A 55,937-nucleotide genomic window follows, 5' to 3' on the forward strand; every position below is an offset into this window, starting at 1 on the left:
GGTCGTGGTCGCCGCGCTGCGCTCGGAGCCGAAGAAGGCCACCGGCCTGGATGGGGCCCTCAAGACGCTCGGGGCCCAGCCCTATGGCGTCGCGCTGCTGGTCGCCGCCGCGCTCGGGATCGGCACCTACGGCCTGTACTGCTTCGCGATGGCCCGCCTGACCAAGATGTGAGCGGATCGGCGCGGCGGCCAGTCGCACGTTCGGCGCGGCGAAACAGCGGCGCAGCGAGGCGGGAGGGAAACGGCGGGCTATCCCACGACGTAGTCGACGGGACACGGACCGTCGGCCCGGGCCACGCCGCCGATCTGAGCCGGTACCGGCCGCGGGTGCGCAGTCCATCGCGGCGTCAGTCGGTACTGGCGCAGCAGGCGCGTCGTCGCCGCCGTCATCGCCGCCAGCGAGAACGGCTGCGCCGGGCAGGAGTGCCGTCCGTGCCCGAACGCCGTCACCAGCGTGGGCGACGGCAAAGCGTCTTGGTCGGCCAGGCGGTGGCGAGTCCAACGGCCCGGATCCCAGCGGTCCAGGCCGGGCGCCGCGGAGGTGTTGAGCAGCGGGAGCAGGGTGGCGACGACCCAGCCCGGCGGCACCTCGTACGTCACCTCGCCGGTGTCGAGGCGCACCGGCGCCAGCACGGCGCGGGTCATGATCGAACGCTGCGCAAGGCGGGTCGATTCCAGTGCGCAGCGCTGCGCAAACTCGGCGTCACCGCCGCGCACCCGCGCCAGCGCGTCCGGATGCTCTAGCAGATCGACCAACGCCCAGCCCAGTGCGGCCGGCAGATTCGAGATGGACGCGACGTGGATCAGCGCGACGTCCAGCCCGATCCCGCGCAGGCGCACACCTGGTTCCTCGTGCGACCACAGGTCCACGATCCGGCCGAAAAGCCCCGCACCCGAACCGGTGTCGTGCTGGCGCACCGAGTCGGCGATCACGTCGACGACGTCGTCCAGCGCGGCCCGCTCGGCGCGCTTCTGGGACGCCGCGACCGCCGCCATCCGGTCCGGGTGCACGAACGCGTCAGAACCGTCCAGCGCGTCGAAGGCGCCCACCAGACGCTCGAACGCCGCGCCTTCGGCGCAGCCCGGGCCCGCCCACGAGGCCAGCCCCATGCGGTGGGCCAGCCGCCGGGCGAGGTCGAAGACGTCCAACGAGCCCGTCGGCCCGAGCTCGACGACCGTCCGTTCAAGAGCCTGGTCCAGATTCGCCAGGTAAAGGGCCACGTCGTCGCGTCGGAACAACCCGCCGGGCAGCATGCGCCGCCCCGCGAAGATGTCGTCGGGCAGCTTGCGGCGCAACATCAGGAAGTCGGCGACGCCCTTGCTCGCCGCGTCCTCGGTCAGCGCGTAAAACGACTCGACGCCGGCAGGGGAGAACGTGAACAGATAACGGTCGCTGCCGCTTTCGACGACGAACGTGTCGCCGTACCGCGCGCGGGCCTCGGCGATGGCGGCGACGGCGTCGACGACCGAGACGTCCCACGGCAGACCCGTTCCCTCGGCGCGCGGCGGGGCGGGAACCGGGTACCGGCCGGCCACGGTCTAGCGCAGGCCGCGATTTCGCAGCTTGTCCAGCACCCCGCGGACCACGTGTTCGGTCGCCGAGACCGGTGCCATCATCGTCTCGCCCCAGCTCACTATGTTGTCCATCCGCTCGAGGATGGCCTCCACCGGTTGCAGCACCGCGAGCAGGCGTTTGGCCAGATCGTCGAGGCTGGACAGGGTCCCGTCCAGGTGATCCAGGCCGCCTTGCAGGCGTTCGACCGTGGCGTTGAGCGCTGACAGCGACCTGTTCAACTCCACTATCGAAGTGCCGAGGCCGTCGAGGACGTCCTCGACCTGCTCCACCGTCTTGTCGGCATTCAACGCTGCTTGGGTGAGAGTCTTCATTCTTTGCCGAGCCGGCGTAGCGCGCCCGCCGCTTCTATCTGCCATCCGGCCATTATTACCCCGCCGGGTGCTACCCAGGAAGCTTGCTCGCGGCCTCGCTGTCCAGCAGCCACAGCGTGGTCTGCAGCCCGATGGCCCCGGCCGCCGGCATGGAGACCGGGTCCGCGCCACCGACGGCGGCGGCCACCGCTTCGGCCTTGCCCGCCCCGGACACTATCAGCCACACCTCTCGTGAACGCTGAATCGCTGGCAGCGTCAACGTGATTCGCTGTGGTGGGGGCTTGGGGGAGTCCGGGACCGCGACCACCATGCGGGTGGTCTCACGCACGGCGGGGGTGTCGGGGAACAGCGAGTTGATGTGCCCCTCGGGCCCCATTCCCAGCAGGTGCACGTCGAAATTCGGCACGGGCTCGCCAGGTTCGGCGTTGGCGGCCAGCACCTGCTCGTAGGCCAGCGCCGCGGCACCCAGATCGCTGCCGAACTCCCCGTCGCTGGCCGGCATCGCGTGCACGTTGCTCGACGGGATCGCGACGTGATCGAGCAGCGCTTCGCGGGCCTGCTTGTCGTTGCGCTCGTCGTCGGCCTCGGGGACGTAGCGGTCGTCGCCCCAGAACACGTGCACCTTGGACCAGTCGATCTGCCGGCCGTGCGTGTCCAGATACCGCAGTAACGCGATGCCGTTGCCGCCACCGGTCAGCACGATCAGCGCCCGGCCCCGGGCCGCGACGGCGGACTGGACGGCGTCGATCAGCCGCTTGCCCGCGGCCTCGACCAGCGCCGCGCTGTCCGCAAAGATCTCGACCGCGGCACTCATGCGTACTGCACCTTCTCCAGGCCTTCGAGCGCATCCTGGTAGATCTTGTCGGGATCCAGGCGGCGCAGGTCCTCGGCGAGACATTCGCCGGTTACCCTGCGCGGCAACGGAACCAGCGCGTCGGGCCGGGCGGTGCGGCTCAGGGTGGCCGTCACGCCCTCTTGCGGCCTGCTCAGCAGGATGGTTTCGCTCTTGCGCACCAGCTCGACCTTGAGTTCACCCACCACGCGGCGCACCGGCCCGTCGATTCGGCTGGCCAGCCAGCCCGCCAGCACATCAAGCGCCGGCTCGGTCTTCAGGCCGGACACGAGCGCCGACTCGATCGGCTCGTGCGGCGGCAGGTCGACCGCGGAGGTCAGCAGCGCGCGCCAGTAGGTGATGCGCGCCCACGCCAGGTCGGTGTCGCCGGCGGTGTAACCGGGCAGCCGGCCGGTGATGGCCTGCAGCGGATCGATGGCGTTGGTGGCGTCGGTGATGCGGCGAATCGCCAACTTGCCCAACGGATCCTGGGCGGGCACCGCGGGCGCGATGTCGGGCCACCACGCCACCACCGGGATGTCAGGCAGCAGGAAAGGGATCACCACACTCTCGGCATGGCCGGACAGCGGCCCGGACAGCCGCAGCACCACGACCTCGCCGGCGCCGGCGTCGCCGCCTACCCGCAACTGCGCGTCCAGGCGCGGCTTGTCGGCGTACGGGTCGCCCCTCAGGGTGACGATGATCCGGCTCGGGTGTTCGCGGCTGGCATCGTTGGCCGCCTCGATGGACTCCTCGAGCACCGCCTCGCTGTCCGGCGCGATGATCAGCGTCAGCACCCGGCCCATCGTCACGACGCCGGCCTCTTCGCGCAGCGAGTCGAGCTTCTTATTGACCGCGGTGGTGGTGGTTTCCGGCAGTTCGACGATCATCTGCGCCGCTCCTCCTCATCGCTCGTCCCTCGCTCTGCATCGTGACCGCGCGAATCAAGGCCTTCGCCATTCCCGGCCGGTCCGCCGCAGCATCTCAAACGCGGAGTCCGGGCCCCAGGTGCCGGCCGGATACGGGTCGGGCTTGCCGTGGGTCGCCCAGTACTCGAGAGCGGGATCAAGTATCTCCCAAGCTAATTCGACTTCCGCATTGACGGGGAACAGGGACGGCTCGCCGAGCAGCACGTCCAGGATCAGCCGCTCGTAGGCCTCCGGCGACTCCTCGGCGAAGGCCGAGCCGTAGGAGAAGTCCATGTTGACGTCGCGCACCTCCATCGCGGTGCCGGGGACCTTGGACCCGAACCGCAACGTAATGCCCTCGTCGGGCTGCACCCGGATGACCATGGCGTTGGTGCCCAGCTCGTCGGTCATGGTGGCGTCGAACGGCAGGTGCGGTGCGCGTTTGAAGACCAGCGCGATCTCGGTGACCCTGCGGCCCAGCCGTTTTCCGGTCCGCAGATAGAACGGCACGCCGGCCCAGCGCCGGGTGTCGACCTCCAGGGTGATGGCGGCGAACGTCTCGGTGGTGGAATCCTTGGAGAACCCCTCCTCGTCGAGCAGCCCAACCACCTTCTCGCCGCCCTGCCAGCCGCCGGTGTACTGGCCGCGGCTGGTGGTTTCGGCGAGCGGCTCGGCGAGCTGGGTGGCCGAGAGCACCTTGATCTTCTCGGTCTGCAACGACTTCGGCGTGAAGCTGACCGGCTCTTCCATCGCAGTCAGCGCCAACAGCTGCATCAGGTGGTTCTGGATCACGTCGCGGGCCGCGCCGATGCCGTCGTAATAGCCTCCGCGCCCGCCCAATCCGATGTCCTCGGCCATGGTGATCTGCACGTGGTCGACGTAGTGCGCGTTCCAGATCGGGTCGAACAGCTGGTTGGCGAACCGCAACGCCAGGATGTTCTGCACCGTCTCCTTGCCCAGGTAGTGGTCGATGCGGAAGACCGCCTCCTCGGGGAAGACCGAGTTGACGGTCTTGTTCAGGGCCTCGGCGCTCTGCAGGTCGTGGCCGAACGGTTTCTCGATGACGACCCGGCTCCATCTCTCACCCTGCGGTCGGGCCAGGCCGGACTTGTGCAGCTGTTCACATACCACGGGAAACGACTTGGGCGGGATCGCCAGGTAGAAGGCGTGATTGCCGCCCGTGCCGCGCTCGGCATCGAGCTTTTCCAGCGTTTCGGCAAGCCGGCTAAACGCCTCGTCGTCGTCGAAAGAGCCTGGTACGAAACGGAATCCCTCGGCCAGCCGGTCCCAGTTCTCCTGCCGGAACGGCGTGCGACAGTGCTCCTTGACGGCGTTGTACACCACGTCACCGAAGTCCTCGGTGCTCCAATCCCGGCGCGCGAAGCCCACGAGGGCGAACGACGGTGGCAGCAGCCCGCGGTTGGCCAGGTCGTAGATGGCCGGCATCACCTTCTTGCGGGCCAGGTCGCCGGTGACGCCGAAGATCACCATGCCGCACGGGCCAGCGATCCTCGGCAGCCGCTTATCCAGCTTGTCGCGCAGTGGGTTCTGCCACTGCGGCGCCTTGCTTGGGATCATTTGTTGGCGGACTCGAGCTGCGTCTGCGTCTCGTCCAGCAGTTCCTTCCACGAGTCCTCGAACTTCTCGACGCCTTCGTTCTCCAGCACGATGAAGACATCGGTCAGGTCGACGCCGATGGCATCGAGCTTGTCGAAGACCTCTTGAGCGGCCGCGCCGGTGCCGGTGACCGTGTCTCCGGTGACCGTACCGTGATCGGCGACCGCGTCAATCGTCTTCTCCGGCATGGTGTTTACCGTGTTCGGGGCGACCAGTTCGGTGACGTAGAGGGTGTCGGAGTAGTCGGGGTTCTTAACGCCCGTCGACGCCCACAGCGGCCGCTGCACGCGCGCCGCGTCGGCCAGCAGCGCCTGGTAGCGGTCGCCGGCCTCGAACACCTCCTGGTAGGCGGCGTAGGCCAGCCGGGCGTTGGCCACGCCGGCCTGCCCGCGCAACGCGAGCGCGTCGTCGGAGCCGATCTCTTCCAGCCGCTTGTCGATCTCGGTGTCCACCCGGGAGACGAAGAACGACGCCACCGAGTGGATCTTGGACAGGTCGTGGCCGGCCTCGCGCGCCTTCTCCAGCCCGGCCAGGTAGGCGTCCATTACGGCGCGGTGCCGCTCGACCGAGAAGATCAGCGTCACGTTGACCGAAATTCCTTCCGCCAGAACAGCGGTGATGGCCGGGATGCCTTCCTCGGTGGCGGGGATCTTGATGAACAGGTTCGGCCGGTCCACGATCTTCCACAGCTCGACGGCCTGCGCGATGGTCTTGTCGGCATCGCGCGCCATTCGCGGGTCGACCTCGATCGACACCCGTCCGTCGACGCCGTCGGACGCTTCCCACTGCGGCCTCAGTACATCGCAGGCGTCGCGCACGTCGTCGGTGGTGACTGTACGAATCGTGGCATCCACGTCGGCGCCGCGCTCGGCCAGTTCGGTGATCTGGTCATCGTAGGTGTCGCTGTCGGCCAGCGCTTTCTGGAAGATCGACGGGTTGGTGGTCACCCCGACGACGCTCTTGGTATCGATCAGTTCCTGCAGATTGCCCGACTTGATCCGGTCTCGGGACAGGTCATCCAGCCATACCGAAACCCCCGCCGCGCTCAAGGCCGCCAGGTTGGCGTTCTGAGTGGTCATTGCTCATTACCTTCTCTCAGTTGTCCACTACCTGTTCCGCGGCGTCAGCAACGACTTCGGCGGTGAAGCCGAACTCACGGAACAATGTCTTGTAATCGGCGGATTCCCCGTAGTGCTCGATCGACACGATCTTTCCGGTGTCGCCGACGAGCTTGTGCCAGCACTGTGCGATACCGGCCTCCACCGCGACGCGCGCCGAGACCGACGGCGGCAGCACGCTGTCGCGGTAGTCGTCGGGCTGCGACTCGAACCACTCCACGCACGGCATCGACACCACCCGAGCGACAATGTCCTTGTCCGCCAACTGCTTCTGTGCCGCCACGGCGAGCTGCACCTCCGAACCGGTGGCGATCAGCACCACGTCGGGCTCGTCCCCGCCGTCGTCGCCCAGGATGTAGCCACCGCGGGACACGCCCTCGGCGTTGGTGCCCTCGAGGATCGGCACGCCCTGCCGGGTCAGGACCAGCCCGACCGGGCCGCTGTTGGCGCCGCGGGAAAGGATCGTGCGCCAGGCGTAGGCAGTCTCGTTGGCGTCGGCCGGGCGCACCACCGACAGCTGCGGGATCGCGCGCAGCGCCGACAGGTGTTCGATCGGCTGGTGGGTGGGGCCGTCCTCGCCCAGCCCGATCGAGTCGTGCGTCCAGACGTAAATCGGGTCGATGTCCATCAGCGATGCAAGGCGCACCGCGGGCCGCATGTAGTCGGAGAACTGCAGGAACGTTCCGCCGTAGGCGCGGGTGGGGCCGTGCAGCACGATGCCCGACAGGATGGCCCCCATCGCGTGCTCGCGGACGCCGAAGTGCAGCGTGCGGCCGTACCAGTGCGCGGTGTAGTCGTTCGTCGAAATCGACGGCGGCCCAAAGGAGTCGACGCCCTTCATGGTGGTGTTGTTGCTGCCCGCCAGGTCGGCCGAACCGCCCCACAGTTCGGGCAGCTTCGGGCCGACGGCGGCCAGCACCTCGCCGGAGGCCGCGCGGGTGGCGACGTCCTTGGAGCCCGGCTCCCAGGTCGGTATGTCGTCGTCCCAGCCGTCGGGCAACTCCTCGGCGGTCAGGCGGTCCAGCAGCGCCTTGCGTTCGGGTTCGCGCTGCGCCCACGCGTCGAACTCCGGCTGCCATTTCTCGTGGGCTTCCCTGCCCCGCTCGACCAGCTTGCGGGTGTGGGCGAAGACGTCGTCGCGGACCTCGAATTTCTTGTCGGGGTCGAAGCCCAGGATCTTCTTGACGGCCGCCACCTCGTCGTCGCCGAGGGCCGCGCCGTGCGCCTTGCCGGTGTTCATCAGGTTCGGTGCCGGAAAGCCGATGATGGTGCGCAGCGAGATGAACGACGGCCGGTCGGTAGCGGCCTTGGCGTTGGCGATGGCCTCCTCGATGGCGACGACGTCCTCGCCGCCCTCCACTTCCTGGACGTGCCAGCCGTAGGCGCGATAGCGGGCGGCGGTGTCCTCGCACAGCGCGATGTTGGTGTCGTCCTCGATCGAGATCTGGTTGTGGTCGTAGAACACGATGAGGTTGCCGAGCTGCTGCACCGCGGCCAGCGACGACGCCTCCGACGTGACTCCCTCCTCGATGTCGCCGTCGGAGGCGATCACGAAGATGAAGTGGTCGAACGGGCTGGTGCCCGGTTCGGCGTCGGGGTCGAACAGCCCGCGCTCGTAGCGCGACGCCATCGCCATGCCCACCGCCGACGCCAGACCCTGACCCAGCGGGCCCGTCGTGATCTCAACGCCCTTGGTGTGCCTGAACTCCGGGTGCCCGGGAGTCTTGGAGCCCCAGGTGCGCAGCGACTCGATGTCGGAGAGCTCCAGGCCGAAACCGCCGAGGTAAAGCTGCAGGTACAGGGTCAGGCTGCTGTGTCCGGCGGACAGCACGAACCGGTCGCGGCCCAGCCAGTGCGGGTCCGAGGGGTCGTGGCGCATCGTCCGCTGAAACAACGTGTAGGCCAGGGGAGCCAGGCTCATCGCCGTCCCGGGATGGCCGTTGCCGACCTTCTGTACCGCGTCGGCCGCCAACACCCGGATGGTGTCCACTGCCGCCGAATCGATCTCGGTCCAGTCGTCGGGATGGCGCGGTTGGGTAAGCGTCGAGATCTCTTCGAGTGTGGTCACAGATCAGTCCTTGGTCAGTCCGTGGATGCGTGAAGCTGATCAATCCTCACCCTAGTGCGGTGAGGGTTGCTATTGCAGTGCTGGATTCTCCGGCGTTCGAGTTATCGAGTACCCGGAGCCGGCCCGGTAAACCCGTGGTGAAAATTACGCGTCGGTCGCCTACGCTGTGCGATCAGGCCCGCGATCTGGGGAAAATCTGGCTGGAATCGACCCTGCGGCGCGGAGACCGTGGCCATGCTGTCTACCATCGTGTGTAGTAGAAGCTGCGCGCTGCTGGTGGGACCCCGAGGAGTAAATGCGTGAGCGTTCGCGGGCGCGTCGCGCCGAGTCGGATGACCGGCACGGTTTTGGCGTACCTGGCGCTGACCAAACCCCGGGTGATCGAGCTGCTGTTGGTCACCGCGATACCCGCAATGCTGCTGGCCCACCGCGGCCACGTGAACCCGCTGCTGATCCTGAACACGCTGATCGGCGGCATGATGGCCGCGGGCGGCGCCAACACCCTCAACTGCGTGGCCGACGCCGACATCGACAAGGTGATGAAGCGCACCGCGCGACGGCCGCTGGCCCGTGAGGCGGTACCGACGCGAAACGCCCTGGTCCTGGGACTGGTGTTGAGTGTCGGCTCGTTCGTCTGGCTGTGGTGGACCACCAACCTGCTGTCGGGCCTGCTGGGAGTGGCGACCATCGCGTTCTACGTGTTCGTCTACACGCTGCTGCTCAAGCGCCGAACCTCGCAGAACGTGGTGTGGGGCGGCGCGGCCGGGTGCATGCCCGTGATGATCGGCTGGTCGGCGGTCACGGGCACCATCGGCTGGCCGGCGTTGGCGATGTTCGCGATCATCTTCTTCTGGACGCCGCCGCACACCTGGGCGCTGGCCATGCGGTACAAAGACGACTACAAAGCGGCCGGGGTGCCGATGCTGCCGGCCGTGGCCACCGAGCGTCAGGTCACCCGGCAGATCCTCATCTACACGTGGCTGACCGTGTTGTCGACGCTGGTGCTGGCGCTGGCCGCCGGGTGGCTGTACGCCGCGGTGGCCGTGCTGGCCGGGGTGTGGTTCCTGGCGATGGCGCACCAGTTGTACGCGGGGGTCCGCGCGGGCGAGCCGGTGAAGCCGCTGCGACTTTTCCTGCAGTCGAACAACTACCTGGCGCTGGTGTTCTGCGCGCTGGCCGTCGATTCGGTGATCGCGCTGCCGACGCTGTTCTGACCAGGCTTGGCGAGCAGACGCGAAAGCCCCCATTTTCGGCCGAGAACGGTGCTTTTGCGTCTGCTCGCGCGAAAGGCCCGGCCGCGCCTTGGGCGCTGACGTGTCCGCGCGATGCCCGAGTCGGAATGCCAACAACCGCAACAGTTTCCGTATCCGCGGGGCGCAAGCGGTGTTCGTGGCGGCGCCAGCCGTGGAGGGGCCCCGTCCGTGCCCCGATTTGCGACACCACCAGTAGCGATATCGGATGTCTGTGTAATAGCGGCTCTCTGCGTGGCCGGCCAACGACGGAAGGAGTGTCTGGGATGACGTTGTGTGTCGTTCGGAAGGGTCCAGACACCTGCTGTGCGTCGGTCGGCACCGCGCCGTCGTATCCGCCTATCACGGGCTGACGATGACCGCGCCCCTCTGGATGGCATCGCCTCCGGAGGTACATTCGGCGTCGCTGAGTACTGGGCCCGGGCCCGGGCCGTTGTTGGCCGCGGCCGGGGCATGGGACTCGTTGAGCGCCGAATATGCCTCGATAGCAGACGAACTCAGCGCCCTGTTGGCGTCCGTGGACAGCGGGGCGTGGCAGGGCCCCAGCGCCCAGGCCTACGCCGCGTCGCACGCGCCCTACCTGGGGTGGCTCACCCTGGCCAGTGCGAACAGCGCTGCCGCGGCCGCTCGGCACGAGGCGGTGGCCGTGGCCTACGCCGCCGCGCTGGCGGCCATGCCGACGCTGGCCGAGCTGTCCGCCAACCACGTCCTGCACGGCGTGCTGGTCGCGACCAACTTCTTCGGCCTCAACACCATTCCGATCGCACTCAACGAGGCCGACTACGTCCGGATGTGGATTCAGGCCGCCACCGCGATGGCGACGTATCAGGCCGCCTCCGACGCGGCGGTCGCGTCGGCCCCACAGAGCACTCCGGCGCCGCGGATCCTGCAGTCCGAAGCGCAAACGTCGGCGGCCACCACCTCGCCGCAGCAGCTGCCGCGGGTCGTCTTCCAGCAGCTGCTGCGGCTGATCGGACTGGACTGGGATCCCGCCAACGGCACCCTCAACGGGATCCCGTACGCCTCGTACACGCCGGCCCAGTACGGCTACTGGGTGTCCCGGCTCTTCCTGTACATGCAGGATTTCGGGGGTCTGGGGGACTGGCTGCAGCTACTGCTCAACAATCCGGTGGCGGCCCTGCAGTCCCTCGCCGGCATCACCCCGGCGCAGATGATCACCTATCTGGTGGCGCATCCGGTGCTGGCCGCCGCGATCGCGTCGTCGCCGCTGTGGTCGATGCTGTCGACGCTGCCCAGCATCGGGGCGGTCTCCGGCCTGGCGGCGCTGGCCGCGCTGGCCGGCCTGCCCGCGGCCGCGCCGTCCGCCGCGACGGTGCTGGGCCCCGTCGTCGCGGTGTCTACCGCGGCTGGGGCCCCCGTCAGCGTGGCTCCCGCGCTCGCCGGCGCGACCGCCGCCGGCGCGCCACCCAGCGTCCCGACATCCACGGCGAGCACGGTCGCGAGCCCGTCGCCGCCGTCCGCACCGCCGTCGGGTCCGGCCGGCCCCGGGTTCATGCCCTACGCGGTGGGCGGCGGCCCCGGCCTCGGGTTCGGCTCGGGCGGGCGTCATGTCGTCGGCGCCAGCGCGCGGGCGAAGGCGCCGGAGTCGGACAGCGCGGCCGTCGCGGCTTCCAGCGCCGAACGCCGCAAGGCGCGGAAGCGGCGACGGGAGCAGGGCGCGCTGCACGACTACGCCGACGCATACGCGGACCTGGACGACGCCGTCGACCCGGGTGGGACCGTGGCCTCGGATTCGGCGGCGGGGCAGCTGGGGTTCGCGGGGACCGTGCCGACGGAGACGGAACAAGCCGCGGGACTGACCGTGCTGACCGGCGACGAATTCGGCGGTGGCCCGCGAGTTCCGCTGATCCCCGGGAGCTGGGATCCCCCGCGCTAAGGGTGCTCGGCGGGGAAACGCTAGGGCAGCAGCACGACGGAGCCAGTCGTCTTGCGGCCTTCCAGGTCCTCGTGGGCGCGACGCGCATCGGACAGTGGGTAGCGTCCGCCGACCTCGACGGTGACGGCTCCGCTGCTGATCACGTCGAACAGTTCGGCGGCCCGCCAGCTGAATTCCTCGCCGCCGCGGATGAAGTGCGCCAGCGAGGGCCGCGTCAGGTACACCGAACCTGCGTAGTTGAGTCGCTGCGGGTCGACGGGCGGGACGGGTCCGCTGGCGGCGCCGAACAACGCCAGCGTCCCGCGCACGGCCAGGCTGGCCAGGCTGGCGTCGAACGTCGTTGCGCCGACGCCGTCGTACACTGCGGCCACCCCGACGCCCCCGGTCAGCGCCCGGACCTGGCCGCCGAACGCGCCGGCGTCGGTGGGGTAGCGCAGCACCTCCGCGGCGCCGGCCTCGCGGGAAAGTCGTTCCTTCTCCGGAGTCGAAACGGTTGTGATAACCCGCGCGCCCAGGTAGGTCGCCCACTGCGTCAGGATCAGCCCGACGCCGCCCGCCCCGGCGTGCACCAGCACGGCGTCGCCGCTTTGCACCGGATACACGGACTTCAGCAGGTAATGCGCGGTCAGGCCCTTCAGCAGCGCCGACGCCGCCACATCGGAGGGCACGCTGTCGGGCACCTTCGCCGTCAAAAACGCCGGGGCGGTGCAGAATTCGGCGTAGCCTCCGTTGGCCGAGGCGCTGATCACCCGGTCGCCGACGGCCAGGCCGCCGCCGTCGTCGCCGTCCCCGAGGGCGACGACCGTGCCGCACACCTCGGAGCCGACCACGAACGGCAGTGGGCGCGGGTATTGCCCTGAGCGGAAATAGGTGTCGATGAAGTTGACGCCGATCGCCTCGGCCTCGATCAGTACCTCGCCGTGCCCGGGGGCGGGTTGCGGGATCTCGACGTAGCGCAGGACATCGGGTCCGCCGGTTTCGGAAACTTCGATCGCATGCATGCGGATATCATGCCCGGCAATGAAACTTGCCCGCCCAGACACCTTCCATCCCCGCATCGTGCTGGCCGGTTGTCCGCAACGGGTCGCCGGCGACGGCGATGATGCCGGGCTGGTCCCGGCGCTGCGACACCGCGGTCTGCACGCGCACTGGCTGTCCTGGGACGATCCCGAAGTCAGCCGCGCGGATCTGGTAATCCTGCGCGCCACGGCCGATTTCGCTGACCGGCTGGGCGAGTTTTTGGCCTGGACGCTCAGCGTCAAGAACCTGCTCAACGCGCCCGGCGCGGTGGCCTGGAACGCCGACCGCCGCTATCTGGACGACCTGGCCGGCCAGGACGTCCCGACGGTGCCCGGTGAGACCTTCGCGCCGGGGGAGCGGGTCCGCTGGCCGCGCTCGGGCCAGGTGTACGTCAGCGCCACCATCGGCCCGGGCGCGCGGCGCTGCACTGACCGCTCCGCGGCCGCCAAGCGCGTCGCCGAACTGCACGACGCCGGCCGCAGCGTGTTGGTACAGCCCTGCGGTTCGGCTCCCGAGACCGCGCTCGTCTTCCTGTGCGGCGAGCCGTCGCACGCCTTCACGCAAAAGGGCGGAGCGCTGCGGCAGACGGACCCCGACTTCGAGATCTGGGACGTCGGCGCCGCCGCGCTGACCGCCGCGGCGCGCCAGGTCAGCATCGACCCGAGTGAGCTGCTCTACGCGCGGGCGCATGTCGTCGGCGGACCTGACGACGCGCGGCTGCTCGAGCTGCAGCTGGTGGAGCCGTCGCTGGGGTGGCTGAGCCTGGACGACGAAACCCGCGACCTCGCCCAGCGCGAGTTCGCGCTGGGCGTCGAGTCAGCCCTGGAGCGGCTCGGCCTCGGCCCGTTCTCGCATCGGAGCCCGTTCGCGCAGTGACGCCCACAGCGCGGCGGTGGCCGCGGTGCACGCCGCGGCGCCGGCCACGTGCAGGGCGACCAGGGCGGGCGGGACCCCGGCGAAGTACTGCGTCGTGCCGACGGCGGCCTGCGCGAAAACGAGGGCCACCAGGACGGCCAGTCGCAGCAGCACGGGCTTGCCGGCGTGCACGGCCAGCAGTCCGAACCCCAGCCCGACCAGCAGGGCGAGGTAGGACACCAGCAGCGACGAGTGCATGTGCACCAGGGTGGTGATCTCGTCTTCCAGCCGCGGCACGGTCCGGCTGGGGCTTTTGTCGCCGGCGTGCGGTCCGGCCGCGGTCACCAGCGTGCCGGTCACTAGCACGGCGGCCAGGTTGAGCGCGCTGAGTGCGGTGAGCGCCCGTAGTGGCCTGGCCACCCGCCGCTGCACCACGCCGTCGTCGGGTTCGCCGACCTTGACGTAGAGCAGCACCGACAGCCACACCATGGTCATCGACGCGAGCAGGTGGATGGCCACCGTCCACCACAGCAGCCCCGTGCGCACGGTGATGCCGCCGATCACGGCCTGCACGACCGTCGAGGCGGGCATCAGCCAGGCATAGACCAGCACCTCGGTGCGGCGGCGGGCCCGGGTGACGGCCAGCACGGCCAGCGCGGCGGTGATGACGACGGCGAAGGTGATCATCCGGTTGCCGAATTCGACCGCCTGGTGGATCCGCGGCACCTCGGCGACCGCGACCGGGACGAAGCTGCCCGGGAAGCACTGCGGCCATGTGGGGCAGCCCAGTCCGGACGCGGTGACGCGGACGATGGCGCCGGTCACGGCGATGCCGCCCTGCGTCAGGATGACGGCCGCGGCGATCGCCCGCTGGACCCGGAGGCTGGGGTCGGGGAGCAGGTCCACCAACCGCAGCAGCGTTCTTCCGACGGGCACCGGTCGATCGTAGCGATAACTACGTTGCGTAGTAGAAACGGGCGTGGGGGCGCGTGGGCTGGGGCGCGTGGGCTGGGGCGCGTGGGCTGGGGCGCGTGGGCGGGTTGAGGCGGGTTGAGTCTGCGTCTACTGCGGAGAAGTTCGAGTGGCGGCCGCAGTGAGCGCAGAGTGAACTCGGCGGGCGACGGGCTGGGGCGCGTGGGCGGGTTGAGTCTGCGTCTACTGCGGAGAAGTTCGAGTGGGGGCCGCAGTGAGCGCAGAGTGAACGGGGCGGCGACGGGCTGGGGCGCGTGGGCGGGTTGAGTCTGCGTCTACTGCGGAGAAGTTCGAGTGGGGGCCGCAGTGAGCGCAGAGTGAACGGGGCGGCGGCGGGAAGGCCCAGGCCCAGGCCCAGGCCCAGGCCCAGGCCCAGGCCCACCAAGCAAGCCCCGCGCGCTCAGGTGAAGCGGAACCAGCGCAGCGCGGCCAGCGCGGCCAGCGCGCCCCACACCGTCAGGACGACGATCCCGAACCAGTCCACCGACAGCGTCATCGCCTGCGACAGCGCCTCGGTGAGGGCTCCGGACGGCGTGAGGCGGGCGGCCCACTTGACCGCCGTCGGGACCATGCGCGTCTCGAGGGTCAGCGCGCCGAATCCGGCGAAGATGAACCACATCAGGTTCGCCACGGCGAGGACGATCTCGGCCTTCAGCGTGCCGCCCAGCAGCAGGCCCAACGCGGCGAAACCCGCGGTGCCCAGCGCGATCACCACGCCCCCCAGCGCCAACGCCGCCAACGACGGCCGCCAGTGCAGCGCAAAGCCGATGGCGCCCAGGATCACCGACTGCAGGAACACCGTGATGACTACCGCCAGCGACTTGCCGGCGATGATCCCCCAGACCGGCAGCGGTGTGGCCCCGAGCCGCTTCAACGCCCCGTAGCGGCGATCGAACGCGACCGCAATGGCCTGGCCGGTGAACGCCGTGGAGATGACCGCCAGCGCCATGATGGCCGGGACGAACGTGGCCGCGCGGTCGTGGCCGAACGAACCGAACGGCAGCAGCGTGAGCCCCACCAGCAGCGTGATCGGGATGAACATGGTCAGCAGCAGTTGCTCGCCGTTGCGCAGCAGCAGCTTCAGCTCGAGGTTGACCTGGGCGGCCAGCATCTTGGACACCGCGTTGGGGCGTGGGTCGGGGGTGAAGGTGCCCGCGGGGAACACGCTCGGTTCGGTCACGACCGCAACTTCCTGCCGGTGAGGTCGAGGAACACGTCCTCGAGGCTGCGCTGCTCGACGCGCATATCGGTGGCGAGCACGTTGATCTGCGCGCACCAAGCCGTCACGGTCGCCAGCACCTGCGGGTCTACCCGGCCTGCCACCAGGTACTCACCGGGGGTCACCTCGGTGGCGCTGTAATCCTCCGGCAGCGCGGTGGACAACAGGGACAGGTCGAGCCGTGGCGGCGCGGTGAACCGTAACTGGTCCTTCGCGCCGGAACGCATCAGCTCCGTCGGGGTACCCGCGGCGACGGTCACGCCGTTGTCGATGATGACCAGTCGGTCGGCGAGTTCCTCGGCCTCCTTGAGCTGGTGGGTGGTGAGCACGACGGTCACGCCGTCGCGCCGCAGCGCGTCGATCAGCTCCCAGACCAGCAGCCGGGCGTGGGCGTCCATGCCGGCGGTGGGCTCGTCGAGGAACACCAGCTCGGGGCGGCCGACCAGCGCGCAGGCCAGCGCGAGCCGCTGCTGCTGCCCGCCGGAGAGCCGCCGATAGGTGGTGCGCGCGGCGTCGGTGAGGCCCAGGGTGTCCAGCAGCCACTGCGGGTCCAGCGGGTCGGCGGCGTAGGCGGCCACGAGGTTCAGCATTTCGCCGGCGCGCGCGGCGGGATAGCCGCCCCCGCCCTGCAGCATGACCCCGATCCGCGGGCGCAGCCGGGCGTTGTCGGCGATGGGGTCCAGACCGAGCACCTCGATGGTCCCGGCGTCCGGTCGCACGAAGCCCTCGCACATCTCGACCGTCGTCGTCTTTCCGGCGCCGTTAGGGCCCAGCAGGGCCAGCACCTCGGCGGCGTGCACGTCCAGATCGAGGTCGGCGACGGCCTTGGTGCTCCCGTATTGCTTGCTGACACCACGCAGCCGCACGACCGAGCTCACGTGGAATCAGCGTAGGCGTCGGGTGCCGGCTCCGGTTTCGGGGCCTGCGGTTGGGGCGGCGCCGGGCCTCCGGCCGGGCTCCCGACCGCGACCGTCGTGAGCGCGCGCCATGGCAGCCGGCGATAGGTGACCGCGATGAGCGCGACGACGATGACCGTGCTGGCCAGCGTGGCGTCGACGATCTGGAACAGCGCGAAGCGGTCGCCGTTGGCGGTCGGCCCGAAGATGCCCACCACCAGCGTCACAACGATCGCCGCGACCCGGAAGCCGGTACGGGTCGCCCAGGCGGCCAGCGGAATGATTGCCCACAGCAGATACCACGGCTGCACGACGGGAAACAGCAGCACCGTGACACCCAGCGCGACGCCCAGCCCGCCGATCGGGTGTAGCCGGCCGCGGAAGACCGCCAGCAGCAGCCAGCAGACCATCACCATGATGATCAGCACGCCGATGGCGCGGGTGAGCGACAACACCGCGGTGGTGTGGTCGCCCAAGCCCAGCAGGATCCCGACCTGCCCGGTGCCCAGCGCCAGCAGCGTCGGCGGGGACATCCAGCTGCGCACCACGTTGGCCGTGCCCAGCGTGTAGATCCACCCGAAACCGAGCCCGCTGATCCAGCCCACGACGGCCATCACCGACAACGCCAAGGCCGACATCGCGGCGCCGGAGAGCAGCAGCGCCTTGAAAGTGCCCCCGCAGCGGTAGGCCAGCGCCATCGTGACGAACCCCAGCGCCAGCAGCGACGGCAGCTTCACCTGCGACGACAGCACGATCAGGATCGCGCCCGCCGCCAGCATGCCCAGCGGTTCCCAATCCGGGCCGACCCGCCACGACGTGGGCATCAGCCGCGGCGAGTCCAGGCCGCGCAGCGCGAACTCGGCGCCGCTCAGCATCAGACCGAGCATCAGCGCCTCGTTATGGATGCCGGCGACCAGATGCATGATCAGCAGGGGGTTGGCCGCGCCCAGCCACAGCGCGCTGACCTCCGCGACGCCGCAGCGCCGCGCCAGCCGCGGCACCGCCCACACGATCAGGCTCACACCGAACAGCACCACCAGCCGGTGGCACAGGACGGCGGCGACGATGTTGTCCCCTGTGAGGGCGGAGATGCCGCGCCCGATCCACAGGAACATCGGCCCGTAGGGCGCCGGCGTCTCGCGCCACAGGCTGGGCACCGACAGGGTGAACACGTGGCCGAGGCCCAGTCCTGACGCCGGACCCACCCGGTAGGGGTCGAGCCCTTCCAGCGAGATTTCGCTCTGGGCCAGGTAGGAATAGACGTCCTTGCTGTACATCGGCGGCGCGATCAGCAGCGGCAGTATCCACAACATCAGGGTGCGGTCCAGGTCGCCGCGGGACATCCGCCTGTCACCCAGGGCAAACCGCCCGAGCATCAACCAGGCCAGCGCCATCATGACCGCGCCGGTCGTCGTCATCGTCAGCGAGACGGTCTGGATCCGCGACGGCAGGTTGAGCAGCCGGACGCCGAACGTCGGGTCCTGCACGACCGGCCTGGCCCCGGCGCCCAGCGCCCCGATCGCCATGAGTACCGTGCCGGTAGCGCCGAAGAGGCGGGTGCGCCGCAGCGCGGTGAGCTCGGTGTCGTTGAGGGGCGAACCCACCGCCTGCTCATCGCCGTGCAGACTGGCGATCGACGAGCTCAGGGTGTGGTGGCGGGCTGCCATCAGAGCAGCGTAGCGGCATTCTCGGCAACCGCTGTTGCCCTCGTCACGTAAGGGCACCCTTGCTAGACCGATCGCCGGAATTGCGACACACTGGTGTTGTGAAAATCCAATCCGAGCTGGATGCTGCTGTGCCGGCGGCCGGTGCCGCGGGGTCGGATGGTCACACCCGCCGCGCCATCGTGCGGCTGCTGCTGGAATCGGGATCGATCACGGCCACGGAAATCGGTGACCGCCTCGGCTTGGCGCCCGCCGGCGTGCGACGTCATCTTGACGCGCTGATCGATGCCGGCGACGCCGAATCCGCACCCGCGGCGGCATGGCAGACGGTGGGGCGCGGGCGACCCGCCAAGCGTTACCGGCTGACCAGCGCCGGTCGGGCCAAGCTGGACCACTCGTATGACGACTTGGCGTCGGCCGCGATACGCCAATTGCGTGAACTCGGCGGTGACGACGCGGTCAAGCTGTTTGCCCGTCGTCGCATCGACACGATCCTGGCCGACGTCGCCCCGGCCGACGGCTCGGACGAGGCGGCCGTGGAAGCCGCGGCCGAGCGGATCGCCGGCGCATTGACCCAGGCCGGCTACGTCGCCACCACGACCCGCGTGGGCGGGCCGATACACGGTGTGCAAATCTGCCAGCACCACTGCCCAGTGTCCCATGTTGCCGAGGAATTCCCGGAGTTGTGCGAGGCCGAGCAGCAGGCCATGGCCGAAGTGCTCGGCACCCATGTCCAGTTGTTGGCGACGATCGTCAACGGCGATTGCGCCTGCACCACCCATGTGCCACTCATCCCGGCGCCCAGCCCGCGCCCAGCCACCACAAGCACCAAAGGAGCGTCCGCATGACACTCGAAGCCGCACGTCCCGCTGAGCCGCTGACCCAGGACGAGGCGATCGCCTCGCTGGGCAATTACGGCTACGGCTGGTCGGACTCCGACGTCGCGGGCGCGAGCGCCCAGCGCGGCCTGTCCGAGGCCGTCGTCCGCGATATCTCGGGGAAGAAGAGCGAGCCGGAGTGGATGCTGAACACCCGGCTCAAGGCGCTGCGCATCTTCGACCGCAAGCCGATGCCGAACTGGGGTTCCAACCTCGAGGGCATCGACTTCGACAACATCAAGTACTTCGTGCGCTCGACGGAAAAGCAGGCGGCGTCGTGGGACGAGCTGCCCGAGGACATCCGCAACACCTATGACCGGCTGGGAATTCCTGAAGCGGAAAAGCAACGGCTGGTGGCTGGTGTGGCCGCACAGTACGAATGCCTCGCCGGTGACACGTTGGTGTGGACGGCCAACCGCGGCGAGGTCGCGATCAAGGAGATCGAATACGGCGACCGCGTGTTCGCCTACGACGAGATGACCGAGCGCTTCGTCGTGGCGCCGGTCAAGGCCGCCGCGCAGACGGACACCCGCCTGACGCACCGGATCACGACGACACGGCGCAGCATCCGCGCGACCGACAACCACCCGATGCTGGTGCTGCGTGACGAGCGCAAGGAAGGTCGGCAGCGCGCCCGCTATGCCCGGCGTTGGGTGACCGTCGGGGAACTCAAGGCGGGCGACTTCATCGCCGTTCCTCGTCAGCTGCCGGAATTCGGTGTCGCGGCTGAACTTCCGACTGTTTCCGGATTGGCCACTCCCGCGATGAGCTCAGTCGACCTGATGTGGCTGCTGGGCCTCTACATCGGCGACGGCAATCTGCATCTCTCGACGAAGACGTATCGGATGCAACTCGCCATCCCCGCGACGGATATCGCGTTGCGGGCCGAGGTGACTCGCGTCGTCAAGGAGCTGTTCGGGCTGCGTTGCATTGCGGCCGACGAGTACCGGATCGTCGTCAACTCAAAGGCGCTGACCGAGTGGATCGTGGCGCTGGGCTTCGGCGGGCTGTCGCCGACCAAGCGCGTGCCGGACTGGGTTTACGGCCTACCTGTCGAGCAGCGGCTGGCGTTCCTCGGCGGTTGGGTGGACGCCGACGGATATGTGGGGCCGGACAACAGCGGCTCGGTCCTGCTGACCTGCGCCAACGAGCCGATGCTGCGACAGGGTCGGGAATTGGCGGAGCTATCGGGTCTCCGCGCGCGCGGGCCATGGTCCTTCACGCAGCCCTACCGGCACGCCCCGGAACGCATGCAAATCGCGTGGCGGCTAGGTATTTCCGGTGACTTCGAGCGGCTCGGCTGCCGCAATCCGAAGCGGACCGACCGCTTCGGGCGCCGCAAGTACATGCACTCGTCCAACGGCTCGCACGGGACGACGATTCGCGCCCACACCGACGACTGGCTCGGGTTCGAGCGGGTGAAGGCGATCGAGCCTTACGAGGTCGAGCCCGTGTACGACATCGAGGTGGACGGTCCGCACAACTTTGTCGCCGAAGGCTTAGTGGTGCACAACTCCGAGGTCGTCTACCACCAGATCCGTGAGGACCTGGAGGCTCAGGGCGTCATCTTCCTGGACACCGACAGCGGTTTGCGTGAACATCCCGAGATCTTCCAGCAGTATTTCGGCACGGTGATTCCGGCCGGGGACAACAAGTTCTCCGCTCTGAACACGGCGGTGTGGTCCGGCGGCAGTTTCATCTACGTCCCGCCGGGCGTGCACGTCGACATCCCGCTGCAGGCCTACTTCCGGATCAACACCGAGAACATGGGGCAGTTCGAGCGAACTCTGATCATCGTCGATGAGAACGCATACGTTCACTATATCGAGGGCTGTACCGCGCCCATCTACAAGTCGGATTCGCTGCATTCCGCGGTCGTGGAAATCATCGTAAAGCCCGGTGGCCGTTGCCGTTACACGACGATCCAGAACTGGTCGAACAACGTCTACAACCTGGTCACCAAGCGGGCCCGGGCCGAGGCGGGGGCCACGATGGAATGGGTCGACGGCAACATCGGCTCGAAGGTCACCATGAAGTACCCCGCGGTCTGGATGACCGGCGAGCACGCCAAGGGTGAGGTTTTGTCTGTGGCGTTCGCCGGTGAGGACCAGCACCAGGACACCGGCGCGAAGATGCTGCACCTGGCACCCAACACGTCGAGCAACATCGTGTCCAAGTCGGTGGCGCGCGGTGGCGGCCGCACGTCGTACCGCGGGCTGGTTCAGGTGAACAAGGGCGCGCACGGCTCCAAGTCCAGCGTGAAATGCGATGCGTTGCTGGTCGATACGGTCAGCCGCAGCGACACGTACCCCTACGTCGACATCCGCGAGGACGACGTCACGATGGGGCACGAGGCGACGGTGTCCAAGGTCAGCGATAACCAGCTGTTCTACCTGATGAGCCGCGGGCTGACCGAGGACGAGGCCATGGCGATGGTGGTGCGCGGCTTCGTGGAGCCGATCGCCAAGGAACTGCCGATGGAGTACGCGCTGGAGCTCAACCGGCTGATCGAGCTGCAGATGGAGGGCGCGGTCGGATGACAACCGCGCTAAACAAGGGGGAGTTGTTCTCCTCCTTCGATGTTGACGCGTTCGAAGTGCCGCACGGCCGCGACGAACTGTGGCGTTTCACGCCGCTCAAGCGGCTGCGCGGACTGCACGACGGGTCAGCGAAGTCGTCCGGCAGCGCGCAGATCGTCGTCGCCGAACAGCCCGGGGTGACCGTGGACACGGCGCGCCGCGGCGACGAGCGGCTCGGCCAGGGCGGCGTGCCGGCTGACCGCGTTGCGGCCCAGGCGTTCTCGTCGTTCAACTCCGCGACGGTCGTCACGGTGGGCAGGGACACGCAGGTCGCCGAGCCGGTGAACATCACCGTCACCGGGCCGGGCAAGGGTGCCACCGCGTACGGGCACCTGCAGATTCGCGTGGAGGAGCTCGGCGAGGCCGTCGTCGTCGTCGACCATCGGGGCAGCGGAACCTACGCCGACAACGTCGAATTCGTCGTCGCCGACGCCGCCCGGCTCACCGTGATCTGGATCGCCGACTGGGCTGACGACACCGTGCACGTCAGCGCCCACCACGCCCGGCTGGGCAAGGACGCGGTGCTGCGGCATGTCACCGTCACGCTCGGTGGCGAGGTGGTGCGGATTGCCGCCAACGCGCGGTTCGCCGGGCCCGGCGGCGACGCGGAGCTGCTCGGTCTGTACTTCGCCGACGACGGGCAGCACCTCGAGTCGAGGCTGCTGGTCGACCACGCGCAGCCCGACTGCCGCTCCAACGTGCTCTACAAGGGTGCGCTGCAAGGAGATCCGTCGTCTTCGCTGCCCGACGCGCATACGGTGTGGATCGGCGACGTGCTGATCCGCGCCGAGGCCACCGGCACCGACACCTTCGAGATGAACCGCAACCTGGTGCTCACCGACGGCGCCCGGGCGGATTCGGTGCCCAATCTCGAGATCGAGACCGGCGAGATCGCCGGCGCCGGGCACGCCAGCGCCACCGGGCGTTTCGACGACGAGCAACTGTTCTACCTGCGCTCCCGCGGCATCCCCGAGGAGCAGGCCCGCCGCCTGGTGATCCGCGGCTTCTTCGGCGAAATCATCTCCAAGATCGCGGTCCCCGAGGTTCGGGAACGCCTGACCGCGGCCATCGAACACGAACTCGAATTGACGGAAAAGACGGCCTCATGACCATATTGGAAATCAAAGACCTGCACGTTAGCGTCGGCGACACCGACAACGAGATCCCCATCCTCAACGGCGTCGACCTGACCGTGAAATCCGGTGAGACACATGCATTGATGGGGCCCAACGGCTCCGGCAAGTCCACGCTGTCCTACGCCATCGCCGGCCACCCCAAGTACCGGGTCACCTCGGGTTCGATCACCCTGGACGGCGCCGACGTCCTGGACATGAGCGTCGACGAGCGCGCGCGGGCCGGCGTCTTTCTGGCCATGCAGTACCCCGTCGAGGTGCCCGGCGTGTCGGTGTCGAACTTCCTGCGCTCGGCGGCCACGGCCATCCGGGGCGAGCCGCCGAAGCTGCGGCACTGGGTGAAAGAGGTCAAGGCGGCGATGGCCTCGCTCGAAATCGACCCGGCCTTCGCTGAGCGCAACGTCAACGAGGGCTTCTCCGGCGGTGAGAAGAAGCGCCACGAGATCCTGCAGCTGGAGCTGCTCAAGCCCAAGATCGCCATCCTCGACGAGACCGACTCCGGCCTGGACGTCGACGCGCTGCGGGTGGTCAGCGAGGGCGTGAACCGCTACGCCGAAGCCCAGCACGGCGGGATCCTGCTGATCACGCACTACACCCGCATCCTGCGCTACATCCATCCGGAGTACGTGCACGTGTTCGTCGGCGGCCGCATCGCCGAATCCGGCGGCTCGGAGCTGGCCGACGAGCTCGAGCAGAACGGCTACGTGCGCTTCACTCAGGCCGCTACCGCCGGAGCCTAACCATGCTGGATCTCGCTGCCATTCGGGCCGACTTCCCGATCCTCAAGCGGGTGATGCGCGGCGGTAACCAGTTGGCTTACCTGGATTCCGGTGCGACCTCGCAGCGGCCGTTGCAGGTGCTGGATGCGGAGCGGGAGTTCGTGCTCACCTCCAACGGCGGGGTGCACCGCGGCGCGCACCAGCTGATGGAGGAGGCCACCGACGCCTACGAGCAGGGCCGCGCCGACATCGCGGCGTTCGTCGGAGCCGACACCGACGAGCTGGTGTTCACCAAGAACGCCACCGAGTCGCTGAACCTCGTGTCGTATGCGCTGGGGGACAGTCGGTTCGAGCGGGCGGTCGGCCCCGGTGACGTCATCGTCACCACGGAACTGGAGCACCACGCCAACCTCGTCCCGTGGCAGGAGCTGGCTCGTCGCACCGGTGCAACCCTCAAATGGTTCGGCGTCACCGACGAGGGCCGCATCGACCTGGACTCGCTGGCGCTCGACACCAACGTCAAGATCGTCGCCTTCAGCCACCACTCGAATGTCACCGGGGCGCTGGCTCCGGTTTCCGAATTAGTCAGTCGGGCAAAGCAAGTGGGCGCGCTGACGGTGCTGGACGCCTGCCAGTCGGTGCCGCACCAACCGGTCGACCTGCACGCCCTGGACGTCGACTTCGCCGCCTTCTCCGGCCATAAGATGCTGGGGCCCAACGGCATCGGCGTGCTCTATGCCCGCCGCGACCTGCTGCCCGCCCTGCCGCCATTTCTGACCGGCGGTTCGATGATCGAAACCGTCACCATGGAGTCGTCCACCTATGCGGCCGCCCCACAGCGCTTCGAGGCGGGCACGCCGATGACCTCGCAGGTCGTCGGGTTGGCCGCCGCCGCGCGGTATTTGGGCGACATCGGCATGGCGGCCGTCGAGTCCCACGAACGCGAGTTGGTCGCCGCCGCCATCGAGGGCCTGTCCGGGATCGGCGGCGTCCGCATCGTCGGGCCCATGGCGATGACGGACCGCGGGTCGCCGGTGTCGTTCGTTGTCGACGGGGTGCACGCGCACGACGTCGGGCAGGTGCTCGACGACGACGGCGTCGCCGTGCGGGTCGGGCATCACTGCGCGCTGCCGCTGCACCGCCGGTTCGGCGTCGCGGCCACGGCGCGGGCGTCGTTCGCGGTGTACAACACGCTCGACGAGGTCGATCGCCTGGTGGCCGGCGTCCGGCGCGCGCTGGACTTTTTCGGGAGAACCTGACGTTGCGGCTCGAACAGATCTACCAGGATGTGATCCTGGACCACTACAAGCACCCGCATCACCGCGGGCTGCGCGAACCGTTCGGCGCCGAGGTGTTCCACGTCAACCCGGTCTGCGGCGACGAGGTCACGCTGCGGGTGGCGCTCTCCGGCGACGGTCTGACCGTCGCGGACATCTCCTATGACGGGCAGGGCTGTTCGATCAGTCAGGCCGCGACGTCCGTGCTGACCGAGCAGGTGATCGGGCAGAGCGTGCCGGAGGCGCTCAGGACCATCGACGCGTTCACCGAAATGGTGTCCTCCCGCGGAACCGTGCAGGGCGACGAGGATGTCCTGGGCGACGGAGTAGCGTTCGCGGGAGTGGCCAAATACCCGGCGCGGGTGAAGTGCGCGCTGCTCGGATGGATGGCTTTCAAGGATGCGCTGGCCCAGGCGAGCGCGAGCCTCGAGGAGGTTGACAAGTGAGCGAAACCGCCGCACCCGACGAAGAGTTGCTGGCCGACCTCGAAGAGGCCATGCGCGACGTCGTCGACCCGGAACTCGGGATCAACGTCGTCGACCTGGGGCTGGTCTACGGCCTGAACGTCGAGGAAGGCGACGACGGCACCGTCGCCCTGATCGACATGACGTTGACCTCGGCGGCGTGCCCGCTGACCGACGTCATCGAGGATCAGTCACGCAGCGCCTTGGTCGGCACCGGCCTGGTCAACGACTTGCGGATCAACTGGGTCTGGAACCCGCCGTGGGGACCGGACAAGATCACCGAGGACGGGCGCGAGCAGCTGCGCGCCCTCGGCTTCACCGTCTGAGCGCCGCGGGCGCTTCGCCGAGTGTGGGGGTGATGGACGCTTCCCGTCAGCGATTCCCGTCCATAAGCCCCACAGTCGAGCTGCCCCTGCGCCGGAAATCCGCCTAGTCGTGGTCGCCGCCCCGGCATCTACCGTTGTCGGCCGCGAACAGGTCGACCGTTGTCGCCTGCAGGGTTCCGCTGCCCTCCTTGGTGCCCTTCGCCGTAAGGCACTTGCCCTGAGTTATCGCCTGCGTGTTGGTCGGCGACTGCTTGGTGTACTTGGTCTTGTCGTTGACGGTCACCGCCGTCTGAGAGGTGGCGCCGCTGGCATCGGTGGTGGTGACGTTGATGGTGTTGCCCGCGACGGAGGCAACGGAGCCCTCGATCGGTCCCTTCTTCGGCTTTGACGGGCTCGGCGACGGACTTGGTGACGGGCTCGAAGACGGGCTCGGCGACGGGCTCGATGTCGGCGACTCCTTGCCCTGCGAGCACTTGCCGTCGACGGCGAGGCTGACGCGAACCGACGTCGCGGTGACCGGGTCGCCGCTGTGTCCGTGAGCAGTGGTCACGGTGACGCAACTGCCTTGGGTTACGTCGGTGAGCGCGCCCGAAGTCTCCTCGGTGACCTTCGTCGAGTCGTTGAAGTTGACCGTCGCCTTGCCCTTTTTCTTGGTGACCTGCGCGGAGTTGTTCGCCACCGACGCGATCAGCCCGATGACGCGGGCTTCGCCGGTGGGTGGCGTCGACGTCGTGGTACCGCCGGGCGGCTTGGAGGTCGGGGAGCCCGCGGTGGTGCTGGCGTTGCTCGACGACGTCGTGGTGCTCGGTGGGTTGCTCGTCGAGCTGCACGCCGCGACGGACAGTGCCGCGGCACCGGCGACCGCGATGAGGGCGACACGACGGGGTCGCGCGGTTGTGACGGACATGGTTCTCCGATCGTGAGTTGTTCTCTCGAGGATCGGGTTTACCTGATGGAGCTGTGCACAGTCTGTGTCTTTTAGAACGCTTCCTCGGGCAACCGCATGATGTCGTCGTCGATCGACTCGAGGACGGTGCGCAGCGACGCCAGCCTGGGAAGCACGTTCTTGGCGAAGAACGCCGAGGTGGCGATCTTGCCTTTGTAGAACGCCTCGTCGCCGACCGACGGCCCCTTCTCCAGCGCGGCGAGCGCGATGTCGGCCTGCTTGAGCAGCAGCCAGCCGATCAACAGGTCGCCGACGGCCAGCAGGTAGCGCACCGAGCCGAGGCCCACCTTGTAGATGTCGGTGGCGTGCTCGGCCGCGGACATCAGGTATCCGGTGAGCGCCGCCGTCATCGCGGTGACGTCCTCGAGGGCGGCTTGCAGGTGCTCGACGTGCGGCTTCAGCGACTCGTGAGCGGTGTCGATGGTGCGGGTGATCTGGGCGGTCACGTGCTGCAGGGCGCTGCCGTGGTCGCGGACGATCTTGCGGAAGAAGAAGTCCAACGCCTGGATCGCGGTGGTGCCCTCGTAGAGCGAGTCGATCTTCGAGTCGCGCAGGTACTGCTCGATGGGATAGTCGGTCAGGAAGCCCGACCCGCCGAGCGTCTGCAGCGACTCGGTCAGGACCTCCCAGGCCCGTTCCGAACTCACGCCCTTGACGATCGGCAGCAGCAGATCGTCGACCCGGTGCGCCATGCCCGGATCCGCGCCCGAAACGCGTTGTGCGACTTCGTTGTCCTGGTGCGCCGCGGCATAAAGGTAGAGCGCCCGCAGGCCCTCGGCGTAGGCCTTCTGCGTCATCAGGCTGCGCCGCACGTCGGGGTGGTGCATGATCGTGACCCGCGGCGCGGTCTTGTCGGTCATCTGCGTCAGGTCCGCGCCCTGCACCCGCTCCTTCGCGTAGGCCAGCGCGTTGAGGTAGCCCGTGGACAGCGTGCCGGCGGCCTTGACGCCGATCGTCATGCGGGCGTTCTCGATCACGGTGAACATCTGCGCGATCCCGTTGTGCTTGTCGCCCACCAGATACCCGACCGCGGGCACGTCGGTGATGCCGAACGATACCTCGCACGTCGGCGAGGACTTCAGGCCCATCTTGTGCTCCAGCCCGGTCACGAAAACCCCGTTGCGCGGGCCGAGTTCGAGCGTGTCCGGGTCGAAGAGGTAGTTCGGCACGTAGAACAGGCTCAGGCCCTTGGTGCCCGGCCCGGCCCCTTCGGGCCGCGCCAGCACGAGATGGAAGATGTTCTCCGCGGTGTCGCCGACGTCGCCGCCGGAGATGAACCGCTTGACGCCCTCGATGTGCCACGTGCCGTCGGGCTGCTCGATGGCCTTGGCCCGCGCGGCCCCGACGTCCGATCCCGCGTCGGGCTCGGTGAGCACCATGGTCGCCTGCCAGCCGCGCTCCAATCCCTCTGCGGCCCAACGCTTTTGCTGGTCATTGCCCTCGATGTAGAGCGCGCGGGCCATCGGCGGCCCCATCACGTAGAAGCACGCGGAGGCGTTGGCGGAGAAGATCATTTCCGCGACCGCCCAGGTCAGCGGCGGCGGCGCGGCGATGCCGCCGATCTCCTCGGCCAGGCCCAGGCGCCACCACCCGGCTTCCTTGATCGCGTCCACCGACTTGAGTAACTCGCCGTCGGGCAGGCCGATGCTGTTCGTCTCGGGATCGAATACCGGGGGATTGCGGTCGGCGGTGGCGTAGGAGTCGGCGATCGGCCCCTCCGCCAGGCGCGCGGCCTCGGCCAAGATCGTCCGGACCGTGTCGACGTCGAGGTCGCTGTACTGTCCGGTGCCGAGGACGGCGCCGACGTCGAGGACCTCGAACAGGTTGAACTCAAGATCACGGACGTTGGCGATGTAGTGGCCCAATGCGGTTCCCTCCACTGGCGGAAAATCGGCGCCCTAAGTGTGGTCGACTCGGGAAAACGTACGCAACCGTAACCTGCGGCTATCAGCGCTGAGCAGTCGCAAAAACGTCCAGGTCTAGTGCGGAATCTGGATCAGCGGCTGGCCGCCGATCTGACCCCAGCAACCGGCCGGATCCTTGCCGGCGCGCACCTGGTCGGTGATGCAGTTGAAGATCGCGATGCGCAGGTCCGGCGGCGGCTGGCTCGCCCGCTGCTCGGCGGCAAGGCGTTGCTGCTCTGCGGTCTTGACGTCCTGGGCGGCGTTGAGCGTTTCCTGGACCTTCTGGTTGTAGGCGTCGATCCGCTGCTGCGTGGGCGGGTCGTAGAAGATGCGGGGTATCCGCACGTCCAGGATCTCGACCTCGCTGCCCACCGCTTCCTGCAGATCGCGCTTGACCTGCGCCGCCATCGCCGGCAGGTCGGCGCCCTGCGCCGGGGCGTTCTGCTGGGGTTTGGCTCCGGGCGCGCTGGCCTGTGCGGCCGTCATGATCTGCGGGTTGAAGGTGGCGAACACCTTGGACAGCGCCACCTGGGCCTGACGGTCGACCAGTTGCTCTTTGATGGTGTTGAATACGTTGGCGCCGCCGTAGTCCTGAAACAGCTTGGGCGCGGCGCCTTCTCGGAGCCGCCAGTTCAGGTTCTCGTCCACGTAGGCGTTGCTGTTGTTGGCCAGCCGTACGTTGATGGCCGCCGGGTTCCCGTTGGATCCCAGTCCTTTGCTCGCGTCCTCGTAGCTGTTGGACTCGAACGCCTGCAGCTGAACGGCTTCGGACAGCTCGCTGAGCCTCTTCCACGGTGCGTGCCAAACGATCCCGGCCCCGTGCTCGCTCACCGGACGCCCGAATTCGGTGATGATGCCGACGTTGCGGGTGTCGACCCGGTCGTAGCTGGCGACGAGTGTCAGCAGCACGGCGAGGGTGAGAACGCCGCCGGCGGCGAAAGCGACGCTCAGCCGCGTCCGGCCCGTGAGCAGCCACGCGGCACCGGCGAGCGCCGCGAGGGCATAGAAGACGATGGCCACAACGAAAGATCCGGACATGGCTTCTCCTCTTGGTGAGCGCACCGTGGCGACATATGAATGTAGCGCTGGTCGCGCGCCCGCCGCGCAATTGGGGGAAGCGGGGTCGCGAAATCTAGCATCGTCGTTTGACGCCGCCCCCGATTGGCTTGCCGCATATGCCAATTCAATTGCATACCGCAATAAAACTGAGACATACGTAGATGTCTGCCTCTATAAGCTTTGCTTGTTCTCAGCCGAACCCCACCACCCCTGTGAGGCCGCCGGAATGACTCTCATCGCCCCGGAAGCAACCGCTCAAGAGGCTTGTCTCGATCGTGATCGAATCGCAAGGCCGTTGAGTTGGCGGGCGGCGCTGTGGACGGTGGTGTCGGTGCGATGGGCGGCCGTCGCGCTGGCGTTGTTCCTTGCCGGTCTGGCGGCCCAACTCAACGGCGCGCCCCAGAGTGTTTGGTGGACGCTGTATCTCGCCTGTTACCTGGCCGGCGGATGGGGCTCGGCGTGGGCGGGCGCGCAGGCGCTGCGAAACAAGGCGCTCGACGTGGACCTGCTGATGATCGTCGCGGCCATCGGGGCCGTCGCGATCGGGCAGATCTTCGACGGTGCGCTGCTGATCGTCATCTTCGCCACGTCCGGTGCGCTCGACGACGTCGCCACCCGCCACACCGCGGACTCCGTCCGCGGGCTGCTGGACCTGGCGCCCGAGGAAGCCGTGGTGGTCGACGGCGACGGCCGCGAGCGGGTGGTGCCGGCCGACGAGCTGGTGGTGGGGGACCGGGTGGTCGTGCGGCCGGGGGAGCGCATACCCGGCGACGGTGTCGTGGTGTCCGGCTCGTCGGAGGTGGACCAGTGCTCGATCACCGGTGAGTCGATGCCCGTCGCCAAGGGCCGCGACGACGAGGTGTTCGCCGGCACGGTCAACGGGTCGGGCGTGCTGCAGCTGGTAATCACCCGCGATCCGTCGAACTCCGTCGTCGCCCGCATCGTCGAGCTGGTGGCCGAGGCGTCGGCCACCAAGGCCCGGACGCAGCTGTTCATCGAGAAAATCGAGCAGCGCTACTCGGTCGGGGTGGTGGCGGCCACCATCGCGCTGATCGTCATTCCCCTGCTCTTCGGCGCCCACATGCAGGCGGTGCTGCTGCGCGCCATGACGTTCATGATCGTGGCGTCGCCGTGCGCCGTGGTGCTGGCCACGATGCCGCCGTTGCTGTCGGCCATCGCCAACGCCGGCCGCCACGGCGTGCTGGTCAAGTCCGCGGTCGTGGTCGAACACCTCGCCGACACCAGCATCGTGGCGCTGGACAAGACCGGAACCCTGACGTGCGGCGTGCCGCGGGTCACCACCGTCGAGCCGCTGGACGTCATCGACCGTCGCCGAGTCCTCCAATTAGCGGCTGCCGCAGAACAATCCAGCGAGCATCCGCTGGGGCGCGCCATCGTCGAGGAAGCCCGGTTGCGTGGCATCGACATCCCGGACGCCGAGGATTTCCGTGCGCTGCCGGGTCGCGGCGTGCGCGCCGCTGTCGGTCGCGACTTCGTCGAGGTCTGCAGCCCGCACAGCTATCGGGGCGCACCCGTCGCGCAACTCGCCGGGATCGTCGAGTCGGGCGCCACCGCCGCGATCGTGCTCGTCAACGGTGTCGCCGTCGGCGTGCTGGGCTTGACGGACCAGGTGCGTTCCGACGCCGCGCGGTCCGTCGCGTCGCTGACCGCGCTGACCTCCGCGCCGCCGGTGCTGCTGACGGGGGACAACGGGCTCGCCGCTCGCCGGGTGGCGCAGCAGGCCGGGATCACCGACGTGCGTGCGGCGCTGCTGCCCGAGCAGAAGGTCGAGGCGGTGCGCGCGCTGCAGGCCAGCGGTCACCGGGTCCTGGTGGTCGGCGACGGCGTCAACGACGCGCCCGCGATGGCGGCGGCCCGGACGTCGGTGGCCATGGGCGCCGGCGCCGACCTCACCCTGCAGACCGCCGACGGCGTCACCGTGCGCGACGAACTGCACACCATTCCGACCATCATCGGGCTGGCCCGGCGGGCGCGCCGGATCGTGGTCGTCAACCTGACGATCGCGGCCAGCTTCATCAGCGTCCTGGTGCTCTGGGACCTATTCGGTCAGCTGCCGCTGCCGCTGGGTGTGGCCGGCCACGAAGGGTCCACGCTGCTCGTCGCCCTGAACGGGATGCGGCTGCTGACCAACCGGTCGTGGCGGGCCGCGGCGTCCGCCTAGTGCCGGTATTTACCGCGCGGGGATTTCGCAGGGCATTCGCGCTCGGCGAGGTCACCGACGTGTTGCGGGCTGAACCTCGCCGCCGGTATTGCGGATTGCCAGCGTGAATCGGTAGGAGAAAGCTAGCGGGTGGGCCGCTGGCGCCGCCGGGGCGCCGCTCCGACATGAGATGGGCCGACCTTGTACGCACGCTCAACCACCATCCACGCGCAACCCGCGCAGATCGACGCCGGAATCGCGCATTTTCGCGACGTCACCTGGCCCATCCTGCAGCGCACCGACGGTTGCCTCGGCATGTCCGTGTTGGTCGACCGCGGGTCCGGCAGGTGCGTGGCGACCAACTCATGGCGAACCAAAGAGGCCATGCACGCCAGCGCCGAGCAGATGTTGGTGGAGCACAAGCGGGGCGCCGACATTCTCGGTGGCCCGCCGATCGACAACCTGTGGCAGATCGCGGTCGTGCGCCGCGATCGCGATTCAGGTCCCGGCGCCTGCGTCCGTGCCACGTGGCTCAAGGCGCGGCCCGAGCTGTTCGAGCACGCCATCGACTTCTACCAGCGGGAAATGCTGCCGTCGATCGAGGATTTCGACGGCTTCTGCAGCGCCAGCCTGATGGTCGACCCGACGGCCGCGCGCGCGGTGTCGTCCGTGACATTCGACAGTCTGGAAGCCATGCAGCACACCGCGGACGCGACCGGCTCCATGCGGACGGCGATGCTCGGCGACCTTGGGCTGGACCAGGACGACGTCGGCGAGTTCGAGTTGGCCCTCGCGCACCTGAGGGTGGCGGGCTGAAGCGGAAGGGGACAATTATGACCGCAGCCAAGATCGCCGCTTTGTTCGCCAGCCCGGCCGTGCTGGCGGCCGGGGCGTTGGTTTTCGCGGCGCCGCCCGCCCACGCCGGCTGCCTGTACGGCGGAGGGGTGCTCAGCAAGTGCGACGGGCCCGTCCAGCCCGACGGCACCTGGCAACGTTGCGTGGCGGTCCCGACCTGGGTGCCCAGCGGCGCCAGCTCATTCCTGGTGCCCGAGAAGCGCTGCGATCTGATGGGTCCAGACCAGCACCCTGCCGGTCTCGGCTTCGGTGATCCACCGGTGCACATCGACGACTGAGCCCGGTGCAGCTCGCCGAGTGTGGCGGCTATGGACGGAATGCGGACGTACATAAGCGACACAGTCGCGACCGGGAACAACAGCACCCACGTGCCGCGTTAAGGGGGACGTGACTACCCGAGACCTCACTGCTGCGCAGTTCAACGACACCATCAACGACAACGACATCGTGCTGGTCGACTTCTGGGCGTCCTGGTGTGGCCCCTGCCGGGCGTTCGCGCCGACGTTCGCCCAGTCGGCGGAGAAGCATCCCGACGTGGTGCACGCCAAGGTTGACACCGAAGCCGAGCAGGAACTGGCGGCGGCCGCTCAGATCCGCTCCATCCCGACGCTGATGGCGTTCAAGAAAGGCAAGCTGCTGTTCAACCAGGCGGGCGCGCTGCCTCCCGCGCAACTGGAGGACCTGGTGCAACAGGTGAAGGCCTTCGACGTGGACGCCGCGGCCGATGCCGCCGGCGCCGAAGAAGTCTGACGCAGCGCCGTCCGGCGAGACACGCGATACCTTTCTAAGGTGAATCTGGTCCTCGTCGACAACCCGCGCCCCGGGGTGGCGCTGATAACCCTCAACCGGCCCGAGCGGATGAACTCCATGGCGTTCGACGTCATGGTGCCGCTCAAGGAAGCCCTGGATAAGGTCACCTACGACAACTCCGTGCGTGTCGTCGTGCTGACCGGGGCCGGCCGGGGATTCTCGTCCGGCGCCGACCACAAGTCCGCGGGGTCCGTGCCCAACGTCGACGGGCTGACCCGGCCGACGTACGCGCTGCGGTCCATGGAGTTGCTCGACGAGGTCATCCTGGCGCTGCGGAAGCTGCATCAGCCGGTGATCGCCGCCGTCAACGGCCCGGCGATCGGCGGCGGGCTGTGCCTGGCGCTGGCCGCCGACATCCGGGTGGCCTCCACCAGCGCCTATTTCCGGGCCGCGGGCATCAACAACGGCCTGACCGCCAGCGAGCTGGGTCTGAGCTACCTGCTGCCGCGCGCCATCGGGTCGTCGCGCGCCTTCGAGATCATGCTCACCGGCCGCGACGTCAGCGCCGAGGAGGCCGAGCGGATCGGGCTGGTTTCCAACCGGGTGCCCGAAGGCCAGCTGCTGGACACCTGCTACGCGATCGCGGCACGCATCGCGATGTTCTCCCGGCCGGGAATCGAGTTGACCAAGCGCACACTCTGGAGTGGACTAGACGCCGGTAGCCTGGAATCGCACATGCAGGCCGAAGGCTTGGGCCAGCTGTTCGTCCGTCTGCTCACCGAAAACTTCGAAGAAGCGGTCAACGCGCGGGCGGAACGACGGCCACCGGTGTTCACCGACGACAAGTAGCGCAAACAAGGGAGCAATAGTGATCACGGCCACGGACCTCGAGGTCCGCGCTGGCGCGCGCATCCTGCTCTCACCGGACGGCCCGGATCTGCGGGTGCAGCCGGGCGACCGCATCGGGCTGGTCGGGCGCAACGGGGCGGGCAAGACCACCACGCTGCGCATCCTGGCCGGCGAAACCGAGCCGTACGCCGGGTCGGTCACGCGCGCCGGCGAAATCGGTTACCTGCCACAGGATCCGAAAGAGGGCGACCTCGACGTGCTGGCCCGCGACCGGGTGCTGTCGGCGCGGGGCCTGGACGCGCTGCTGACCGACCTGGAAAAGCAGCAGGCGTTGATGGCCGAGGTCGCCGACGACGACGCCCGCGACCGCGCGATCCGCCGTTACGGTCAGCTCGAGGAGCGCTTCGTCGCCCTGGGCGGTTACGGCGCCGAAAGCGAAGCCGGCCGCATCTGCGCCAGCCTGGGCCTGCCCGACCGGGTCCTGACGCAGCAACTGCGCACCCTCTCCGGGGGCCAGCGGCGGCGCGTGGAACTGGCGCGCATTCTCTTCGCCGCATCCGACAGCGGCGCGGGTTCGGGCACCACGCTGCTGCTGGACGAGCCGACCAACCACCTCGACGCGGATTCGGTTGGCTGGCTGCGGGATTTCCTGCGCACCCACACCGGCGGACTGGTGGTCATCAGCCACAACGTCGATCTGATCGCCGAGGTCGTCAATCGGGTGTGGTACCTCGACGCCGTCCGCGGTGAGGTCGACGTCTACAACATGGGTTGGCAAAAGTACCTGGACGCCCGGGCCACCGACGAGCAGCGTCGTCGCCGGGAACGCGCCAACGCCGAACGCAAGGCCACCGCGCTGCGCAGCCAGGCCGCCAAGCTGGGCGCGAAGGCCACCAAAGCCGTTGCGGCCCAGAACATGCTGCGTCGCGCCGACCGGATGATGGCGGCGCTGGACGAGGAGCGGGTGGCCGACAAGGTGGCCCGGATCAAGTTTCCGACCCCGTCCGCGTGCGGACGTACGCCGCTGGTGGCCAAGGGACTGAGCAAGACGTACGGGTCGCTCGAGGTGTTCACCGGCGTGGACCTGGCGATCGACCGCGGCTCACGGGTGGTGGTGTTGGGGCTCAACGGCGCGGGCAAGACCACGCTGCTGCGGCTGTTGGCCGGCACCGAGACACCCGACACCGGCATGTTCGAACCCGGACACGGTTTGCGGATCGGCTATTTCGCGCAGGAGCACGACACGCTGGACAACGACGCGACCGTCTGGCAGAACATCCGCCACGCCGCGCCCGAGTCCGGCGAACAGGACCTGCGCGGCCTGCTCGGGGCGTTCATGTTCAGCGGTCCGCAGCTCGACCAGCTCGCGGGCACCCTTTCCGGCGGCGAGAAGACGCGGCTCGCGCTGGCCGGTCTGGTGGCGTCCACGGCCAACGTGCTGCTGCTCGACGAACCCACCAACAACCTCGACCCCGCCTCGCGCGAGCAGGTGCTCGACGCGCTGCGCAGCTACCGAGGTGCGGTGGTGCTGGTGACGCACGACCCCGGGGCGGCCGAGGCGCTCGACCCGCAGCGCGTGGTGCTGTTGCCCGACGGCACCGAGGACTATTGGTCCGAAGAGTATCGGGACCTCATCGAGCTGGCCTGACCGCTCGGATGCGGAGCCGAGGCGCTTTCGGCTGCAGGCGATTTCGCCGAATTTACCACGCGAGCGTCAATTGATTCTTACGCTGGGTGCTTGCCGATCGTGTCGAAGCGTGGAGGGGGCCGGTGCGAAACCCAGTCATAAAGTCGAAGATGACGCGCGATCAGCTATTGCACGAGCTGCGCCACGCCTATGAGGGCGGGGCCAGTATCCGCACGCTGGTGGCGAGCACCGGCAGGTCGTACGGATCCGTGCACAGCATGCTGCTCGAATCGGGCACTACGATGCGCAGCCGTGGCGGCCCGAACCACACCTCACGTCGCCACAGGCACGACTAGCCCACAGACCCGAGTCGTAGCGTCACTGCGAAATCTCGTCGTCCCTTTGTTCGCAGTGGCGTTACCACTCGCCAAACGACTTCAGTTGCGCCGCACCGAATTTTCCACCAGGTCCAGCACGGCGGCCAGCCGCCGGGTGTCTTCGCCCGCGGCGAGGCGGGCCACCAGGCCGTCGAGCACGAGTTCCAAATAGCACTGCAACACGTCGCCGGGAACGTCGTCGCGCACCCGGTGGGCTTCCTTCTGGCGGCGCAGCCGATCGGTCGTGGCCGCCGCCAGCTCCGCGGAACGCTCCGCCCAGCCGCGACTGAAATCGGGGTCGTTGCGCAGCTTGCGCGCGATCTCCAGCCTGGTGGCCAGCCAGTCGAACTGCTCTGGCGCGGCGAGCATGTCGCGCATCACCTGGATCAGGCCCTCGCGCGACGCGACGTCCGCCATGCGCTCGGCATCCTCGTGCGCCAGCGCGAAGAACAGCGCGTCCTTGTCCCGGAAGTGATGAAAGATCGCGCCGCGCGACATGCCGATCGCCTTCTCCAGACGCCGAACCGTCGCGTTCTCATAGCCGTATTCGGCGAAGCACCGGCGTGCGCCGTCGAGGATCTGGCGGCGGCGCGCCGCCAGATGGTCCTCGCTGACTTTGGGCACCGTAGGGGTTGGGGGTGCGCCGCTAGCTCGACTTCAGCATGTTGCGCAGCACGTACTGCAGGATGCCGCCGTTGCGGTAGTAGTCGGCTTCACCGGGGGTGTCGATGCGCACCTTCGCGTCGAACTCGATCGGGTCTTTGCCCTCCTTGGTGGCCTTGACCTTCACCGTCTTCGGCGTCTTGCCCTCGTTGAGCTCCTCGATCCCGGTGATGTCGAACACCTCGGTGCCGTCCAGCCCCAGCGACTCCGCGGACTCGCCGTCGGGGAACTGCAGCGGGATGACGCCCATGCCGATCAGGTTGGAACGGTGGATGCGCTCGAAGGACTCGGTGATCACCGCCCGCACACCCAACAGCAGCGTGCCCTTGGCGGCCCAGTCCCGCGAGGACCCGGACCCGTATTCCTTGCCGCCCAGCACCACCAGCGGAATGTCCTGTGCCGCATAGTTTTGCGCCGCGTCGTAGATGAACGCCTGCGGCGCGTCATCCTGGGTGAAGTCGCGGGTGTAGCCGCCGGAGACGTCGTCGAGCAGCTGGTTGCGCAGCCGGATGTTGGCGAACGTGCCGCGGATCATCACCTCGTGGTTGCCGCGGCGTGAGCCAAAGGAGTTGTAGTCCTTGCGTTCGACGCCGTGCTCGTCGAGGTACTGCGCGGCCGGGGTGCCCGGCTTGATCGCGCCGGCGGGGGAGATGTGGTCGGTGGTCACCGAGTCGCCCAGCAGCGCGAGCACCCGGGCGCCGGTGATGTCGCTGACCGGCTCCGGCTCGGCCGACATCCCCTCGAAGTAGGGAGGCTTGCGCACGTACGTCGAATCCTGGTCCCACTCAAAGGTGTTGCCGCTCGGGGTGGGCAGGTTCTGCCAGCGCTCGTCGCCCTTGAAGACGTCGGCGTAGTTCTTGGTGAACATCTCCTGGTTGATCGCCGAGGCGATGGTGTCCGAGACGTCCTTCTGCGACGGCCAGATGTCCTTCAGGTAGACGTCGTTGCCGTCCTTGTCTTTACCGAGTGGTTCCTCGTCGAAGTCGAAGTCCATGGTCCCGGCCAGCGCGTAGGCCACCACCAGCGGCGGCGACGCCAAGTAGTTCATCTTGACGTCCGGGTTGATGCGGCCCTCGAAGTTGCGGTTGCCCGACAGCACCGCGGCCACCGAGAGGTCGTTGTCGTTGATGGCCTTCGAAATCTCGTCGGGCAGCGGCCCGGAGTTGCCGATGCAGGTGGTGCAGCCATACCCGACCAGGTAGAAGCCCAGCTTCTCCAGATACGGCCACAGGCCGGCCTTGTCGTAGTAGTCGTTGACCACCTGCGAACCCGGCGCCATGGTGGTCTTCACCCACGGCTTGGAGGTCAGGCCCTTGTCGACGGCGTTGCGGGCCAGCAGCGCCGCGCCCAGCATCACCTCGGGGTTGGAGGTGTTGGTGCACGACGTGACCGCGGCGATCACCACCGCGCCGTGGTCGAGCACGAACTCGCCGTACTCGTCGGACTTGACGTCCACCGGGTTGCTCGGGCGGCCCTTGGCGTGCGCGGCGGCCGACTTCTCCACCGGGACGTCGTCGGCGTGGCCGTTGGACACCGAGCCGGGGTCACTGGCCGGGAACGACTCTTCGACCGACTCGTCCAGCTTCGAGTAGTCCTGGCTGTCGTCGTCGTCGCCCACGTAGTTCGGAATCTGCTCGCGGAAGGTGGACTTGGCGTCGGACAACGGGATCCGGTCCTGCGGGCGCTTCGGCCCCGCGATCGAGGGCACCACGGTGGACAGGTCGAGCTCGAGGTATTCGGAGAACTTCGGCTCGTGGCTCGGGTCGTGCCACATGCCCTGCTCCTTGGCGTAGGCCTCGACCAGCGCCAGCTGCTCGGGCTTGCGGCCGGTGAACTTCAGGTACTCGAGGGTCTCCTCGTCGATCGGGAAAATTGCCGCGGTGGAACCGAATTCGGGGCTCATGTTGCCCAGCGTGGCGCGGTTGGCCAACGGCACCTCGGCCACGCCCTCGCCGTAGAACTCGACGAACTTGCCGACGACGCCGTGCTTGCGCAGCATCTCGGTGACGGTGAGCACGACGTCGGTGGCCGTGACGGCGGGCTGGATCTCGCCGGTCAGCTTGAAGCCGACGACGCGGGGGATCAGCATCGACACCGGCTGGCCGAGCATGGCCGCCTCGGCCTCGATGCCGCCCACGCCCCAGCCGAGAACGCCGAGGCCGTTGACCATCGTGGTGTGGGAGTCGGTGCCCACGCAGGTGTCGGGGTAGGCCACCCCGTCGCGGTTCATCACGACGCTCGCCAGGTATTCGATGTTGACCTGGTGCACGATTCCGGTGCCCGGCGGCACCACCTTGAAGTCGTCGAACGCGCCCTGCCCCCAGCGCAGGAACTGGTAGCGCTCGCCGTTGCGTTCGTACTCGATCTCGACGTTGCGCTGGAACGCGTCCTCGCGGCCGAACAGGTCGGCGATCACCGAGTGGTCGATCACCAGGTCGGCAGGCGCCAGCGGGTTGACCTTCTCGGCCTTGCCGCCCAGGTCGCCGATGGCCTCGCGCATGGTCGCCAGGTCGACGATGCAGGGCACGCCGGTGAAGTCCTGCATCACCACGCGGGCCGGCGTGTACTGGATTTCGATGCTGGGCTCCGCCTCGGGATCCCAGTTCGCGATGGCCTCGATGTGCTCCTTGGTGATGTTGCTGCCGTCTTCGTTGCGGAGCAGGTTCTCGGCCAGCACCTTCAGGCTGTAGGGAAGTCTCTCGGTATTCGGAACGGCGTCGAGACGATAGATCTGGTAACTGTCGTCGCCGACCTGGAGAGTGTCGCGGGCTCCGAACGAGTTCACAGAATCTTTGCTGGTCACATCAACTCCCGAGGATTAAGTTCTTCCGCCGACGGGCCGTGTCGACGAACGGTGATACTTTAACAGTACGCTTGTCCTGTTTAAAGCGGCACCCGTTGTTCAGTCTCGTCGTGTGGGGCGCGCGTTGGAACCCTTTTCGGTCATGTCGCGTAACGTGCGTTCTGCACGTGGCGGTTTCAGGTGGAAGGGGACGCGATGACGGGAGATGCGCTGCCGCTCTACATCCCGAAAGACGTCGACATGACGTTCATCAAGGCCCAGGTCAAGGCCAGCGGCGTCAGCGCGCCGCCCGTCGCCATGGCGGGCCTGCTCGAAGTGGTCGACCAGGCGCACGCCGAAGGCATCAATCTCAAGATCGTGCTGCTCGACCACAACCCGCCGCATGACACGCCGCTGCGCGACATCTCCACGGTGGTCGGTGCCGACTACCCGGACGCCACGGTTCTCACGCTGAGCCCCAACTTCGTCGGCAGCTACAGCTCGCACTACCCGCGCGTCACGCTCGAGGCCGGCGAGGATCACGCCAAGACAGGCAACCCGGTGGTTTCGGCAAATAACTTTTTGAACGAACTGAGCACTCCCGAGTTTCCCTGGAGTGGATTGACGATTCTGCTGCTGATTGTGGTGCTGGCGGCGGCGGTGGGCACCCGATTCATGCAACTGCGCGGCAGGCGCACAGCAACCTCGGCCCAGGCCGAGGACGGCGGGCCGGAAGCGTCCGCTCAGGTCGTCTAGCACGCTTTTCGGCTCTCCCGGGTTCCGCCGGCATCGGCCGGTGAGTTACCGCGGTTTCGTGCGGCAAACACCGCAGATCACCATTCGGTCACATTAAACCTACGTCCAGAACGCAGTTTGTGACTGTCGTTTCCACGGCGTCAGATGTGACGTACGGTGCGATTGATGCTCATGTTGTCTTTGGCGCTTTGTGTGAAAAATGTGATCGGTGCCATCCGTGTGCGTTAAGCCGTAGGAGAGCTGCGAATGAGACGGAACCGCCGTGGCTTCGTGTCGCGACCAGCCGCAAGGTTGGTGCGACCGGCCATTCCGTCGGTCCTGAGCGTGGCACTGCTGGCCTGCGCGCCGCTGGCCGTCGGTGATCCCGGTGCCGACAGCATGGCCGCGCTGATCGCCGACGTCGCCAAGGCGAACCAGCGACTCGAAGACCTGACCGCGCTGGTCGAAACCGAGCAGCAAAGCGTCAACAAGGCCATCGTCGACGTGGAGACTGCCCGCGAAAACGCCGGCGCGGCCGACCGCGAACTGGCCGCCAGCCAGCAGGCCGTCAAGGACGCCAATACGGCCATCGCCTCGGCGCAGCGGCGGTTCAACACCTACGCGGCGGCGACCTACATGGGCGGCCCGCCGGGAAGCTACCTGAGCGCGCGCAATCCCGACGAAATCATCGCCACCGCGGCCGCGTCCCAGACGCTCAACGCCAGCGCCCAGACCGTGATGACCAACCTGCTGCGCGCCCGGACCGAACAGGTGAACAAGGAGTCGGCGGCGCGCGCGGCCAAGCAACGGGCCGACAAGGCCGCCGTGGACGCCAAGACCAGCCAGGACGCGGCGGTCCGGGCGCTGACCGACACCCAACACAAGTTCGACGAGCAGCGCGACCAGGTCAACCGGCTGGCCGCCGAGCGCGACGCGGCGGTGGCCCGACTGGAGGCGGCCCGCTGGTCGGCCGGCGGAGGCGCTCCCGTCGTCCCGGGTGCGGGTGACCGGTGGGACCCGGGGTCACCGAGCAGCGTCCCGCCGATCGGCGGACGCCGGTGGGACGGCTGGGACCCGACGCTGCCGCAGGTACCCAGCGCCAACATCCAGGGCGACCCGATCGCGGTGATCAACCAGGTGCTGGGCATCTCGGCCACCTCCACGCAGGTCACCGCCCAGATGGGCCGCAGCTTCCTGCAGCAGCTGGGCATTCTCAAGCCCACCGACACCGGCATCACCAACGCGCCGACCGGTTCGACGCAGGGGCGGATCCCGCGCGTCTACGGGCGGCAGGCCTCCGAGTACGTCATCCGCCGCGGCATGTCGCAGATCGGGGTGCCCTACTCCTGGGGCGGCGGCAACGCGGCGGGCCCGAGTCACGGCATCGACTCCGGCGCCAACATCACCGGCTTCGACTGTTCGGGCCTGGTGCTGTACTCGTTCGCCGGCGTCGGCATCAAGCTGCCGCACTACTCGGGCTCGCAGTACAACCTGGGCCGCAAGATCCCGACCGCGCAGATGCGCCGCGGCGACGTCATCTTCTACGGGCCCGGCGGCAGCCAGCACGTCACGATCTACCTCGGCGACGGCCAGATGCTCGAGGCGCCCGACATCGGCCTGAAGGTGCGCGTCGCCCCGGTGCGCACCAGCGGCATGACCCCCTTCGTAATCCGCTATATCGAGTACTAACGAGGTCCTATGCGCCGCAGAGTTTTTCGTCATTTCAGCCTCGCCTGGATCACCGCCGTGGTGACCGGGCTGATGTTGTCGCTGGCCATGCCGGCTGGTCCGGCAAGCGCCGACCCGGGGGCGTGGGACCCCACCCTGCCGGCGTCGATCAGCGCCGGGGCGCCCGGCGATCCGCTGGCCGTCGCCAATGCGTCACTGCAGGCCACCGCGCAGGCCACCCAGACCACGCTGGACCTGGGCAAGCAGTTCCTCGGCGGGCTCGGCATCAACCTCGGCGGCAGCCCCGCCGCCAGCAGCACCACCGGCAGCCGGATTCCGCGGGCCAACGGCCGGCAGGCGATCGAGTATGTGATCAAGCGGGCCGGGTCCCAGATGGGGGTCCCGTACTCGTGGGGCGGCGGCTCGCTGGACGGGCCCAGCAAGGGCGTCGGCGAGGGCGCGGGCATCAACGGCTTCGACTGCTCGGGCTTGATGCGCTACGCGTTCGCCGGCGTCGGCGTGCTGATCCCGCGTTTCTCCGGCGACCAGTACAACGCCGGCCGTCACATCCCCCCCAACGAGGCCAGACGCGGTGACCTGATCTTTTACGGCCCGAACGGCGGCCAGCACGTCACCATGTACCTGGGCAACGGCCAGATGCTGGAAGCGTCCAGCCTGGCCGGCAAAGTCACCATCAGCCCGGTGCGCAAGCCCGGCATGACGCCATTTCTGACGCGGATCATCGAGTACTGACGCTGCGCCCGGTAGGGCTTGGTCGGCCGTCCGCTAATGGTGGCGTCGACGGAATCCGAGTGGCCTGGAATAGTTGAACGAGGGCACGCCGCTGCCCCGCGACATTTTTTGTGTCAGCAGTCGTGTCAGCATGTCGTGTCGGAATGAGCTGTGGAGGGTGTTGATGACGCAAGCAGGTGGGCTGCCCCCGGGCGCCGGCGGTTACTCGGGCGGGGGCGCTCACGAGGCGGCCCCCAGCGGCCCTGGCGGCTCTGACGGGCTGGCCGCCGAGGTACACACGCTGGAGCGGGCCATCTTCGAGGTCAAACGCATCATCGTCGGCCAGGACCAGCTGGTGGAGCGGATGCTCGTCGGGCTGCTGTCCAAAGGCCACGTGCTCCTCGAGGGTGTTCCCGGCGTGGCCAAGACGCTGGCCGTGGAGACCTTCGCCAAGGTCGTCGGCGGCACGTTCTCGCGCATCCAGTTCACCCCCGACCTGGTACCCACCGACATCATCGGTACCCGCATCTACCGGCAGGGCAAGGAAGAGTTCGACACCGAGCTGGGCCCGGTGGTGGCCAACTTCCTGCTCGCCGACGAGATCAACCGCGCCCCCGCCAAGGTCCAGTCCGCGCTGCTGGAGGTCATGCAGGAACGTAAGGTGTCCATCGGCGGCAAGTCCTACCCGTTGCCCAACCCGTTCCTGGTGATGGCCACGCAGAACCCGATCGAACACGAGGGCGTCTACCCGCTGCCGGAGGCGCAGCGTGACCGCTTCCTGTTCAAGATCAACGTTGGCTACCCGTCGCCGGAGGAAGAGCGGGAGATCATCTACCGCATGGGTGTGCGGCCGCCGGAGCCCAAGCAGATCCTGACCACCGGCGACCTCACGCGGCTGCAGGATGTCGCGGCCAACAACTTCGTCCACCACGCGCTGGTCGACTACGTGGTCCGCGTCGTCTTCGCCACCCGCGCCCCCGAGCAACTGGGTATGAACGACGTGAAGAGCTGGATCGCGTTCGGCGCCTCGCCGCGTGCGTCGCTGGGCATCATCGCCGCCGCCCGGTCGCTGGCGCTGGTCCGCGGGCGCGACTACGTGATCCCGCAGGACGTCGTGGACGTCATTCCCGACGTGCTGCGCCACCGGTTGGTGCTCACCTACGACGCGCTCGCCGACGAGATCTCGTCGGAGATCGTCATCAACCGGGTCCTGCAGACGGTCGCCATGCCGCAGATCAACGCCGTTCCGCAACAAGGACATTCGGTGGGCCCGGTGATGCAGTCGCAGACCGCGACCGCGACTGTCGCTCGGTGACAAACGCGCATCCCGGCGCGCAACCGCCAGGTCCAAGGCATCCGCCGTCGATGCAGCGCGGCGACATCGAAGACCCGCAGTTGGCGGCCGCGCTGAGCTCTCTTGAACTCACCGTCACCCGCAAGCTCGACGGTGTGCTGCATGGTGACCACCTGGGCCTGATCCCGGGGCCTGGCTCGGAGCCAGGGGAGTCGCGCCTCTATCAGCCGGGTGACGACGTGCGCCGGATGGACTGGTCGGTGACCGCACGCACCACCCACCCGCACGTCCGGCAGATGATTGCCGACCGCGAACTGGAGACCTGGCTGGTCGTGGACCTGTCGGCGAGCCTGGACTTCGGCACCGCCTTCTGCGAGAAGCGCGACCTCGCGGTGGCGGCGGCGGCCGCGATCAACTTCCTCAACAGCGGCGGCGGCAACCGGTTCGGCGCGCTGATCGACAACGGCGCGACCGTCGTGCGGGTGCCGGCGCGCAGCGGGCGTCAGCATCAGCACACCCTGCTGCGCACCATCGCGACCATGCCCAAGGCGCCGCCGGGGGTGCGCGGCGACCTGGCCAGGACGATCGACGCGCTGCGCCGGCCGCAGCGTCGCCGCGGCATGGCCGTCATCATCAGCGACTTCCTGGGACCCATCAACTGGACCCGCCCGCTGCGCGCGATCGCCGGCCGGCACGAGGTGCTGGGCATCGAGGTGCTCGATCCCCGCGATGTCGAGCTTCCCGACGTCGGCGACGTGGTTCTGCAGGACGCCGAGACCGGCGTCACCCGCGAGTACACCATCGACGCGCAGCTGCGCGACGACTTCGCCCGCGCCGCGGCCGCACACCGCGCCGAGGTCGCCCGCACCCTGCGCAGCTGCGGTGCGCCGCTGCTCACGCTGCGCACCGACCGGGACTGGATCGCCGACATCGTCCGCTTCGTGGAGTCGCGCCGGCGCGGGTCCATGGCGGGGCGCCAGTGACGGTGCCATTGCTCGGGCCGATGACGCTGTCGGGCTTCGTTCATTCGTGGTGGTTCCTGTTCCTGTTCGCAGTCGCGGGCATCGTCGTGCTGTATGTCCTCATGCAGCTGGCCCGACAGCGGCGGATGCTGCGGTTCGCCAACACCGAGCTGCTGGACAGCGTCGCGCCCAAGCGGCCCAGCGCGTGGCGGCACCTGTCGGCGGTCCTGCTGGTGTCGGCGCTGGTGCTGTTCACCATCGCGATGGCGGGCCCGACGACCGACGTCCAGATCCCTCGCAACCGTGCCGTGGTGATGCTGGTGATCGACGTGTCGCAGTCGATGCGCGCCACCGACGTCGAACCCAATCGGATGGCCGCCGCGCAGGAGGCCGCCAAGCAGTTTGCCGACGAGTTGACCCCCGGGATCAACCTCGGGCTGATCGCGTACGCGGGGACCGCGACTGTGCTGGTGCAGCCGACGACCAACCGGGCGGCGACCAAGGCCGGGCTGGACAAGTTGCAGTTCGCCGACCGCACCGCCACCGGGGAGGCCATCTTCACCGGCCTGCAGGCCATCGCCACGGTCGGCGCGGTGATCGGTGGCGGCGACACACCGCCACCGGCGCGCATCGTGCTGTTCTCTGATGGCAAGGAGACGATGCCGACCAACCCGGACAACCCCAAGGGCGCCTACACCGCCGCGCGCACCGCCAAGGACCAGGGCGTGCCGATCTCGACGATCTCCTTCGGCACCCCGTACGGGTTCGTCGAGATCAACGGCCAGCGCCAGCCGGTGCCCGTGGACGACGTGACGATGAAGAAGGTCGCCCAGTTGTCCGGCGGGAATTCCTACAGCGCCGCAACCCTGCAGGAGCTCAAAGAGGTCTACTCCACGCTGCAGGAGCAGATCGGCCACGAGACCATCAAGGGCGACGCCAGCACCGGCTGGTTGCGGCTCGGGTCGATCGTGCTGGCGCTGTCCGCGCTGGCCGCCGTGCTGATCAACCGCCGGTTGCCCAACTAGGCTCTCCGGCCTTTTGCCGTCGCGACCGTAACGTGGCTGCGGGTTGGGGCCGCGAATTCAGCAGTGCGGTTACGCTCGCGAACGGCGTCGCCGTTGCCCTGCTGTCGCGGTGGCTGTTGCGGTCGCCGACAAGTCCGGCGAGGATGACGTGAGGCCCGGACACGCTAGCAGCCGGTTTCGGTCCCGGCGAGCCGAGAAGATAGGTTGTCGGGGTGACTGACACCGAGAGCGCACCCGCCGGGGGCAGACCCGCGTTCGTATCCCGTTCAGTGCTGGTCACCGGTGGAAACCGGGGGATCGGGCTGGCGATCGCACAGCGGCTGGCCGCCGACGGCCACAAGGTGGCCGTCACGCACCGCGGATCCGGGGCGCCCGACGGGCTGTTCGGCGTCGAGTGCGACGTCACCGACAACGACGCCGTCGACCGCGCCTTCACAGCGGTCGAGGAGCACCAGGGCGCGGTCGAGGTGCTGGTATCCAACGCCGGGATCTCTGCGGACGCGTTCCTCATCCGGATGACCGAGGAGCGGTTCGAGAAGGTCATCGATGCGAACCTCACGGGCGCGTTCCGGGTGGCCCAGCGCGCCGCGCGCAGCATGCAGCGCAAGCGGTTCGGCCGGATGATCTTCGTGGGATCAGTCTCTGGCAGTTGGGGCATCGGCAACCAGTCCAACTATGCGGCGTCCAAGGCCGGCCTCATCGGCATGGCCCGCTCGATCTCGCGCGAACTGTCCAAGGCCGGGGTGACCGCAAACGTGGTGGCGCCGGGCTACATCGACACCGAGATGACCCGCGCGCTGGACGAGCGGATTCAGGCGGGAGCGCTGGACTTCATCCCGGCGAAGCGGGTCGGCACCGCGGAGGAGGTCGCCGGGGTGGTCAGCTTCCTCGCGTCCGAGGACGCGAGTTACATCGCCGGCGCGGTGATCCCCGTGGACGGCGGCATGGGTATGGGGCACTAGGACATCAGGAGGGACGGACGATGGCGGGACTGCTCGAAGGTAAAAGGATCCTGGTCAGCGGGATCATCACCGACGCGTCGATCGCGTTTCACATCGCGCGGGTGGCCCAGGAACAGGGCGCCCAGCTGGTGCTGACCGGCTTCGACCGGCTGCGGCTGATTCAGCGCATCGCGGACCGGCTGCCGGAGAAGGCTCCGCTGCTCGAACTCAACGTGCAGGACGAGGAGCACCTGGCTACTCTGGCCGCGCGGGTGACGGAGGTGATCGGGGAGGGCAACAAGCTCGACGGTGTGGTGCACTCGATCGGCTTCATGCCGCAGACCGGGATGGGCGTCAACCCGTTCTTCGACGCACCGTATGAGGACGTGTCCAAGGGCATCCACATCTCCGCGTATTCCTATGCGTCGCTGGCAAAGGCGCTGCTGCCGATCATGAACTCCGGCGGTTCGATCGTCGGCATGGACTTCGACCCGAGCCGGGCGATGCCGGCCTACAACTGGATGACCGTCGCCAAGAGCGCGCTGGAATCGGTCAACCGGTTCGTGGCGCGCGAGGCGGGCAAGTACGGCGTCCGTTCGAATCTGGTTGCCGCCGGGCCGATCCGGACGCTGGCAATGGCCGCGATCGTCGGCGGCGCGCTCGGCGACGAGGCCGGCGCCCAGATCCAGCTGCTCGAAGAGGGCTGGGATCAGCGTGCCCCGGTCGGGTGGAACATGAAAGACCCCACGCCGGTCGCCAAGACGGTTTGCGCGCTGCTGTCCGATTGGCTGCCGGCGACGACGGGCGACATCATCTTCGCCGACGGCGGCGCACACACCCAATTGCTCTAGCAGCCAATGGATTTTGACGCCGTCCTGTTGTTGTCCTTCGGCGGGCCGGAGGGGCCCGAACAGGTGCGGCCGTTCCTGGAGAACGTCACCCGTGGTCGTAACGTGCCGCCCGAACGACTCGACGACGTCGCCGAACACTACCTGCATTTCGGTGGCGTTTCGCCCATCAACGGCATCAACCGCGCGCTGATCACCGAGCTAGAGGCGCAACAGGACCTCCCGGTCTACTTCGGCAACCGCAACTGGGCCCCCTACGTCGAAGACACCGTTAAGGCCATGCGCGACAACGGGATCGTGCGCGCCGCCGTGTTCACGACGTCGGCGTGGAGCGGTTATTCCAGCTGCACCCAGTATGTGGAGGACATCGCCAGGGCGCGGCGGGCGGCGGGTCCGGAAGCGCCCGAATTGGTAAAGCTGCGACCCTATTTCGACCACCCGCTCTTCGTCGAGATGTTCGCCGGGGCGGTCGCCACGGTTGCCGGCACCGTAGGTGAGGACGCGCGACTGGTGTTCACCGCGCATTCGATCCCCGTGGCCGCCGACCGGCGCTGCGGGCCCGGCCTCTACAGTCGCCAAGTCCGTTACGCCGCAAGCCTGGTCGCTGCCGCGGCCGGCTACCGGGACTACGACGTGGTGTGGCAGTCGCGGTCAGGCCCGCCGCAGGTTCCGTGGCTCGAACCCGACGTCGGTGACCACCTGAAGACGCTGGGCACGCGGCCCGTAATCGTCTGTCCCATCGGGTTTGTCGCCGATCACATCGAGGTCGTGTGGGACCTGGACTACGAGCTGCGACTGCAGACCGAAGAAGCGGGCATGCCGTTCGCCCGCGCCGCCACGCCCAATGCGGACCCGCGATTCGCGCGGCTGGCCGCGGATTTGATCGACGAACTGCGCGACGGCCGCCCGCCCGCCCGGGTCAGTGGCCCCGATCCGGTGCCGGGCTGTCTGGCCAGCGTCAACGGGGAGCCGTGCCGTCCGCCGCACTGCGCGGCGCGGGTTACCGGTTAGCTCATTCTGATTCCGCTCTGTTACCGAAGCGTGGCCGCCGCGTACCCATTGCTGGGTTAAGTTCACGATTCGACCGAGAATCGGTCGTCAGCAAGGAGTTACATGGATTTCGAAGGACCGCAGGTCCGCGACCTCGTATTTCGGGTGCAACGGGCGCTGTGTGAAGAAAACCCCGAAAAGGGGTCGCTGTGCACGGCCGCGATCGCCGTCATCGAGAACCCCCCGCGCGACGGCATCCTGCGCGGCCTGGCCGACCATGTCTGCCAAGCCGTCTTCGACTGGGCGTGTTTCGACGGGTCGTCGGCGCGGCTGGAGGGCGTCGTGAAGACCTACCGGGCGGCCGCCACTGCGCTGCGGGCGCTTCAGATAGAAGAGCAGCTCGACGCGGTTAGGCCGACCAGGCGGAATTGAGGATCGCGCCGACGGCCGCCAGCCGCGCGGAACGCACCACCGTGGCCAGCGGGCGCAGCGCGTCGCTGGCGATCTGGGTCTCCGACGACGAGTTTCCGGTCGGCAGCCTGCTCAGCCCCGCGCTGACCGCGATGATCGCGTCCACGTGCCCGGCGTTCTCCAGGACCCGCAGTGCGCGCGTCGGCGCGTGCCCGGGAACCCGGTGTTGCCGTGAGGATTCCAGCATCTGCTCGACCAAGCCACGGGGGTCGTCGACGTCGCAGGCAGAGCCCAGCCCAATGGTGCCCAGGGCGTCGGCGGCCGAGCGCACCGCCGAACGCAACGCGTATTCCGCGTCGCCAAGTTCGTAGTGCTCCAGCACCGGCGCGCCGGGCAGGGAGTACACGATCCACGCCAGCGCATGCAATTCGGGCGAATCGTTCTCGGCGGCCGCGTCACTGTAGGTGAACTCGGGAACGAGTCCGATTGCGGTGCTTGGGTCGTCGGGGTTGGTGATGATCACCGCCTCGCCGGCGGCGAGCGCGTCGCGGCCGAACTGGGTGCCGGGGGCCAGGCCGCGCACGTCGCCGGGCACGGGCAACACCACGCTGATCGTCGCGCGTGTCCGGGACGGGCCGACCGCGGCGCGCAGCGTCTGCAGCAGCGACACCGTGCCGACGTCGTTCACGTCGGGCCAGGGCAGGCCGGTGTGGCCCGCGGCGACCGCATCATAGGCGGTAACGGATTGTGCTGGCGCCCAAAGTGATAACGCGTCCAGGACGTCGTCGGGCGCAGCCTTTCCTGCGAGCCAGGCATTGGCCCACAGCGACAGCGAAACACTCGGACACCACATGATCTCGCAGTGTAATGGCTTGCCCCGGCAAAGGCTGATCACGCGTATCCTGGCCGCATGCTTGTCGCGGTGGGCTGGCTAATCTTCGCACTGGCGCTGGCCGGTGCCGAAGCCCTGACTGGCGACTTGTTCCTGCTGATGCTTTCCGGCGGTGCGTTCGCCGCCGCCGGAACCGCCTGGTTGACCGATTGGCCCATCTTGGCCGACGGGGCCGTGTTCCTCGTCGTGTCGGTGCTGCTGATGGTGCTGGTTCGGCCGCCGCTGCGGCGACGGCTGACGCCGACAACCAAGATCGAGACGGGCGTCAAGGCGCTGGAAGGCAAGAAGGCGCTGGTGCTGGACCGAGTCGCCACCCATGAGGGCCAGGTGAAGCTTGACGGGCAGGTGTGGACGGCGCGGCCGCTGAACGAAGGCGATGTCTACGAGCCGGGCGAGTCGGTCACCGTCGTGCACATCGACGGCGCCACGGCGGTGGTCTTCAAGAACGTCTGAGCGCTACGAGAAAGGAACTTCCGTGGGTGCAGGTGGGACTGTCCTTCTGTTGTTTTTCGCCGTCCTGGTGATTTTCACCATCATCGTGGTGGCCAAGTCGGTCGCGCTGATCCCGCAGGCCGAGGCCGCGGTGATCGAGCGGCTGGGCCGATACAGCCGCACGGTCAGCGGGCAGCTGACGCTGCTGGTGCCGTTCATCGACCGGATCCGGGCCCGGGTGGACCTGCGCGAGCGGGTGGTGTCCTTCCCGCCGCAGCCGGTCATCACCGAGGACAACCTGACGCTCAACATCGACACGGTGGTCTATTTCCAGGTCACCGTGCCGCAGGCGGCGGTGTATGAGATCAGCAACTACATCGTCGGCGTCGAGCAGCTCACCACCACCACCCTGCGCAACGTCGTCGGTGGCATGACGCTCGAGCAGACGCTGACCTCCCGCGACCAGATCAACACCAAGTTGCGCGGCGTGCTCGACGAGGCCACCGGCCGCTGGGGCCTGCGGGTGGCGCGCGTGGAGCTGCGCAGCATCGACCCGCCGCCGTCGATCCAGGCGTCGATGGAAAAGCAGATGAAGGCCGACCGCGAGAAGCGGGCGATGATCCTGACCGCCGAGGGCACCCGCGAGGCGCAGATCAAACAGGCCGAGGGCCAGAAGCAGGCGCAGATCTTGGCGGCCGAGGGCGCCAAGCAGGCCGCCATCCTGGCCGCCGAGGCAGACCGGCAGTCCCGGATGCTGCGGGCCCAGGGTGAGCGCGCCGCGGCCTACCTGCGGGCGCAGGGGCAGGCCAAGGCGATCGAGAAGACGTTCGCCGCGATCAAGGCCGGGCGGCCCACCCCGGAGATGCTGGCCTACCAGTACCTGCAGACGCTGCCGGAGATGGCCCGCGGCGACGCCAACAAGGTGTGGGTGGTGCCCAGCGATTTCAGCGCGGCCTTGCAAGGATTCACCCGGATGTTGGGCACGCCGGGGGAGGACGGGGTGTTCCGGTTCGAGCCGTCTCCCGTCGATGACGCGCCGCGGCACGCGGTCGACGACGATGATGCCGAGGTCGCCGACTGGTTCTCCACCGACACCGATCCCAAGATCGCCCAGGCGGTGGCCAAGGCCGAGGCGATAGCCCGCCGACCCGTCGACGGTCCGCCCGGTTTGCCGCCGCAGCTCAGGCAATAGGATTGCGGCTATGAGTGCTCTGACTTCACCGAAAACCTATGCCGCGCTTGGTGCTTTTCATGCCGTCGACGCGGTGTTGTGCGCGGTCCAGGTGGCGCCCATCAAGAAGGCGTTGGATACCGTCGGTCTTCCGGAAAACGTCCGCCCTGTGTTGCCGGTGGTCAAGACGGCCGCCGCCGTCGGGCTGCTGTCGGTGAGCCGGTTCCCCGGGCTGGCCCGGCTGACGACGGCGCTGCTGACGCTGTATTTCACCCTGGCCGTCGGCGCGCACATCCGGGTCCGGGACACGGTGGCCAACGCTCTTCCGGCGGTGACGTTCCTGGCGCTGTTCGCGGCGATGACGGCGAAGGGCCCGGACACGGCATAGCCTCGGCGTCGGTCAATGTCGAGCAAGCGAACGGCCTGGCTCGCTGCGGGGATCGCGGCGCTGCTGGGGGTCGTCGTGGCCGCCGTTGTAGCTATTGTCGTGGCGGCGACGGCCGCGCTGCCCAAACTCGTGACGACGCTGACGCAGCCGTTATCGCGTCCCCCAGCCACGCGCTCCGAGCAAGCGGTGCTGCCCTTCGGCAGCCTGCGCCTGTCGACCGGTAGCAACGGCGCGGACGTCGCCGTCGACCCCGCGGGCACGGTCTACGTGGCCGACGGGCGCAACGGGCGGATCCTCAAACTCGCCATCGGCGCGGCCGAGCCCACCCCGCTGCCCTTTCCCGGCCTGGACAATCCGAACGGTGTGGCGGTCGACCCGTCGGGTGCCGTCTACGGCATCCAGAGCGATTACCACGGCAGTCGGCTGGCCAAGCTGTCGCCGGGAGCGCCGGCGGCGGTCGCCCTGCCGGGCACCAAGGCGATCAACGCGCAGATGGCTGTCGACTCCGCCGGGGCGGTCTATGTGGCCGGCCTGAAGTCGGTGGCCCGGCTTGCGCCCAACGGCGACGGTTTCGCGGAGTTGCCGCTGCCGAACGGCTTTCCGCAGTCCATCGCGATGGACTCCGCCGGTACGGTCTACGTCCTGGCGATGGATGAGGGCAGCACGTCGCAGGACCGCGTCTATCGCATCCAGAAGCTCACGGCGGGGGCCGGCAGCTACACCGACATGACACCCGCCGGCCTGCACTCGCAGGGGATGCATGCGCTGGCGCTCGGCCCGCAGGGGGTGATCTACCTGACCGAGACGAACCGGGTGTCCCGGCTTGCCCCGGGAGCCGTCGCTGCGGTGGAAGTGCCGTTCGTCGATCTGATGGGTCCGCATGGGATTGCGGTCGGCCCGGAAGGCAGCGTCTACGTCACCGACATCGTCGGCGGGGGCCGGGTGCTGAAGCTACGGCCCTGACCTCTACGCCGTCTGCTCGGTGAAGGAGGAATGTCGGGCTAGACGAGGCGCAGCTCGACCATGGGCAGCGGCGTGCCGGTGTCGGTGATCGGGGCGCCCAGCGTCTCCTCGAGCACCGGCTTGAACTGCTCCCAGGCTTTGGCGTGGCGTGCGCGGTACGTGGCCAGCGCGCGGTCGGCCTCGCCTTGGTCGAGCACGCGGGCGGTAGCCTCGGCCGGCGCGCGGCTGCCGGCGTAGACGCGTACCCGCGGGTTGGCCTGGATGTTGCGGAACCACTGAGCTTTGTGCCCGAAGCCCGACGCCACGACATAGGTGCCGGGGCTGTCGTGGGTAATGACCTCCAGCACCGCGTATCGCGGCTCGCCGGACTTTCGGCCGATGTGTTCCAGCATCAGGATCCGTGAGCCGAACAGCGCGCCGGCGCGGGCCTTGTAGATCCAGATCGGCGCCCGCACCAGGCGGCGCGCGCGCAGCAGCCGGCCACAAAGTTTGGCGACGCGCGACATGTGACCTCCCTTCGGCCCGGTTACCCCGAGGCGCACCAACCATGCGCCGAGCAGACGCAAAAGCACCCATTCCGGCACGGAAATGGGTGCTTTTGCGTCTGGTCGCGAGGGTTACCTAGGCGCCGAAGGTCCCGGCGTCGGCGATACCGGCGACTGGCCGGGCGGGGGAGGCGGCGCAGCCGGGCCGCCCGGTCCGCCGGGCCCGCCAGGTCCACCCGGCCCCTGGCCCCACGGCGGAGGCCCGCCGGGGAACGGCGGCCGGGGCCCGTGCGGACCGCCCATGCCCGGACCGCCCATGCCGGGTCCGCCATGCGGCCCTGCCATCGGCGGCCCGCCTGGCGGAAAGCCGAAGTGCGACGTCCCCGGCCCGAACCCCGGCGGCGGTGGCGGGGGAGGCGGTCCGAAGCCAAAGAAGAAGATGAACAGCGAAGCCACCGCGGTGAACATGGCTCCTAGGATCCCGCCGGCCACGCCGGCGCCAATCACGACGCCGGTGGAGTGCCGACGTTTCGGCTTGGCGGGCGGGTCGGCCACGGCTGGCGCTGCCGCCGCGGGCGGTTCGGTACCGGTGTTGATGTTCTCGGAGGTCATGTGACTCCTCATGTCGTCGTGTTGTCGGTAACCGCGACGTTAGGAGCGCTACTTGAAGCGAATCTGAAGATTCAGGGATGGGGCAGTGGCGGTGGCAGGACCGTCGTGACGGAGACGGACGGCGACGGTGGCAGGTAGCTGACCAGCGGCGTCGACATCGGCGCCGGATACGGCGGCGGGGGCAGCTCGACGCGGACCTTCCACGTCGGGCCGGTGACAGCGAAAATCGACAGCGCGCCGATCGCCACACCCCCGAGCGCGGCGCCGATCACCACGCCCAGCGAATAGCGCCGAGCCGAAGCGGCCGGCGGTGCCGGATTACGCGTGCTTTCGGTGGCCATGTGACTCCTCGGCTCGGAAATGGATCGGCAGAACTCTTGTGCATGAGCGTGCTTAAGCCTGATCTCAGATCCGCGCGTTAACAATGGGGGCCATGAGCGAATGTTCGCGTGCGGCACGTCGCAGCGATCAATTCAGTGTCGGGGCGCCGCGGGTGCTGGTGGTCGAGGACTCCGAGACCATCCGGGAGATGGTCAGTGAGGCGCTCGGTGACGCCGGCTATCACACCGACACCCGTTGCGACGGAGCAGAATTGGAAGACGCGCTGGAGGGGCTGCGGCCGGACCTGGTGGTGCTCGACGTGATGCTGCCGGGTCGGGACGGCTTCGCGCTGATCGACGTCATCCGCGAATGGGGAGACGTCGGCATCGTGATGATCACCGCCCGCGACGGGTTGCCGGACCGGCTGCGAGGCCTGGACAGCGGCGCCGACGACTACGTGGTCAAGCCCTTCGAGCTCGCCGAACTCGTGTCGCGGGTCGGCGCGGTGCTGCGCCGGCGGGGACGACTGTCTCAGGTGGTCCAGATGGGCGACCTGGTCCTCGACGTCGAGGCCGGTGTCGCTTCGCGGGACGGACACCGGCTGGACCTCACGGCCACGGAGCTGCGGCTGCTGGAATTCCTGGTCGCGCAGCGCGGCCGGATCGTCAGCGCGACCCAGATCCTCAATGCTGTCTGGGGGTATGACGCCTACGACCCCAACCTGGTGCAGGTGCACGTCAGCGGGCTGCGGCGCAAACTCGAGGCCCACGGGCCGCGGATCCTGCAGACCGTCCGCGGCATCGGTTACCGCCTGCAACCGCAACGCTCGTGACCGCCGATCCCGTGACCCCGACGCCGTCGCTGCAACGCCGGGTCACCGTGATTGTGGTGGCGTTGCTGGCGGTCCTGCTGATGGTGCTGGGGGTCACCATCGACGTGGCGCTGGGCGTGCAGGCACGCCGAAATCTGCACGACCGGCTGCTGGCGGCGACGTCGCGCGCCGACGCGCTGGCGGCGACGCACACCGCCCCGGAGCTGCTGGCGGCCGAACTCAACGGCGGCAGCGTGCGGGCGCTGTTGGTCACCGCGGACGGAATGACCTACGGCGATCCCCGGATCAGCCCCGACACCACCGCGGGGCCGACGGTCGAGCTGCTGCCCGGGCCGCCGCCGTTCCCCCCGGGCCGGCCGCCCGGGCCGCCCGGCGGACCGCCACCCCTGCCTCGGCCGCCACCGCCGCCGCCACCCCCGCCGGCCCTGCGGGATGCGACTGCGACGGTCCTGGTGCACCCGTTGCCGGATGGCGCCCGCGTAATCCTGGTCGCCGACACCAGCCAAACCACGCAGGTGGCCCGTCAACTGCGGCAGCTGATGATCGGCGCGGGCCTGGCCACCCTGGTGCTCGCCGCGCTGCTGATGGTGGCCGTCAGCCGGGCGGCGCTTCGGCCGCTGAACCGGCTGACCGCGCTGGCCGGCGACATCACCACCGGCGACCGCGGGCGGCGACTGCGCCCG

Annotated in this window: 54 protein-coding genes and 1 pseudogene (2 of these 55 only partly in view); 34 read left to right on the plus strand and 21 right to left on the minus strand. The window is 68.5% G+C overall.

Annotated elements, in window-relative coordinates; genetic code table 11:
* Window positions 1–172, plus strand: partial view of a DUF1206 domain-containing protein gene (locus tag AC5Y5V_RS08525; RefSeq protein WP_499932790.1) — the end only. The gene continues 629 nt to the left of window position 1, outside the view; only the last 172 of its 801 coding nucleotides appear in the window; its start codon lies beyond the left edge, outside the window; its stop codon occupies window positions 170–172.
* A gap of 77 nt (window positions 173–249) precedes the next feature.
* Here AC5Y5V_RS08525 and AC5Y5V_RS08530 read toward each other — a convergent pair whose 3' ends face one another.
* The 7 genes from AC5Y5V_RS08530 to tkt are packed head-to-tail and all read right to left on the minus strand — an operon-like array spanning window position 250 to window position 8,430.
* Window positions 250–1,536, minus strand: coding sequence for a cytochrome P450 (locus AC5Y5V_RS08530; RefSeq protein ID WP_499932792.1), 1,287 nt, complete (start codon window positions 1,534–1,536; stop codon window positions 250–252).
* A gap of 3 nt (window positions 1,537–1,539) precedes the next feature.
* On the minus strand, window positions 1,540–1,932 hold the full coding sequence (locus tag AC5Y5V_RS08535; protein ID WP_499932795.1) for an ATPase: 393 nt from the start codon (window positions 1,930–1,932) through the stop codon (window positions 1,540–1,542).
* A gap of 25 nt (window positions 1,933–1,957) precedes the next feature.
* A complete protein-coding gene (gene pgl, locus AC5Y5V_RS08540; RefSeq protein ID WP_499932798.1) occupies window positions 1,958–2,701 on the minus strand; it encodes a 6-phosphogluconolactonase in 744 nt (247 codons plus the stop codon).
* Complete coding sequence (gene opcA, locus AC5Y5V_RS08545; protein WP_499932800.1) at window positions 2,698–3,609, minus strand: glucose-6-phosphate dehydrogenase assembly protein OpcA; 912 nt, start codon at window positions 3,607–3,609, stop codon at window positions 2,698–2,700. Before opcA ends, pgl begins: the two co-directional genes overlap by 4 nt.
* Window positions 3,610–3,663: 54 nt before the next feature.
* A complete protein-coding gene (zwf, locus tag AC5Y5V_RS08550; RefSeq protein ID WP_499932802.1) occupies window positions 3,664–5,205 on the minus strand; it encodes a glucose-6-phosphate dehydrogenase in 1,542 nt (513 codons plus the stop codon).
* Window positions 5,202–6,323 (minus strand): transaldolase, encoded by a 1,122-nt coding sequence (gene tal / locus AC5Y5V_RS08555; protein ID WP_499932804.1) that lies wholly within the window; start codon window positions 6,321–6,323, stop codon window positions 5,202–5,204. Before tal ends, zwf begins: the two co-directional genes overlap by 4 nt.
* A 16-nt stretch (window positions 6,324–6,339) precedes the next feature.
* Complete coding sequence (gene tkt / locus AC5Y5V_RS08560; protein WP_499932806.1) at window positions 6,340–8,430, minus strand: transketolase; 2,091 nt, start codon at window positions 8,428–8,430, stop codon at window positions 6,340–6,342.
* 299 nt (window positions 8,431–8,729) lie between these two features.
* On the opposite strand from tkt, the gene AC5Y5V_RS08565 reads away from it, so the two are divergent.
* Window positions 8,730–9,644 carry a heme o synthase gene (locus tag AC5Y5V_RS08565; RefSeq protein ID WP_499932808.1) on the plus strand — a complete coding sequence of 305 codons (915 nt, stop codon included), beginning with the start codon at window positions 8,730–8,732 and terminating at the stop codon, window positions 9,642–9,644.
* A 391-nt stretch (window positions 9,645–10,035) separates the two neighbouring features.
* On the plus strand, window positions 10,036–11,577 hold the full coding sequence (locus tag AC5Y5V_RS08570; protein ID WP_499932810.1) for a PPE family protein: 1,542 nt from the start codon (window positions 10,036–10,038) through the stop codon (window positions 11,575–11,577).
* Between the two features lie 20 nt (window positions 11,578–11,597).
* Here the strand turns inward: AC5Y5V_RS08570 and AC5Y5V_RS08575 are convergent, their stop codons facing one another.
* Entirely contained in the window at window positions 11,598–12,578 is a 981-nt protein-coding gene (locus tag AC5Y5V_RS08575; protein WP_499932812.1) for a quinone oxidoreductase family protein, read from the minus strand.
* A gap of 19 nt (window positions 12,579–12,597) precedes the next feature.
* Here AC5Y5V_RS08575 and AC5Y5V_RS08580 point away from each other — a divergent pair, with 19 nt between their 5' ends.
* Window positions 12,598–13,473 (plus strand): DcsG N-terminal domain-containing protein, encoded by an 876-nt coding sequence (locus AC5Y5V_RS08580; protein ID WP_499932814.1) that lies wholly within the window; start codon window positions 12,598–12,600, stop codon window positions 13,471–13,473.
* Here AC5Y5V_RS08580 and AC5Y5V_RS08585 read toward each other — a convergent pair.
* The 4 genes from AC5Y5V_RS08585 to mptB all read right to left on the minus strand — a co-directional run bounded on the left by AC5Y5V_RS08585 (window position 13,414) and on the right by mptB (window position 18,206).
* On the minus strand, window positions 13,414–14,361 hold the full coding sequence (locus tag AC5Y5V_RS08585) for a COX15/CtaA family protein (protein WP_499932966.1): 948 nt from the start codon (window positions 14,359–14,361) through the stop codon (window positions 13,414–13,416). The genes AC5Y5V_RS08580 and AC5Y5V_RS08585 overlap by 60 nt on opposite strands.
* Before the next feature lie 463 nt (window positions 14,362–14,824).
* On the minus strand, window positions 14,825–15,604 hold the full coding sequence (locus AC5Y5V_RS08590) for an ABC transporter permease (protein ID WP_499932816.1): 780 nt from the start codon (window positions 15,602–15,604) through the stop codon (window positions 14,825–14,827).
* Complete coding sequence (locus AC5Y5V_RS08595; RefSeq protein WP_499932818.1) at window positions 15,601–16,521, minus strand: ABC transporter ATP-binding protein; 921 nt, start codon at window positions 16,519–16,521, stop codon at window positions 15,601–15,603. The genes AC5Y5V_RS08590 and AC5Y5V_RS08595 overlap by 4 nt, the downstream gene beginning before the upstream one ends.
* Window positions 16,518–18,206, minus strand: a complete 1,689-nt coding sequence (gene mptB / locus AC5Y5V_RS08600) for a polyprenol phosphomannose-dependent alpha 1,6 mannosyltransferase MptB (RefSeq protein WP_499932820.1) — start codon at window positions 18,204–18,206, stop codon at window positions 16,518–16,520. Before mptB ends, AC5Y5V_RS08595 begins: the two co-directional genes overlap by 4 nt.
* A gap of 17 nt (window positions 18,207–18,223) precedes the next feature.
* Here mptB and AC5Y5V_RS08605 point away from each other — a divergent pair, with 17 nt between their 5' ends.
* The 7 genes and pseudogenes from AC5Y5V_RS08605 to AC5Y5V_RS08635 all read left to right on the plus strand — a co-directional run bounded on the left by AC5Y5V_RS08605 (window position 18,224) and on the right by AC5Y5V_RS08635 (window position 25,579).
* Window positions 18,224–19,051: a helix-turn-helix transcriptional regulator gene (locus AC5Y5V_RS08605; RefSeq protein ID WP_499932968.1), complete on the plus strand. Its 828-nt coding sequence runs from the start codon at window positions 18,224–18,226 to the stop codon at window positions 19,049–19,051.
* Window positions 19,048–21,621 carry a Fe-S cluster assembly protein SufB gene (gene sufB, locus AC5Y5V_RS08610; RefSeq protein WP_499932823.1) on the plus strand — a complete coding sequence of 858 codons (2,574 nt, stop codon included), beginning with the start codon at window positions 19,048–19,050 and terminating at the stop codon, window positions 21,619–21,621. Before AC5Y5V_RS08605 ends, sufB begins: the two co-directional genes overlap by 4 nt.
* Entirely contained in the window at window positions 21,618–22,769 is a 1,152-nt protein-coding gene (gene sufD, locus AC5Y5V_RS08615) for a Fe-S cluster assembly protein SufD (protein ID WP_499932826.1), read from the plus strand. The genes sufB and sufD overlap by 4 nt, the downstream gene beginning before the upstream one ends.
* Window positions 22,766–23,533 (plus strand): Fe-S cluster assembly ATPase SufC, encoded by a 768-nt coding sequence (sufC, locus tag AC5Y5V_RS08620; protein WP_499932828.1) that lies wholly within the window; start codon window positions 22,766–22,768, stop codon window positions 23,531–23,533. The genes sufD and sufC overlap by 4 nt, the downstream gene beginning before the upstream one ends.
* A gap of 2 nt (window positions 23,534–23,535) precedes the next feature.
* Window positions 23,536–24,771, plus strand: coding sequence for a cysteine desulfurase (locus AC5Y5V_RS08625; RefSeq protein ID WP_499932830.1), 1,236 nt, complete (start codon window positions 23,536–23,538; stop codon window positions 24,769–24,771).
* A pseudogene (sufU, locus tag AC5Y5V_RS08630) lies at window positions 24,768–25,251 on the plus strand (Fe-S cluster assembly sulfur transfer protein SufU); the annotation flags it as partial. The gene AC5Y5V_RS08625 and the pseudogene sufU, both read left to right, overlap by 4 nt.
* Entirely contained in the window at window positions 25,232–25,579 is a 348-nt protein-coding gene (locus tag AC5Y5V_RS08635) for a metal-sulfur cluster assembly factor (protein WP_499932833.1), read from the plus strand. The pseudogene sufU and the gene AC5Y5V_RS08635, both read left to right, overlap by 20 nt.
* A 103-nt stretch (window positions 25,580–25,682) precedes the next feature.
* Here AC5Y5V_RS08635 and AC5Y5V_RS08640 read toward each other — a convergent pair whose 3' ends face one another.
* The 3 genes from AC5Y5V_RS08640 to AC5Y5V_RS08650 all read right to left on the minus strand — a co-directional run bounded on the left by AC5Y5V_RS08640 (window position 25,683) and on the right by AC5Y5V_RS08650 (window position 29,467).
* Window positions 25,683–26,486 (minus strand): DUF5666 domain-containing protein, encoded by an 804-nt coding sequence (locus AC5Y5V_RS08640; protein WP_499932836.1) that lies wholly within the window; start codon window positions 26,484–26,486, stop codon window positions 25,683–25,685.
* A 71-nt stretch (window positions 26,487–26,557) separates the two neighbouring features.
* Entirely contained in the window at window positions 26,558–28,390 is a 1,833-nt protein-coding gene (locus tag AC5Y5V_RS08645; protein WP_499932970.1) for an acyl-CoA dehydrogenase, read from the minus strand.
* Window positions 28,391–28,504: 114 nt separating this feature from the next.
* Entirely contained in the window at window positions 28,505–29,467 is a 963-nt protein-coding gene (locus AC5Y5V_RS08650; protein ID WP_499932838.1) for an SPFH domain-containing protein, read from the minus strand.
* Window positions 29,468–29,714: 247 nt separating this feature from the next.
* Here AC5Y5V_RS08650 and AC5Y5V_RS08655 point away from each other — a divergent pair, with 247 nt between their 5' ends.
* The 7 genes from AC5Y5V_RS08655 to AC5Y5V_RS08685 all read left to right on the plus strand — a co-directional run bounded on the left by AC5Y5V_RS08655 (window position 29,715) and on the right by AC5Y5V_RS08685 (window position 36,086).
* Window positions 29,715–31,670, plus strand: coding sequence for a heavy metal translocating P-type ATPase (locus AC5Y5V_RS08655; RefSeq protein WP_499932842.1), 1,956 nt, complete (start codon window positions 29,715–29,717; stop codon window positions 31,668–31,670).
* Between the two features lie 180 nt (window positions 31,671–31,850).
* Window positions 31,851–32,465 (plus strand): antibiotic biosynthesis monooxygenase, encoded by a 615-nt coding sequence (locus AC5Y5V_RS08660; RefSeq protein WP_499932844.1) that lies wholly within the window; start codon window positions 31,851–31,853, stop codon window positions 32,463–32,465.
* A gap of 17 nt (window positions 32,466–32,482) precedes the next feature.
* Window positions 32,483–32,782: a CDGP domain-containing protein gene (locus tag AC5Y5V_RS08665; RefSeq protein ID WP_499932847.1), complete on the plus strand. Its 300-nt coding sequence runs from the start codon at window positions 32,483–32,485 to the stop codon at window positions 32,780–32,782.
* A 109-nt stretch (window positions 32,783–32,891) separates the two neighbouring features.
* A complete protein-coding gene (gene trxA, locus AC5Y5V_RS08670; protein ID WP_499932850.1) occupies window positions 32,892–33,254 on the plus strand; it encodes a thioredoxin in 363 nt (120 codons plus the stop codon).
* A gap of 39 nt (window positions 33,255–33,293) precedes the next feature.
* The gene (locus AC5Y5V_RS08675) at window positions 33,294–34,103 is read left to right on the plus strand and encodes an enoyl-CoA hydratase (protein WP_499932852.1); all 810 of its coding nucleotides are present in this window, start codon (window positions 33,294–33,296) and stop codon (window positions 34,101–34,103) included.
* 19 nt (window positions 34,104–34,122) lie between these two features.
* Window positions 34,123–35,751, plus strand: a complete 1,629-nt coding sequence (locus tag AC5Y5V_RS08680) for an ABC-F family ATP-binding cassette domain-containing protein (protein ID WP_499932854.1) — start codon at window positions 34,123–34,125, stop codon at window positions 35,749–35,751.
* Between the two features lie 149 nt (window positions 35,752–35,900).
* Window positions 35,901–36,086, plus strand: a complete 186-nt coding sequence (locus AC5Y5V_RS08685) for a helix-turn-helix domain-containing protein (RefSeq protein WP_499932857.1) — start codon at window positions 35,901–35,903, stop codon at window positions 36,084–36,086.
* Between the two features lie 81 nt (window positions 36,087–36,167).
* Here AC5Y5V_RS08685 and AC5Y5V_RS08690 read toward each other — a convergent pair whose 3' ends face one another.
* Together AC5Y5V_RS08690 and AC5Y5V_RS08695 are read right to left on the minus strand one after the other, a co-directional pair.
* A complete protein-coding gene (locus AC5Y5V_RS08690) occupies window positions 36,168–36,731 on the minus strand; it encodes a TetR/AcrR family transcriptional regulator (protein ID WP_499932860.1) in 564 nt (187 codons plus the stop codon).
* A 22-nt stretch (window positions 36,732–36,753) separates the two neighbouring features.
* Complete coding sequence (locus tag AC5Y5V_RS08695; protein WP_499932862.1) at window positions 36,754–39,573, minus strand: aconitate hydratase; 2,820 nt, start codon at window positions 39,571–39,573, stop codon at window positions 36,754–36,756.
* Between the two features lie 195 nt (window positions 39,574–39,768).
* On the opposite strand from AC5Y5V_RS08695, the gene AC5Y5V_RS08700 reads away from it, so the two are divergent.
* From AC5Y5V_RS08700 to AC5Y5V_RS08745, 10 genes are all read left to right on the plus strand, one after another.
* Window positions 39,769–40,308, plus strand: coding sequence for an Rv1476 family membrane protein (locus AC5Y5V_RS08700; protein ID WP_499932972.1), 540 nt, complete (start codon window positions 39,769–39,771; stop codon window positions 40,306–40,308).
* A gap of 246 nt (window positions 40,309–40,554) precedes the next feature.
* The gene (gene ripA, locus AC5Y5V_RS08705) at window positions 40,555–41,976 is read left to right on the plus strand and encodes an NlpC/P60 family peptidoglycan endopeptidase RipA (RefSeq protein WP_499932864.1); all 1,422 of its coding nucleotides are present in this window, start codon (window positions 40,555–40,557) and stop codon (window positions 41,974–41,976) included.
* 9 nt (window positions 41,977–41,985) lie between these two features.
* Window positions 41,986–42,708, plus strand: a complete 723-nt coding sequence (gene ripB, locus AC5Y5V_RS08710; protein WP_499932866.1) for an NlpC/P60 family peptidoglycan endopeptidase RipB — start codon at window positions 41,986–41,988, stop codon at window positions 42,706–42,708.
* Between the two features lie 163 nt (window positions 42,709–42,871).
* Window positions 42,872–44,002, plus strand: coding sequence for a chaperone MoxR1 (moxR1, locus tag AC5Y5V_RS08715; protein ID WP_499932868.1), 1,131 nt, complete (start codon window positions 42,872–42,874; stop codon window positions 44,000–44,002).
* Window positions 44,003–44,052: 50 nt separating this feature from the next.
* Complete coding sequence (locus tag AC5Y5V_RS08720) at window positions 44,053–44,964, plus strand: DUF58 domain-containing protein (RefSeq protein ID WP_499932974.1); 912 nt, start codon at window positions 44,053–44,055, stop codon at window positions 44,962–44,964.
* Window positions 44,961–45,968 carry a VWA domain-containing protein gene (locus AC5Y5V_RS08725; RefSeq protein WP_499932871.1) on the plus strand — a complete coding sequence of 336 codons (1,008 nt, stop codon included), beginning with the start codon at window positions 44,961–44,963 and terminating at the stop codon, window positions 45,966–45,968. The genes AC5Y5V_RS08720 and AC5Y5V_RS08725 overlap by 4 nt, the downstream gene beginning before the upstream one ends.
* 212 nt (window positions 45,969–46,180) lie before the next feature.
* Window positions 46,181–46,930, plus strand: coding sequence for a 3-oxoacyl-ACP reductase FabG1 (gene fabG1, locus AC5Y5V_RS08730; RefSeq protein ID WP_499932875.1), 750 nt, complete (start codon window positions 46,181–46,183; stop codon window positions 46,928–46,930).
* Between the two features lie 20 nt (window positions 46,931–46,950).
* Window positions 46,951–47,760, plus strand: a complete 810-nt coding sequence (inhA, locus tag AC5Y5V_RS08735; RefSeq protein WP_499932879.1) for an NADH-dependent enoyl-ACP reductase InhA — start codon at window positions 46,951–46,953, stop codon at window positions 47,758–47,760.
* A gap of 6 nt (window positions 47,761–47,766) precedes the next feature.
* Complete coding sequence (locus tag AC5Y5V_RS08740; RefSeq protein ID WP_499932881.1) at window positions 47,767–48,768, plus strand: ferrochelatase; 1,002 nt, start codon at window positions 47,767–47,769, stop codon at window positions 48,766–48,768.
* Window positions 48,769–48,870: 102 nt separating this feature from the next.
* The gene (locus AC5Y5V_RS08745; protein WP_499932883.1) at window positions 48,871–49,179 is read left to right on the plus strand and encodes a hypothetical protein; all 309 of its coding nucleotides are present in this window, start codon (window positions 48,871–48,873) and stop codon (window positions 49,177–49,179) included.
* Here AC5Y5V_RS08745 and AC5Y5V_RS08750 read toward each other — a convergent pair.
* The gene (locus tag AC5Y5V_RS08750; RefSeq protein ID WP_499932885.1) at window positions 49,157–50,011 is read right to left on the minus strand and encodes an Rv1486c family protein; all 855 of its coding nucleotides are present in this window, start codon (window positions 50,009–50,011) and stop codon (window positions 49,157–49,159) included. The genes AC5Y5V_RS08745 and AC5Y5V_RS08750 overlap by 23 nt on opposite strands.
* 57 nt (window positions 50,012–50,068) lie before the next feature.
* Here AC5Y5V_RS08750 and AC5Y5V_RS08755 point away from each other — a divergent pair, with 57 nt between their 5' ends.
* The 4 genes from AC5Y5V_RS08755 to AC5Y5V_RS08770 are packed head-to-tail and all read left to right on the plus strand — an operon-like array spanning window position 50,069 to window position 53,004.
* Window positions 50,069–50,503 (plus strand): NfeD family protein, encoded by a 435-nt coding sequence (locus tag AC5Y5V_RS08755; RefSeq protein WP_499932888.1) that lies wholly within the window; start codon window positions 50,069–50,071, stop codon window positions 50,501–50,503.
* Window positions 50,504–50,549: 46 nt separating this feature from the next.
* Window positions 50,550–51,674: an SPFH domain-containing protein gene (locus AC5Y5V_RS08760; RefSeq protein ID WP_499932976.1), complete on the plus strand. Its 1,125-nt coding sequence runs from the start codon at window positions 50,550–50,552 to the stop codon at window positions 51,672–51,674.
* Window positions 51,675–51,684: 10 nt separating this feature from the next.
* Window positions 51,685–52,041, plus strand: a complete 357-nt coding sequence (locus AC5Y5V_RS08765) for a DoxX family protein (protein ID WP_499932891.1) — start codon at window positions 51,685–51,687, stop codon at window positions 52,039–52,041.
* Between the two features lie 15 nt (window positions 52,042–52,056).
* A complete protein-coding gene (locus AC5Y5V_RS08770; protein ID WP_499932893.1) occupies window positions 52,057–53,004 on the plus strand; it encodes an NHL repeat-containing protein in 948 nt (315 codons plus the stop codon).
* 38 nt (window positions 53,005–53,042) lie between these two features.
* Here the strand turns inward: AC5Y5V_RS08770 and AC5Y5V_RS08775 are convergent, their stop codons facing one another.
* From AC5Y5V_RS08775 to AC5Y5V_RS08785, 3 genes are all read right to left on the minus strand, one after another.
* Window positions 53,043–53,510 carry a nitroreductase family deazaflavin-dependent oxidoreductase gene (locus AC5Y5V_RS08775; RefSeq protein ID WP_499932896.1) on the minus strand — a complete coding sequence of 156 codons (468 nt, stop codon included), beginning with the start codon at window positions 53,508–53,510 and terminating at the stop codon, window positions 53,043–53,045.
* Window positions 53,511–53,621: 111 nt separating this feature from the next.
* Complete coding sequence (locus AC5Y5V_RS08780; protein ID WP_499932900.1) at window positions 53,622–54,101, minus strand: hypothetical protein; 480 nt, start codon at window positions 54,099–54,101, stop codon at window positions 53,622–53,624.
* 71 nt (window positions 54,102–54,172) lie between these two features.
* Window positions 54,173–54,442 carry a hypothetical protein gene (locus AC5Y5V_RS08785; RefSeq protein WP_499932903.1) on the minus strand — a complete coding sequence of 90 codons (270 nt, stop codon included), beginning with the start codon at window positions 54,440–54,442 and terminating at the stop codon, window positions 54,173–54,175.
* Window positions 54,443–54,525: 83 nt separating this feature from the next.
* Here AC5Y5V_RS08785 and AC5Y5V_RS08790 point away from each other — a divergent pair, with 83 nt between their 5' ends.
* Together AC5Y5V_RS08790 and AC5Y5V_RS08795 are read left to right on the plus strand one after the other, a co-directional pair.
* Entirely contained in the window at window positions 54,526–55,254 is a 729-nt protein-coding gene (locus tag AC5Y5V_RS08790; RefSeq protein WP_499932906.1) for a response regulator transcription factor, read from the plus strand.
* Window positions 55,251–55,937, plus strand: partial view of a sensor histidine kinase gene (locus tag AC5Y5V_RS08795; RefSeq protein ID WP_499932908.1) — the 5' portion only. It continues 798 nt past the right edge of the window; the window shows 687 of its 1,485 coding nt (coding positions 1–687); its start codon is at window positions 55,251–55,253; its stop codon lies off the right edge, out of view. The genes AC5Y5V_RS08790 and AC5Y5V_RS08795 overlap by 4 nt, the downstream gene beginning before the upstream one ends.

This window comes from Mycobacterium sp. NGS68 (assembly GCF_059812195.1).

Excerpts from the sequence above, each read along its gene's own strand:
- inhA (WP_499932879.1), top strand. The coding sequence starts at position 46,951 with ATGGCGGGACTGCTCGAAGGTAAAAGGATCCTGGTCAGCGGGATCATC.
- AC5Y5V_RS08625 (WP_499932830.1), top strand. The coding sequence starts at position 23,536 with ATGCTGGATCTCGCTGCCATTCGGGCCGACTTCCCGATCCTCAAGCGG.
- AC5Y5V_RS08575 (WP_499932812.1), bottom strand. The coding sequence starts at position 12,578 with ATGCATGCGATCGAAGTTTCCGAAACCGGCGGACCCGATGTCCTGCGC.
- opcA (WP_499932800.1), bottom strand. The coding sequence starts at position 3,609 with ATGATCGTCGAACTGCCGGAAACCACCACCACCGCGGTCAATAAGAAG.
- AC5Y5V_RS08755 (WP_499932888.1), top strand. The coding sequence starts at position 50,069 with ATGCTTGTCGCGGTGGGCTGGCTAATCTTCGCACTGGCGCTGGCCGGT.
- moxR1 (WP_499932868.1), top strand. The coding sequence starts at position 42,872 with ATGACGCAAGCAGGTGGGCTGCCCCCGGGCGCCGGCGGTTACTCGGGC.
- zwf (WP_499932802.1), bottom strand. The coding sequence starts at position 5,205 with ATGATCCCAAGCAAGGCGCCGCAGTGGCAGAACCCACTGCGCGACAAG.
- AC5Y5V_RS08720 (WP_499932974.1), top strand. The coding sequence starts at position 44,053 with ATGCAGCGCGGCGACATCGAAGACCCGCAGTTGGCGGCCGCGCTGAGC.
- pgl (WP_499932798.1), bottom strand. The coding sequence starts at position 2,701 with ATGAGTGCCGCGGTCGAGATCTTTGCGGACAGCGCGGCGCTGGTCGAG.
- AC5Y5V_RS08790 (WP_499932906.1), top strand. The coding sequence starts at position 54,526 with ATGGGGGCCATGAGCGAATGTTCGCGTGCGGCACGTCGCAGCGATCAA.
- AC5Y5V_RS08745 (WP_499932883.1), top strand. The coding sequence starts at position 48,871 with ATGGATTTCGAAGGACCGCAGGTCCGCGACCTCGTATTTCGGGTGCAA.
- AC5Y5V_RS08740 (WP_499932881.1), top strand. The coding sequence starts at position 47,767 with ATGGATTTTGACGCCGTCCTGTTGTTGTCCTTCGGCGGGCCGGAGGGG.
- AC5Y5V_RS08750 (WP_499932885.1), bottom strand. The coding sequence starts at position 50,011 with ATGTGGTGTCCGAGTGTTTCGCTGTCGCTGTGGGCCAATGCCTGGCTC.
- sufD (WP_499932826.1), top strand. The coding sequence starts at position 21,618 with ATGACAACCGCGCTAAACAAGGGGGAGTTGTTCTCCTCCTTCGATGTT.
- AC5Y5V_RS08685 (WP_499932857.1), top strand. The coding sequence starts at position 35,901 with ATGACGCGCGATCAGCTATTGCACGAGCTGCGCCACGCCTATGAGGGC.
- ripB (WP_499932866.1), top strand. The coding sequence starts at position 41,986 with ATGCGCCGCAGAGTTTTTCGTCATTTCAGCCTCGCCTGGATCACCGCC.
- sufB (WP_499932823.1), top strand. The coding sequence starts at position 19,048 with ATGACACTCGAAGCCGCACGTCCCGCTGAGCCGCTGACCCAGGACGAG.
- sufC (WP_499932828.1), top strand. The coding sequence starts at position 22,766 with ATGACCATATTGGAAATCAAAGACCTGCACGTTAGCGTCGGCGACACC.
- AC5Y5V_RS08535 (WP_499932795.1), bottom strand. The coding sequence starts at position 1,932 with ATGGCAGATAGAAGCGGCGGGCGCGCTACGCCGGCTCGGCAAAGAATG.
- ripA (WP_499932864.1), top strand. The coding sequence starts at position 40,555 with ATGAGACGGAACCGCCGTGGCTTCGTGTCGCGACCAGCCGCAAGGTTG.
- AC5Y5V_RS08640 (WP_499932836.1), bottom strand. The coding sequence starts at position 26,486 with ATGTCCGTCACAACCGCGCGACCCCGTCGTGTCGCCCTCATCGCGGTC.
- AC5Y5V_RS08655 (WP_499932842.1), top strand. The coding sequence starts at position 29,715 with ATGACTCTCATCGCCCCGGAAGCAACCGCTCAAGAGGCTTGTCTCGAT.
- tal (WP_499932804.1), bottom strand. The coding sequence starts at position 6,323 with ATGACCACTCAGAACGCCAACCTGGCGGCCTTGAGCGCGGCGGGGGTT.
- AC5Y5V_RS08570 (WP_499932810.1), top strand. The coding sequence starts at position 10,036 with ATGACCGCGCCCCTCTGGATGGCATCGCCTCCGGAGGTACATTCGGCG.
- AC5Y5V_RS08765 (WP_499932891.1), top strand. The coding sequence starts at position 51,685 with ATGAGTGCTCTGACTTCACCGAAAACCTATGCCGCGCTTGGTGCTTTT.
- AC5Y5V_RS08650 (WP_499932838.1), bottom strand. The coding sequence starts at position 29,467 with ATGTCCGGATCTTTCGTTGTGGCCATCGTCTTCTATGCCCTCGCGGCG.
- AC5Y5V_RS08780 (WP_499932900.1), bottom strand. The coding sequence starts at position 54,101 with ATGACCTCCGAGAACATCAACACCGGTACCGAACCGCCCGCGGCGGCA.
- mptB (WP_499932820.1), bottom strand. The coding sequence starts at position 18,206 with ATGGCAGCCCGCCACCACACCCTGAGCTCGTCGATCGCCAGTCTGCAC.
- AC5Y5V_RS08665 (WP_499932847.1), top strand. The coding sequence starts at position 32,483 with ATGACCGCAGCCAAGATCGCCGCTTTGTTCGCCAGCCCGGCCGTGCTG.
- AC5Y5V_RS08700 (WP_499932972.1), top strand. The coding sequence starts at position 39,769 with ATGACGGGAGATGCGCTGCCGCTCTACATCCCGAAAGACGTCGACATG.
- AC5Y5V_RS08580 (WP_499932814.1), top strand. The coding sequence starts at position 12,598 with ATGAAACTTGCCCGCCCAGACACCTTCCATCCCCGCATCGTGCTGGCC.
- AC5Y5V_RS08775 (WP_499932896.1), bottom strand. The coding sequence starts at position 53,510 with ATGTCGCGCGTCGCCAAACTTTGTGGCCGGCTGCTGCGCGCGCGCCGC.
- AC5Y5V_RS08785 (WP_499932903.1), bottom strand. The coding sequence starts at position 54,442 with ATGGCCACCGAAAGCACGCGTAATCCGGCACCGCCGGCCGCTTCGGCT.
- AC5Y5V_RS08770 (WP_499932893.1), top strand. The coding sequence starts at position 52,057 with ATGTCGAGCAAGCGAACGGCCTGGCTCGCTGCGGGGATCGCGGCGCTG.